We start from the raw sequence: 55,245 nt of genomic DNA on the forward strand, positions 1-55,245 counted from the left end.
CTCCACTTCACAACCGGAGGCCTTCGCCTGTCTGCACGACAGGCCGACCTCACCTCAACCGAGAACAACGTCCCCGGACATCACAGCTAGGCCAGTTGCGCGCGAGGGTCCGGACGTTCCGCCGCACGACGTCCTCGGCGTCGGTGCTGCCGGGCCGTCCGGTCTCCGTTCAGACACTCATGTAACGACAATCGCAAGCCTCGATGAGGGATCACGCCCAGGCCGCGGCCGGATGAACGTCACCACGATCGGCAGTCAACAGCGGAAAGGTGGACAGGTCCGTTTTCTCCGGAGTGCCACGCGGCCGTGCGCCTCGGCCCGCCGGGCACTGTGCCCACGGCAGTCACCGCCGATCCTCGGGGATGCCCGGCCAACGACGCACCATAGCCGAAACCGGAAATCACGCATCGAAGTGACCTCGCACCGCAGCTACTCCCGCGGACGCCGGTCAGGAAATCATCACAAATCGCAGGCAGAAGCGGTTCCGTCGCAGACACGGCGGGGAGCGCATCGAGCTTCGCGACGACGCCGCAGCCTCGGTTTCTGTGACCTTTGTCTGCGGTCAGATTCGGGCGGGGGTGATGCCGTCGATCGCGACCGGCAGGTGGCGGGGGCCGCGCAGGACCGGGTTGGTCCGGTACGGCGGTGGGTCGGCGAGCAGGCGGGGGTTGGCCAGCCGGTGGGCCAGTTCGGCGAGCGCGATCTGGGTTTCCAGCCGGGCGAGCGGTGCGCCGAAGCAGTAGTGGATGCCGCCGCCGAAGCCGAGGTGCTGGTTGGTGTCGCGGGCCAGGCCGAACCGGTCGGGGCTGAAGCGATCGGGATCGAATCGGTCGGGGTCGCGGACGTGCTCGGGGTCGCGGCTGCCCGAGGCGAGGACCAGCACGACCCGGGAGCCCTTCGGAATGGTGGTGCCGGCGATCTCGATGTCGTCGAGGGCCACCCGCCAGGGGATGAAGTGCACGGGCGGCTCGTAGCGCAGCAGTTCCTCGACCAGGTGGATGACCAGCTCGGGTTCGTGGCGCAGCCGTTCGAGCACGTCGGGGTGGCGCAGCAGGGTGAGGGTGCCGTTCGTGATCAGGTTGACGGTGGTCTCGTGCCCGGCGATCAGCAGCAGGAACGAGGTGGCGAGCAGCTGCCCGTCGGTCAGGCGCCCCTCGGGGCCGTCGTCGGTGGCCAGCGCGGAGAGCAGGTCGGCACCGGGAGATCGGCGGTGGCCGTCGACGAGCCCGGCGAAATACTGGACCATCTCCTGCGCGGCCGCCGCACGCTTGCGCTGCACCTCGGCGGGGTCGCCGACCCCCGGGTCGAGCGCCGCGACGATTGCCTCGACCCACGTGTGGAAGCGGGGTTCGTCCTCGCGCGGCACACCGAGCAGCTCACAGATCACCGTGACCGGGAAGGGGTAGGCGACTTGGTCGACGATGTCGACCTCGGTGGAGCCGGCGAGGCCGTCGATGAGCCCGGTGACGATCCGGCGCAGGTCGGGCACCATGCCGTCGACCCGGTCGGGGGTGTGGGGTGGGCCGAAGTGGCGGGTCACGATGCGCCGCAGCCGGTCGTGTTCGGGCGGGTCGAGGCGGATGAACGACGGAGGCAGGCCCGGGGGGTCCTCGGACGCGGCGGCCGCTTCGGGCAGGTTGTGCAGGTCGGAGCTGATCCGCGGATCGTGCAGCAGCGCCACGATCTCGGCGTAGGTGGAGACGATGTAGCTGCCGTCGTCCTGGCGGGCCACCGGGGTCTTGCGCAGTTCGGCGTACAGCGGATAGGGATCGGCTCGGTTCGCATAGTCGAGGACCTGCGAGAAGACGCTCGGCGGCGCGGTCGTGACCATGACGGCGGCCTCCTTCATGCGGTTCGTGGGGCTGATCGGGCAGTCGCGGTGACGGGTCAGGGCGACCGGAGAGTCGCGCGCCGCTCGGCCGGGTCGTGGCCCGTGAGTACGACGGTGGCGCTCTGGGTGGGGATCGGCTGGGTGGGGAATTCGGCGGGCACCACAGCCTGTTCGGCGGGCTGGTCGACGGTGTGCCAGGCGGGCGGGAAGGGCGCGGAGCGTTCGATCTGCCGTTGGTAGAACCCCAGCCACTTGCTCTGGTTGAAGGTGACCGCGGCAACCAGGCGGCCACGCAGGCCGTAGGCGGCGACGAACCGGCGGTCGGTCGCCGAGCCCTGCGTGATGACGACCTGGTCTGCGACGCTCGGCACGCCGACCGACTTGATCTCGGTGCCGAACTGGGTGGACCAGAAGATCGGCACGTCCAAGTGCGGCCAGCGGTGCGTCTCGTCGCTGAGCATGTTGTGGGCGGCGACCTCGGCCTGGGTGACCGCGTTGCCCCAGTGCTCGAGCGCCAGCAGCTGGTAGCCGAACAGTGGCTGCGGGGCACGCGCGATGTCGCCGGCGGCGAAGACGTCGTCGGTCACCAGGCCGTTCGCGTCGAACGCGCGGCAGCCGGCGTCGCAGGCCACGCCCCACCGGCCGGCCGCCAGCCCGGAGCCTTCCAGCCACTCGACGTTGCGGATCCCGCCGAGCGCGGCCACCGCCACCTCGACCTCGAGGGTGCTGCCGTCGGACAGCCGGGCTCGCCGCAGCCGCCCGTTCTCCCCTTCCAGCGCGGTGACCCTGACCGCGCACCGCAGATCGACACCGGCGTCGCGCTGCATGTCGGCCGCGATCGCGCCGATCGGTCCGCCCAGCGCGGCCACCAGGGGTGCCGGGCCGGCCTCGGCCACGGTGACCGGCAGGTCGAGCTCGCGGCACACCGAGGCGACCTCCGAGCCGGTGAACCCGGCGCCGATGACCAGCACTCGGCCCGGTCGCCCGGCCAACTGCCGCTGCAGCCGCTCGGCATCCTCGCGGGTGCGCAGCACGAACACCCCGTCCAGTGCAGCCTCGGCCGGGACCAGCCACGGCCGGGCCCGCACGCCGGTCGCGATCAGCAGCCGGTCGAAGCCGACGGATGTGCCGTCGGCCAGCCGCACCTGCTTGCCGGCCAGGTCCAGCCCGGTGGCCGCGACGCCCAGCCGCCAGTCGGCGTCGATGGCCCGGCGGCGCGGCAGCCCGGTGTGCCCTGCCGGCACCCCACCCTGCTGCACCTGCTTGCTCAGCGGGGGGCGGTCGTAGGGGTCGTGAGGTTCATCGCCGATCACGGTCAGCGACCCGGTGAACCCCTCGTAGCGCAGCGCACCGGCAGCCCGCGTCCCGGCCAGTGAGGCCCCGACGATCACGATCCGCCCGGTCCGCAGGAACTCCTCGTTCATGCCGTCGCGGCGCGCCGCAGCCGCGCGGCCGCCGTTCTCGGCCGGCCCCCGGTCGAGGACGATGGCCTGTACCGGACACGCGGCCGTCGCCCGCAGCACCCGCTCCCGTTGCTCGTCGCTGGGATCGGGGTCGTAGAGCAGTGCCTCTCCATCCCCGTACATGGTGAAGACGCTCGGGGCCAGGAACGCACATTGCGCGTACCCCTGGCATCGGGTCAGGTCCACTACGAGCCGCATCTCGACGTTCTCCCGTCAAGCGAGTGCATCGGGCGGTCAACGGCGGCACTTCCCGAAGCCGCCGCCGAGGACGGCTTTCCAGCCTCCGCACGCCACCCCGGCGCAGGCCATGGTGCAACATCCTCCGCACCACAACCATCACCCGCGAAAGATGAGCCCCGGCGCCAGGCCAAAAACGTCGGACCACCATTGAACGGCGATCCGCCGAGGACGGCACTGAAATCACAGTCTCTTTTGTATGAATAAAGGAAAATGGTGCGATTATTCAATTCACCGGCCCGAATATTCACCGCCGACCGCAACCGCTTTCAGTTTCCCGCGTCGACCGATACCAGCCCGACTTCGCCGGTTGTGTAAATCCGTTATGGCACTGCGCGTGTCGCGGCGACGGGTCGCGTGCGTGGACGGTTTCGGGAGGGCGCGCGGGGCCGACCGTAGATCTCGACGAGAAGAACGACGCCTTGTTCCAGAAGACGCTGGGCCTCAACGACTTATCCCTCGCCGACGCCGACTACCCGATAGCAATCTGCAGATGGTGGGCAAGTCTTCCGCACCGATGTACCGCGGCGAGAACCCATCGAGACGGCGCTGGCACCGAGCATCGGCGGGTCGACCCGGCACTGACGGCCATGGCCAACGCACTGCGGCCTCGGCTGACCCCGATCAGCGTGGCGTCCAGGGCGCCCGCCAGCCGCCGAAGCCGGCCGGGACCTCGTCGGCCGCGGCCGGGCCCCAGCTGCCGGGCCGGTAGGAATGCACCGGCGGCGGCGCGTCGAGTAGCGGCTGCATGACCCGCCAGGTCTCCTCGACACTGTCCTGCCGGGAAAACCGCGTGCTGTTCCCCATCATCGCCGCGTGCAGCAAGACCTCATACGGCGTCGGACCCTCGCCACCCTCCTCGGCGAACTCCATGTCGAGCTCGATCGGCGCGATCCGGGCCACGTCGGCACGACGCGCGTCGACCTGGATCCGGACGCCGGTCGACGGATCGAGCTTCAGCACAAGCTGATTCGGCTGCGCCGCATGGCCGGCCAGCCCGAAACCCAGCTTGGGCGGACGCTTGAACACCAGCCGCAGCTCGGTCTGCGTCACCGGAAGCCGCTTGCCCGTCCGGATGAAAAACGGCACACCGGCCCAACGCCAGTTCTCGATGTCGAGCCGCAGCGCCGCGTACGTCTCGGTGGTCGAATCGCGCGCAACGCCGTCGATATCGAGATAGCCGTCGTACTGGCCGCGCACGTAGTGAGCCGGATCGGCCTCTTCCACTGCCCGGAACAAGCCGACCTGCGACTCCTTGAGCGTCACGGGGTCTCCCCGTGACGGTGGCTCCATCGCGGCCGCTGCGACCACCTGCATCAGGTGGTTGACGACAACGTCGCGCAGCGCGCCGACCGGATCGTAGAAATGACCGCGGTCCTCGACGCCGAAGCTCTCCGCCATCGTGATCTGCACGCACTCGAGGTAATTGCGGCTCCACAACGGTTCGAGGATGGCATTCGCGAAGCGCAGGTGAAGAATTTCCTCCAGCCCCATCTTCCCCAGGTAGTGGTCGATCCGGAACAGCTGCGATTCGTCGATGTACTCGTGCAGCTCGTCGGCCAGGTCACGCGCGGACTGGCGGTCGTGCCCGAACGGCTTCTCGACGACGAACCGGGCGCCGGCGGCCAGGCCGGCCTCCGACAGGCCCTTGACCACCCGTCCGAACAGGAACGGCGGAATCTCCAGGTAGAACGCCGGAGTCCTCGCACCTTTCACCGCATCGCTCACCCGCTCGTAAATGGCGAGGTCGTTGAAATCCCCGCTGACGTAGGACAGCTTGGCTGCGAACCGGTCGAACACCGCCTTGTCGAGGTCGCCGGTCGCTTCGATCGACGACCGGGCCCGTTCGACGAGCCGATCGAGGGTCCAGTCGTCGGCCGCCACCCCGACGACGGGACACGTGAGCAGGCCGCGGGCCTCGAGCCGGTAAAGCGACCGGAAGGTCATCACCTTCGCCAGATCTCCGGTGATTCCGAAAACCACCAGTACATCCGCCGGCCTCGGCTGAGCTGTTGATGTCATCTCTGCCTCCACTTCGATCACGACCGCGCGGAACGCCCATTTCATGTCGTCCGCTCCGGATCTCCGGCCACAAGAGGCGGATCGTCCTCGAGCTGACTGAGCACGCGCTGCGCCGAAACTGGTTGCGCTGGGTCGCGACGCCAAGTCCCACGCCGGGTGTACAACAGCACATGAACCAGCGCCGCGAACAGCAAGCCAGAGCGCCGAGAGACAACCCATCGCGGCCTCCGGTCGTGTTCCGGATCATCGTCACCGTTTCCGCGAAGGTCGGGCATCATCCATGGAGGATGAGCCGCACTGGTAAGCCAGTTGCCGCTCGACGCCGCGTTCTTGATTTCGGGAAGCACATCCAGCGTGCCGACAGCCTCCACCTCGGCGCCCAATGTCCGGTGCCGCAACGGCTTTCGCGGGCCATGCACCGAATGTCAGCAGATCGCATGATGTGCGCGAGATTCTCGACACCCGCGCCTGGCCACCCGGCCGGTCCGCGCGGTGGGGCGCCCTCGGTCGTCACCAGGACGAAGTTCCGCGCCCACGCCCATCTTCATCCGGCTTGGGGTCCTGCCGATGAACCGGCGCGCCTTCCGTTCGGCCCGCTGGGCGCACATTCCGTCCACGTCTTTTCGGGGTCACCCGGGGCAGGCGATGGCACGGAAACCGACCGTGAGCACCGTGAGACAGGGGTGCTGTGCCCGCGTGGTGGTCCGGTCGCGGCATCGACCCGGCGAAGGCCAACGATGAGGGGCACAGCATGGCGGACACGGCAGCGCCACCGCCGGCCGGCGGCTCTGCGGCCGCACCGGCCCAAACCGGTGCCGCGGCGCAGCTGCGTTCGCGCGCGTACGTGCGCCTCCTCGTGCTCGCGGCACTGATCGGTGTCCCGATTTCGGCGGCGGCGTACTTCTTCCTGCAATTCGTCGGTGCCGTGCAAGAGTGGCTGTACGCGGACTTGCCGCGCGCGTGGGGATTCGCGGGGCCGCCGTTGTGGTGGCCGGTGCCGTGGCTCGCGCTCTGCGGGGTGCTCGTCGCGCTGGCCGTCCGCTACCTGCCGGGCGCGGGCGGGCACGCACCGATCGGGGGGATCGAATCGGGGCAGCAGCCCACGCCGGTGGATCTGCCCGGGGTGCTCCTCGCCGCGCTGGCCACACTGGGGCTGGGCGCCGTCCTCGGGCCGGAGGCGCCGCTGATCGCGCTGGGAGCCGGGCTCGGCGTGGGCGCGACCCGGTTGGTCCGGCCGCACGCGCCGCAGCAGGAGGTGGCCGTCGTGGCGGCGACGGGGAGTTTCGCGGCGATCAGCGCGTTGCTCGGGTCGCCGATCATCGGGGCATTCCTGCTGATGGAGGCCTCGGGGCTGGGTGGCGCGACGATGGGGCTGGTGCTGCTGCCGGGCTTGCTGGCCGCGGGCGTCGGGACATTGCTGTTCATCGGCCTGGACTCGCTGACCGGGCTGGGACCCGCGTCGCTCGCACTGCCGCAGCTGCCGCCGTTCGCGCACCCCGACGTCGCGCAATTCGGCTGGGCGCTCGTCATCGGCGTCGCCGCGGCGCTGCTGGGCACCGGCGTACGCCGGCTCGCACTGCTGCTGAAGCCGCACATCGACCGGAACATCATGCTCATGACACCGGTCGCAGGCCTGGCCGTCGCCGGACTCGCGATCGCGTACACCGCCACCGGCGGAACGCTGTCGGACGTGCTGTTCTCAGGTGAGTCCTCGCTGCCCGCCCTCCTGGAGAACAGCGCGGACTACACCGTGCCCGGACTGGTGCTGCTGCTCGCGTGCAAGTCACTCGCGTACGGCGTGTCGCTGTCCGCGTTCCGTGGTGGGCCGGTCTTCCCGTCGATGTTCCTCGGCGCGGCCGGCGGCATCGCACTGTCGCACCTGCCGGGGCTGCCGCTCGTCGCCGGGGTGGCGATGGGCATGGGCGCGATGTGCGTGGTGCTGCTGCGGCTGCCACTGACGTCCGTCCTGCTCGCCACCCTGCTGCTCTCCTCCGACGGCCTCGCCGTGATGCCACTGGTGATCGTCGCGGTCGTCGTGGCACACGTGCTGGCGGCGTGGCTCGCCCCACGACCGTCGCCTGAGCCGGAAGACCCGGCGGCCGAATAGCCCGGACTTTCGCTCACCTGCGAAACCAGCAGCCGACGGCGGCGGGCCGACGGACGCCTGCGACCGGGCGCACTCGTCAGGTCGAAGCGGCGAGTTCACCGATGGGCACGGCGATATCCGCGTCGAGCGGGCAGGTCCACAGTGGACGGCCGTCGGCGAGGGCGGCGACCATCGGGTGAGCGTGTGTCCGTTCGGGACAGCGCGGCCAGTCGACGCTGTGTCCGGCGGGCCTGAGGTTTTCGAGGATCAGGTCCTGTACGAAGTCGGCCAGGGCGCGCAGCCGCTCGGCCGGACGCGCGGCCTGGTCGAGGGCGAGGACACCGATCTCCTCGCCGTCGACGCGCAAAGTGGCGAGCAACCGCGGGTCCCCGGCCATACGGTGGGGATCCCCGGCTTCGCCCCGCAGACCGGCGGCGAGCAGGTCGTGCCGAACGGGCCGGAATTCCTCGACGACGTACTCGGTCTCGTCACCGGTCTGCATTTTCGGGTTACCTCAGATGCTGTACGTGCAGTTCAGGTAAGCGTAGCCACCTTCGGTGGGGTGCGCCGCGGAGTGCCAGGTGAACAGGAACGAGACGGTCGCGCCTTTCGGCATGGTGTAGGTGCCGCCGCCGACGACCTGGAACTTGCGTGGCAGCGGTCCGTGGAACTGGTAGTTCCACGGCTCGGTGTGCGGCGCGTATACGTTGGCCTGGTGGTTGTTCGCGTAGATCTGGGCCGACATCACCACCACGCCGAACCGGGAGTTCGGCGAGGTCAGCTTGACAACCCACGGAATTCCGGACGTCGCCGACGACTGCACGGTGATGTTCGCTGTGCCGTTGGACGGAAAAGTGCCGTGGCAGGCCGGGTATGCCGCAGCCGCGGACGGCCGGGCCGCGGGCTCCGGGCGAGCCCCAGTCGTGTCCTGCAGCGCCTGCACGAGCTGCCGGCCCTCCGGGCTGTCGAGGGCGCCGCCACCGGCGGGCGCGCCCGCGTCGGCCAGGCTGTGGAGCACGTCCACGACGTCGGTCCCAGCCGGCGCGGCCACGGCCGGAACAGTGGTCAGCACGAGACCGCAGGCCACGGCGACGCCCGTGGCCACGGCGCGAAAAGCACGCATGGATGATCCCCCTTTATTTGGTTGTTCCCCAGTGCCCAGGTAGTTGATCATAGCCGCGAAGACCATCGCGACAGCGTCAAGAAATCTTTACGCGCCTTCGATCCCCTGCCGAAAATGTGAATCCTGGTCGGAAATACGTCGGCTCGCGCCCGTAACCGGCTGGTGCGCGGAATAGTCGCTCACCCCCATCGATTCGGGCGCCGGGGCTCGTGGTCGCCATCCGCGGCGGCCAATTCCCCGGGGAGCACGATCGACTGCGCACCCGTTAGCGCCGTGCATCCGGTGGTGTGCCCGCGACCCCGGGCACACCACCGCAGTTCAGGCCTTGGTGGGCCGGCGCTGGTCGAGCAGGGTCAGGCGCTCGCTGACGCGCCAGAGCTTCCCGACCGCTTCGGGCTCGACCGCAGCCGACGCGGCCTTGGCGGGGAGGCGCCCGTCGTAGAAGCAGCCGTTGAGGACCTTGGCGTCGGGGTCGGCGAGGCGGGCGACGACCTCGGCACCGTCACTCACCGGGCGGCCGCGGTAGCTGTAGTGCCGGAGCATGCCGGTCGCGATGATGCCGGGGTGCACGCTCACGGCCTCCCCGATCCGGGGCGCCAGCTCGGTGAGCGCGGCGGTGAACATCGTGAGCGCGAGCTTCGACTGTGCGTAGGCGGCTCCGCGGTTGTAGCGCCGCTTCCAGCTCGGGTCGGTCCAGTTGATCCGGCCGCCGCGATGCAGCGACGAGCTCACATTGACCACGCGGCCGACGGGCGACCCGGCGAGCCGGTCTTCGAGCAGCCGGGTCAGCAGGTACGGCGCGAGGTAGTTGACTTGGAAGGTCTGCTCGTGGCCGTCCTTCGTGACGACTCGGTGATGGGCGCCGCCGATGCCGGCGTTGTTGACCAGAACGTCAAGGCGCGGGTAGGTGTCGGCGACCGCGGTGGCGAGGTTCGGCTACCTGGCGGAGGTCGGCGAAGTCGGCGACCGCGGGGTCAAGCCGACGCGGGTCGACGCCGGAGTTCACGAGCCGTTGGCAGGCCGTCGATCCCTCTTCTTCGTTGCGTGCGTGTACGACGACGGTGGCGTCCCCGGCGGCGAGCAGCCGCGCGGTTTCGTAGCCGATGCCGTCGGTGCTTCCGGTGACCAGGATGACGCGGTTTTCGGGCATGGTCCATCCACAATGGATTCGGGGTACGGGGCGCCGTTGGATGTGGTTCGTCAGCCGGCCATCACCTCGGGCACCGACGCCGAGCGTCAGGCCGGCGACGGATCAGGTGGCCGGTCGTCGTGGCGCACCTCAGCCGCGTGCGCGCGAACGCCATTTCTGCCCATGAAGTGGAGCGAATCCCACCGAACGGCCCCAGGCAAGAAAGAACCGGGCGAACTTACGGCTTTCCAGCAGCACCGGACGCCCGCGCGGCACGGATGTGCCGTCGCCGCGCCAGGCGTAAGAGGCACGCGAAGAACCACGGCGGAGCCGTCAACGAGCTGTGCCGGTCTCACTCCCGGACCGTCCACAAGGGTCATGGTCGCAGGATCGGATCACAGACGGGAGCGCCATGCCAGCAGACCCCGACCCCCGGATCACGAGCCGGATTCCCGGACAGCGCGCCGGAAGCGTCCTCATCAGTCACAACAGCCACGACGGCTCCATCTGCGTGCTGGTCGCGCCCGACGGCGCCGTCGTCGACCTGCGCATCACCGAGTCGGCTGCGCATCGCCCGCCCGGGCAGCTCGCCCTCGACATCCTCGGCTGCATCCACGCGGCCCAGGACGCGTTCCGCGGGATCGCGCCTTCCGACACCTGACCGCGCGCCTCGCCACCGGAGACACCCGCACCGTCCGGCCGGAAGTTCCGGTACCTCACTCACGGCGGCCCGGCTTGCGCCCGGCCCGGTTCCGCCGGCCTGTGTCCAGCCACCGCTGCGCACCGCGGAGAACAAGCGCGATCAGCAGAAAACCACCGATGAGCATCACCGAGTATTCAAGGCCGTTCACGGCTCACCCTCTCCCGTGCCGCCCGGGCAGCGCAGCCTGCAGTGTGTCGCGCGGTGCGCCGCCGGCAGCCGGCGACCACGCTTCCTTGACGCTGCGTGGCCCGAAGTTGACAGTCCGCTGAGCCCGGCGCGCCACGCGGGGTCCGCTCCGGCCCTCGGCCGCGGGTGTTCTGCCGTAAGGTTTCCCCCGGGCGCGCCGGGAAGTCTGGTCGGCAACGAACACGGACGAGAGGCCGATCATGCGCGGGGTCGAAACAGTGCTGTTCCTCGTCGTGATCGCGACGGTCGTGGCGACCTTCGCGGTCCGGCTCCGCGTGCCCGCGCCCTCGTTGCTCGTCGTCGCGGGCGTGGTGGTCGGCCTGCTGCCCGGAGTCCCTGCGATCACGGTGACTCCCGATGTGATCAGCCTGATCGTGCTCCCGCCCCTGCTCTTCGCCGCCGGGGAAGAGCTGCCCTGGCGCGATCTGCGCGCCGTGGGCCGCCCGGTCGCGACGCTCGCCGTCGGCTTGGTGCTGCTCTCGGCGGCGGCCGTGGTCGGCGTGGCGGTGGCGGTGACGCCGATGCCGGTCGGCATGGCGTTCGTGCTCGGCGCGATCCTTGCCAGCACCGACCCGGTCGCCGTCACCGCCCTGGCGCGGCGGCTCGCGCTGCCGCCGCGGGTGCAGGCGCTCATCCAGGCCGAGAGTCTCTTCAACGACGCGACCAGCCTGCTGCTGTTCCGCGTCGCGTTGTTCATGGTCGTCGCCGGGGGCTCCGTGTCCTGGGGCCGCACCGCGGGCGAGTTCGCCCTCCTCGCCGGGGGTGGCCTGATCGTCGGCGTGCTCATCGCGGCCGGCGCGTTCGTCATCCGGCGGCGCACCGAGGAACCGGTGCTCGAAGCCGTCGTCTCCCTCGTCACGCCGTATGCGGCGTACGTGCTCGCCGAGTCCGTCGGCGGGTCGGGGGTGACCGCGGTCGTCGTGGCGAGCGTGCTGCTCGGCACCCAAGCCGAACGCCTGACCACGGCGCGGATCCGGATTCAGGTCGGCGCCGTCTACGAGACCGTCGTGTTCCTGCTCGAAAGCGTGGTCTTCGCCCTGATCGGGCTGCAGCTGCCCGCTCTTGTTCGGCGCGTCGCCGGGAGCAGCCCGTGGTGGCTGCTGCAAGCGCTCGCGCTCGCCGTCACCCTCGTGCTCGTGCGCCTGGTCCTGGTGTTCGTGCTCTCGGCACTGCGCCAGCGCCGCAACGGACAGCCGGTTTCGTGGCAGGTGCCCGCGGTCGTGTCGTGGGCCGGCGCCCGGGGCGTGGTCCCGCTCGCCGCCGCTCTGTCACTCCCGGTCGTGGCACTCGACGGTTCCCTGCTGCCGGCCCGCGACCTGGTGCTCCTCCTGACCTCCGCGGTCATCGTGATCACCCTCGTCGTGCAGGGCTTCACCCTCGCCCCGCTCGTCCGCCGGTCCGGCATCGCCCTCGACCCGGCCGACATCCGGCAGGAACAGAACCGCGCGCGGCTCCGCCTGGCCGAAGCCGGGTTGAGCCACCTCGAGCACCTCGCCGAAACCGAGTCCGCGCCGGCCTTCGTGCTCGACCAGCTCCGCAGCAGCTGGCGAGCCCGCATCGACCGCATCCGCCTCGACGAGGACACCGAACCCACCGACACCACCCGCTACGACCTTTACCGCACGCTGCGACGGGAAACGCTCGACATCGAAGCGGCCGAACTCACGCGGCTGTTCGACCTCGGCACGATCACCGACACCACCCGCCGCCGCATCCAGCGCCTGCTCGACCTCGAACACGCCGGCCTGGGCGACGACGAACAGCCGTGACCCCCGGCGACGAGCCGACCCGCGTGCCGGGCGCGGGCTCAGCAGCAGTGTTCGCCGCGCCAGGCTTCGCGGCCCTCCTTGACCGCGACCGCGGCGATGATGAGGGCGACGACGGGGTCGGCCCAGGACCGGCCGAACAGCGAGTTGAGCAGCAGCCCGACCAGCAGGACGCCGGACAGGTAGGTGCACAGCAGGGTCTGCTCGGAGTCGGCGACGGCGCTGGCGGACCCGCGTTCGCGGCCAGCGCGGCGCCGGGCGTAGAACAGGAACGTCATCACCAGCAGCGACACCGCCGCCAGCACGATGCCCACCGTGGAGTGCTCCGCCGGCTCCGCACCGAACAGGCCACGGATCGACTCGACGCTCACGTAGGCGGCCAGCGCGAAGAACGACAGCGCGATCACCTTCAAGGCGGCGCGATCGCGGGCGTCCGGATCGCCTCCGGACATGTGACTCGCTTCAAGAGGACGGCGCCGGAACGCGTTGTGCGGTCCCGCCAACCTGCGCATCCGGCGATCATCTCGGTCGAGGACTTCACCGCGGTCCAGCTGTCCCGTCGCTCTCGGGCCGCCAACGGGCTCGAAACGCGGCGCAAGCCCGAATGCGGCCCGAAAACCACGAACTGGACGCACGCATTTCGCGGGCGAGTTCGGTGCGCGCACTGCCTGCGCAAGATGGAAGGAACACCGCGGAACAGTCGGGGACCAGCGCGACACCACCGTGGAAGCAATGCTGGAAGTGGCCGGCGACGTCAACATGAACCCAGAGCGCGCGACTGACCCCCAGCGCCGTCTCACCCAGGCCAAGACACGGCTGACGCAGGCCATCGAAGCGGGCACAGATCCGATGACGCCGATCGACCCGCTCAACCGAGCAAAAGAAGAACACGACGCCGCACAAGAGGAGCCGGCGCGGACTCCCACAGGCGCGTCACTGACACGCGGCGATGTCGAGCCGCTGGTCGACTCCCTCCGCGATGGCGGTCGGCAAGTACTCAACGCCAGCCCCGCTCGGCTGCAAGAGCTGTCCCGAGGAGATCGGCCTGGAACTGGCCTATAACGCAAAAGAGCGGATCGTCGATGTGACCATCCGCCCACCCCGTAGGGCTAAAGCGCATTCGAGGACCGAGTTGGCCCGTAACCCCACACTGAGTTTCGCCACTGACCTGAAGCTTTCGTGACACCGTCGGCCACCGAAGCGCTCCGATCTGCTGCTCGATCCGGCGACCGACGGATGGCGTGGGCGCCCGTCAGGGACACGATCATGTCCGTCGGGCACCATCTGCCGGCTAGGCAGGCCCGCACCTCCGCGGGCGTACGTCAGCGGAGTTCCGACGTCGTCAGCATTCGGATCTGTGCCACCGTCCAGGAATCCGCCGTCCACTCCGTGGCGAGGTTCGTCATCGCCGCTGCCATCGCGCGCAAGCCCACGCCGGCCAACGTCGCTGCGGTGTGCTCGGCTCGGGTGCGTAACGTCGGGGGCGCGTGCGAGAGGCCTCGGTGCGCTGCCTCCGCCAGCACCGACTCCGCCGCGGTCAGCGCCGTGCGCAGCGGGTCCCGATCCACTGTGGGCGGTGGCCCCAGCAGCTCGATGCGACCGTCGGCGGCCAGGTCCGGGACCAGCACTCCGGCCTCCGTGCGCACCGCCAGCGGTTCGATCAGAAGCTCGCGGCCGGCTCGACGCAGCGCACCGCTGAGTTGGGTCGGGCCCGAGGCCAAAGCTCGGTGCAACGCGTCCAGGCGGCCCGGGCAGATTCCGCTGTGGGTGGCGGTGATCCGGGCCCGCGCGCCCGCGGCGTCCGCGATCACCGCGTCCAGACGCTGAGCGCCCGGGTGGTAGCCCAGTTCGCACACCTCGGCGATCTCCACGACCGCGATGTCCTCGGCTTCGACCCGCGGGCGGACCAGCTTCGGGGGCAGGTCCGCCAGCTGCTCGGCTGCTGCCGCGAAGTCGCGGACCACCGCCGGCAGGTCGTCCCACGCCGCGCCGACCGGGGTCACCGACATCGCGCCGATCCGGGCCGTGCCCAGCCTCAATGCGCGGCTGGCGCTGCGCACCGCTGTTTCGGACACCACGTTCGACGTGGCCAGCGCCTCCAGCGTCGTGCCCGCGATCCGGCGGCGGGCCAGTTCGTGCCCGGTCACCGGTTCCTCACCGGTGTCCCATCGCGTTTTCAGCACCAGCACCGAGCTGTCGCCGGCAAAGTAGACCTCTGCCACTCGCTCTCCTGGCGCACCCCGCACCCGCGCCCCCAGCGCGATCAGCCGGATCCTTCGCAGCCTCGTCTCCGCCTGTTCGTCCGTGCCCAGGACCAAAGCCGGTGCGCCAGTCGCCCGGAACCGCGCCGGCAGTTCCGCCAGCAGCTCCGCGCACCGCTCCATCCGGTGCTTGGCGCTGCGGGCCGCGTAAGCGTCCAGCTGCTCACCGAGCTCCGCCATCGCCGCCGCGGGCCAGCGCAGACCGGACTCTCCCAGATCGTCGGCGATCCGGCCGATCGAGGCGCGCAGCACCGGGCTCGTGTTCGCGACCCCCTCGGACAGCACTCGCGTGACGACCTCGAGCGCCGGCCCGGACGCGACCCGTGCTGTGCTCGGGCCGCCGACCGCGAACCGGATGTCATCACCGGCCAGGCCGCGCGTGTCGGCCTCCCGGAACGCCCACACCGCGATCGCGACCTGCTGTGCCCGGTCCGTCGCGTCGGTATGCGCGTAGCCCAGCTCGCCCGGCACCAGGAACCGGACGGTCGCCGTGGGCAGTTCGGCCACTGCCACCGGATCCGTCGCGGTCGCCCGGCGCAGCCGCACGGCCAGCCCGGCTCGCCACCCGCGACGGGCCGCCGTCACTGCCCGCGCGCCGAATTCGGCGGTCAGGACGTCGTCGCCGACCTCACCCGGCGACCACGCCGTGAACTCGGGCGCCGCGGCGGGCAGGCGCTGGTAGCCGAGGACGACCGCGATCCGGTGCCGGCACACGCCGGGGGCGCCGCAGGTGCACGCCGCGCTGTCGAGTGCGCCTTCCGGCGGGAAGACGACCTCGATGCCGTCGGCGAACCGGCCGCGCACCTCACCGCTCTCCACGGCTTCGACGACCGGGCCGTGACCGGCGTCGAGGTCCTTCTGCGCGCGCTTGACCAGGCCGCGGTTGGCGAGTGCGGCCAGGGCGTCCGGGGTGAGCGCGAGGAGGTCGGCCCGCATCAACCGAGCCGTTCCGCGACGAACTCCGCCAGCATCCCGGGCGTCATCGCACCGACGTGCGCGCCGACGTCGGCCAGCCGTTGGGCCAGCGCGCGGTCGTACACCGGACTCGCTTCTTCGTCCAGCGCGGCGAGCGCCAGCACGTGCGTGCCCGCTTCGGCGAGCTTGCGCACGTCGTGCACCAGCCGGTACTCGTCGCCGCCTTCGAAGAAGTCGCTGACCACCACGACGATCGCGCGCCGCGGGTTCTCGATGAGCCCGGCGCCGTAGGCGACGGCCTTCGCGATGTCCGTACCGCCACCGAGCTGGACCTTCATCAGCAGCTCGACCGGGTCGGTGACGTCCTCGGTGAGGTCGACGACCGCGGTGTCGAACGTGACCAGGTGCGTCTTCAGCCCGGGCAGGCCCCAGAGGCACGCCGCGGTGACCGCCGAGTGGATCACCGAGCCGGCCATCGACCCGGACTGGTCGACGAGCAGGATCAGCTGCCACCGCTCGAGATGTTTGCGCGTGCGGGAGGCGAATTTCGGGCTGTCGATGAGCAGCCGCCGCTCGGCGGGCTGGTAGCGCCCGAGGTTCGCCCGGATCGTCCGGTGGAAATCGAAGTCGCGCGCCTGTTTGAGGCGGCTCGGGCGCCGCGACCGGGTGCCGGTGAACGACTGGCGGAGCTCCGGGGTCAGCCGTCGTAGCAGGTCTCGCACCACGGCTTCGACCAGCTTCCGCGCCATCGCCAGGAGATCCGGGTTCATCAGGTGCTTGGTGCGCAGCACCGCCCGCAGCAGCGCCGGGCTCGGTTCGATCCGGGCCAGCACGTCGGGGTCGGTGACGATCTCGGTGATGTCGTAGCGCTCCACCGCGTCGCGCTGCAGGCGCTCGATGGTCTCGCGCGGGAACAGCCGGTGCACGTCGTCGAGCCAGTCCACTGTGGACAAGACGGACGCACCTGAGCCGCCGCGCACGTCCCGCTCGGCCAGCTCTTCGTCGCGGTCGTAGAGCCACGACAGGGCCGCGTCCCGCCGCGCACCGGCAAGGTCGAGCCCGCCCGTCGCCGGCTCCGCCGGCTGCCCGAGGATCAGCCGCCAGCGTTCGAGATCGGTCATGCCAGCCCCTCCCGGGCCAAGCGGGCGTCCACCCGGGCCTCCAACGCCATCGCCTCGGCGACCACCAGCGGGTCGACCCGACCGGGTCGCACCAGGCCGCGCCCCGATCCGCGGAGACCGCGGCGGGCCAGTAGCCGCTCGGCGATCCGCTCCCGTTCGGCGGGCGGGAAGTAGCCGAAGGCCAGGCGCAACGCCGGCAAGGCGATCAGGAACTCGGCTTCCGTCAGCTCGCCCACGAGCTCGTCGAGCGTGCCCAGCACACCATCGGACTCCAGCACCTCCTCGCGAGCGAGGCAGAACAGCCCGGCGAGCCAGTCGCCGATGGTGTCGGGCGCGGCCATGTCCCGCACCGCGGCCCGGGTCCGTTCCGGGTCCGGGGCCGTGCCCAGCGACCAGGCCAGGCCGGTCGCGGCGCCACGCAGGTCGGGCGGCACGCCGGCGTCCGCGGCAACGCGGGTGGTGACCGCGGCGGCCGTCGCACGGTCCACTGTGAGGACGTGCTCGGCGTGACGGATCGTGTCGCGCACCGCCACGACCGCGGCGAGCCGACGCGGCTCCGCAGGGGCCGCGCCACCGCGCACGGCTTCGGCCAGCCACAGGGCCCGGTTGACGCCCACCCGCAGCACCGCGGCCGCCGCCGGGCTGCCCGCGAGACCGAACAGCTCGTCGTGGCGCCACAACGCGAGCACCGTGCCCAGCGCACCGCCGAGCGGCGCGAGGTCGTCCGCCCGGCCCACCTCCGCGACCAACGTGTCCACAACGGACTCGGGCAGGGCCGGAACCCCGGACAGCGCCGCGTCGAACAGGACGCCCGCCAACGTGGGCAAATCCGCGCCGGGCATGCGCTCGTGCAGCACCGCCAACGCCGCTTCGGGCAGCGTCGCGCCGTACGCGGCCGCCTCGATCAGGGCGGGCAGGCGGGCGCCACCGGGGGTCAGCCGCCAGGTCTCGACGACCACCGGATCCGCGCCGCCGGCCGGACCGGACTGCCGGTCGAAGCCGGGAATCCCCAGCAGCCGCAGGCAGTGCAACACCCGGCTGGCGCGTCGGCCCGGTGCGCCGGTCAGCTCCAGCCGGACCGGACCGGCGCCGTCCAGGCCCAGCTCCGCCAGTTCCGCCGCGACCCGGCCGGGCAGCGGCGGCGCCGGCGTGTCCGCGTGCAGCCGGCCCACGCGTTCCCCGCTGAGCGCGGCCACCATCTCGACCACGACCGGGTGGGCGCCCGGCTGCAGCGGTCCGCGGACAGTCCACGGCGGCGGCTGGGTCAGGTCGTCGGCGACCAGGGCTCCGAGCAGGCCGTCGAGAACGTCGACCCGGGCGGGGTGGTCGTGCCCGCGCAGCTTCGCCAAGCCGTCGGCGAGCGTGCGGGCCGCGATGAGGTCCGCTGTGGACACCGGCTGGCGCCGTTTGCGCAGCCGCTGGGCGACGGCTTCCAGCAGCCCCTGACCGGCGCCGGCCAGACCCCGCTCCCAGAGCAGCTGGTAGTAGCCGGGCGAAGGCATGCCTGACTGGTAGCCGGTGAACGCGTCGAGCCGCTTGTGCGAGTACGGCACGAGGTAGCTCGCCGCGTCGGGCCGCCGCGGCACCTCGGGCCAGGCGGTGCCGCCACTCGCGGCCAGCCGCCGCACCGCCGCGGTGTGGAACCCGCCCGTGACGACCAGCACCAGCCGCTCCCCCGCGTCGGCGACCGCAGCGCGAACCCACGAAGCCATGTAGTCCTCGCGCTCCTGGTCGCGCTCGCTCGCCTCGGCGTCCCCTCGCACGAGGTCGAAGTACGCGCTCAGCCGCTCGGCCAGGTCCTCGTCCGGAGCGGCTTCGAAGAGGTGGTCCCAGAGCGCGTCGGGGTTGTCCACCGCGAACTCCGAGCAAAGCCGGCGGGTCACGTCGGCATAGCGCAACTCCGCGTCGGCGTAGCGGTTGTCCCACCCGTCGAACGCCGGATGCCAGGCCGGCAGATCGATGAACCGCACCTCGGCCCCGGCCTCGGTGCCCGCCGTGAGGGCGATCCACTCGGGTGAGTGATCGCAGAACGGCGACCACGACGAACGGGTGCGTTGCTCGTCGCGGTAGCTCGTGTGGATCGCGATCGGCAGCTCGTGCCCGAGCAGCAGTTCACCGAGCCGGTCGTTGACGTCCGACGGCCCTTCCACCAGTACATACGCGGGCCGCAGTGCGGCGACGGCCGACGCCACCGTCCGGCTGCACGCCGGGCTGTGGTGCCGCACGCCGAGGAAGACCGCTCCCATACCCCGCTCTCCTTCAGCCCGGCAGCAGGTGCCGCGCGTGGTGCAGCTCCTGCCAGGTCTCGGCGCCGCGGCGGGCCGCGTGCTGTTCGAGGTAGCGGCGCAGCCGCGCCAGGTCGTCCGCGTTGTCCTTCGCGGCCGTGCCGGCCAGGCAGGCCACGACGTCGGCCGGAGTACCCGCTTCGCCGCGCAAGTACCAACCCCGCACACCGACCGCGTGCGCGACCGACACCGCTTCGGCCGTGCTCATCACCGCCGACACCCGGTCGCCGGCCGATCCGCCACGCAGCTCGCGGAAGGTGGTGACCAAGACCTCCAGCACATCCCGGCGTGGCGGGGCCTCGACCCCGGACCGGGCCAGCAGCGCGGTCGCCTCCTGCTCGACCAGATCCAGCTCGGTGCCGAAGTCCGCGATCGGGAAGACGGTCTCGAAGGTGAACCGGCGCTTGAGGGCCGCGCTCATCTCGTTGACGCCGCGGTCCTGGGTGTTGGCCGTGGCGATGACGTTGAATCCTTCGGCGGCGAACACCATGCCCGCTTCCCCGGGCAGCTCCGGGATCGCCAGCACCCGCTCGGACAGCAATGACAGCAGGCAGTCCTGCACCTCCAGCGGGCAGCGCGTGATCTCCTCGAACCGCACGAGGGCGCCCTCGCGCATCCCGCGCAGCATCGGCGCCGGCACCAGCGAACGCGTCGACGGCCCTTCGGCGACCAGGAGCGCGTAGTTCCACGAATACTTGATCTGGTCCTCGGTGGTGGCCGCGCCGCCTTGGATGGTCAGCGTCGAATCCCCGCTGACGGCCGCCGCGATCAGCTCCGACAGCAGGGACTTCGCGGTGCCCGGCTCACCGACGAGCATCAGCCCGCGGCTGGTGGCCAACGTGACCAGCGCACGGTCGATCAGCGACGGGTCGCCGACGAACTTGCGCCCGATGCCCTGGGCTTCGTCGCCGACGATGAACCGGCGCGCCGCCGCCAGGCTGAGCGCCCAGCCCGGAGGACGCGGCGCGGTGTCCTGCTCGCGCAGCCGAGCCAGCTCGTCGGCGTAGCGGGCTTCGGCCGGCGGCCGCTGCGGGTTCGCGGTCACCGGGTCAGCCCGTTCAGCTCGCCGAGGAGTTCGGAGGCCGTTACCGGGTCGAGCTCGCCGAACCGCCGGCCCTCACCGGACCGCCAATGACTGCCGCGTGCCTCGTCCAGCCAGATCTTGCCGAGCTCCTGCTCCGGCTCCCAGCTCACGTCACCGGCCGCGATGCCCGGGGAAAGGTCGACCACCACCGCGGCGCCGCCGGGGGTCGGACGCAGGATCCAGCACTCCACCCCGGCGTCCTGCGGCTCGCCGCGCACCCAGCCACGTTTCGTCAGGCCCAGGACTTTGCCGACCGGCACCTTCAAGCCCTCGAAGCGCTTGAGGGTGGTCGCGGCCCGCTCGGCGTCGTCCAGCTCGGCCACCGGGCGGCCGAGCTGCGCGAAGGGCTGCAGGATCTCGTAGTCGGCGAACACCTCCGACCACGCCGCCAGCTCCGCTCCCAGCTCCAACGGGTGCGCGATGCCCACCTCGGCATCCGGGGGCAGCACGTAGACGTCGTCCTCGGCGTTGGCGTACGTGCGGTCCTCCGCGCAACGGAACGTCTCGCCCGCCGTGGTGCGCCAGACCAGCCGCCGCACGATGTGCCAGAGCAGCGGGTGGCCGGCGAGCAGTTGCTCGAACTCGGCGACGGGCCAGCGCCGGCTCAGCACCATCGCCGCCTCCAGCCGCGCGATCTGGTCGGCGGCCACGGTGCGCACGTCCTTCTTCAAAGCGGCGAACCGCTTGTACTCGGCCTCGGCCAGCTCGGCGTCGTCCTTCGCGCCCGGCTTCGGCAACGCCTTGCGGGGCTTGCCGTCCTGGTCGGTGACATACGGTTTGAGCTGCTCGTCGAACCCGACGACGAACCGGCGCGGGCCGTAGTCGATCACCGCCGTGGCCGCTTCGTCGAGCCCCAGCGTGGGGACCAGGCGGTCGGCCAGCTGGCCGGCGGACAGGCCGAGCCCGTCAGCGACGGCAGTGATCTTCTCTTGCGCCTTCACCTTGAGCGCCTTGAACTTCACCTTCTGCGCGATGGAGTTCAAGTGCGTCAGCGCGAGGTCGGTGCCGATGCCGGCGAGCACGTCGAGCGCCGCGGTCGCCCGCGCGTGCCCGCCCTCGCCCGGCCACGCGCGGATCAGCGGGCTCAGCTCACGCACCACGGCGTCGTCGCCCAGCAGCGCCAGCGCGGTCAGCACCCAGCCGTCCTTGGCCGGGAACCCGGCGCCCTCCCACCCCCGGAACAACGCCCACGCGAACTCCGCGAGCGACCTCGGATCGCAGGTTTCCCGGACGTACGGCACTCCGGCGTAGGTCTCATCGGGCCGGCACAGCGCGAGCATCGTGATCACGTGCCCTGCCGCGGCGTCCGGCAGTGCGCGACCGTCCTCGCGCAGCCGGATCTGCGGCAGCGTGACGGGGTTCGCCCAGGCGCCGGGCACCGGGATCCGGGCGGGGAGAACCTCGAGCGGATCGGTGGCCAGCAACCGGCCGATCGCCTCGGCGGCCTCGGGGCCATGGCCCGCCGCAGCCTGCGCGACGACCTCGCCGTTTCCTTGCCGAGCCAGCTGGCGCAGCGCCGCCTCCGCAGCGCGCCGCCGTGCCCCGGCCGGCCCCAGCGCGGGCGGGACGAGGTACCTCGCTGCGTCGTCCGGGTGCCGCCCCAGCCAGGCCGAAGCGACCGAGCGGGCCGACTTCAGCCGGACGAACCAATCCGCCACCAGCTCGGCGATCTCCGGACTCGACAGAGGCAGGAGCAGTTCGCCGTGGCCGGGGTGGGCGGTCGCCGCCGCGACGATCGGCCGGTAGGCGAGCAGGCCGTGCCGGCCCAGCAGCAGCCGACCCCAGCTCTCGGCACCCCAGACGTCCGTGGGCCGCCAGTGGGGCAGGTTCTCGGCCACCCACGCCGTCGGGCCGTTGACGAACAGCCGCCACTCGGACCACATGTGGCGCCTTCCGGCCTCGTACGCGGCGATCTCCTTCGACCAGTCCGTTCTTCCGCCGGGCCGGAGGTCGCCCGCCCACCTGGCTTCTTCACCCGGCTCCCACAGGAGTTTCGGCTCGGCGTGCGCCTCGAGTCCGCTGAGGACAGTGGGTTTGCCGGCCGCGCGCTTCTTCGTCCACGGCGGAGTCGCCAAGACCCGCGGCAAAGCCGCGAGCGGAGCCTCCGGCAACCGGTCGGCGTCGGACATCGCCTTCTCCACCGCCGCGCGCTGCTCGTCCGGCAGCCGCGGAAGCGCTTCGGCGACGATGTCCGGGTGGGTGCGCACATGACCGCGCAGCAGGAACCCGGCGGCGTCGGCGGTTTTCGTCTGTCCGGTGGCGGCTTCGGCCAGCATCCGAACGGCTCGCGCCGGGAAGCGCGCCATCGCCTCGGCGACGACCGGCGCCACGTGCTTCTGGCCCAGCCGAGCCACGAGCAGCCCGAACGCCGGGTCGGTGGGCAGGCCGGCGAGGAAGCGCAGCATCTCCTTGCGCGAGTCGCCGCCGTTCGGATCGCCGTCGATCGCCCGGGCCAGCGACGGGGCGATGGCCGGCCCCAGCGCGTCGGTGACCGTGCAACGGACACTTTCGTCGGCGAACTTCCAGTTCACGGGATCGCCGTGTACAGCGGCGACCTGCTCCGGGGTGCTCAGGGACAGCAGAACCCCTTCCCAGTCGAACTGGTAGGGGTCGACACCCTCGATCTCGGCGATCAACTCGTCCGTCCAGTCGGTGCGCGTCGGGACCAGATAGGACGCGACGACCCGGGCCGCCAACTGCGTACGGTTCGCCGCGAGCGCGAGCGTCGCGGCCTCGTAGTCGGCCTCGGCCGCCGCGGCGAGGATCGATCGCAGCCGCCGGAACAGCGGGTGCATCGTCACGTGCAGGGACGTCCGGGAACCGGTGTGCAGCCGCACCGCCGCCGGCCCGTAGTGGCGGTGGTCGTCGATCCGGGCGGCCGCGGTTGCCGCCCGGACGGCGAAGGCAAGACCGTGGCGCAGAACCCAGGCGTCAGCCAAGCGCCAGGTCTCGTGCCGCTCGTCGCTGTTCCAGCTCAGGCCGTCCACGCGCAGGATCGCCAGCGCACCGGCACCCAGCTCGTCGGCCTCCCCCGCCCGCGCTCGACGGACACCCGCGACGACCGCCGCGTCGCTCTCTGGCATCCCGAGCGCCTCCTCGGCGCGCGGATCGAGCTGCTCGAGCACGGTCTGCCAGTAGCCGGCCGCACCCTGGTCGAGCTCGACCTCCTTGCAGAACCAGCCACCCCGCCGGACGTGCACGTACTGCTCCCAGGCCGGCTCCGGCCGGAAGCTCGTCTCGTCGGCGCCCGATCCGGTTTCGGGCTGCCTGCTGTCGCTCACCTGTGTGTCCCCCAGTCGTCCGAGTGATCGACCGCAGACTACGGGGAGGCCCCGACAGTTTCGGTCGTCTGCCGGTGACATCGCCGCAGAGCTCGCCCTGTCGGTGGGCAGCTCGTCCACGCGGGTTACCGAGCGGCTCGCCGGCGCGGTCTGGCCACGGTCTATACGTACGTGGACGCCGTGAACTGACCCATGATCGCGGCGCTCGAGCGCAGTGGCGCGAAAGCCGAGGAATGGCACAGGCGGTTGTTCGCGCGGACGATGACTCGTGGATCCGCGGTGTAGCGACATCGGAAGGGGCGATCAGCTCCTCGGGGTCGTCGCGCAGGTCGGCCACGGTCCGGCGAGCGCACCGTGGCTCGTCCGGGCGTACGGCGATCAGCTGCGTCCCGAAGGCGTGGGCGCGACGGCGAGTTGCCGGTAAGGTGGTGATGGTGCCGACGTGGCGATTGCGGGACTTCCACGACGACGATCTGGACCGCGTCATCCAGCTTTGGGATCAGGACCGGCAGACGGACGATTCGCCTCCGGTGTTTCCGATTTCGGAGGTCATCGACGCGACCCGGACCGGCGAGCTCGTCGTGGTCGCGGCAGTCGGCGATGACGTGGTGGGCATGGCAGTCGCGCAGGCCCGGGGAGAGCGGGCGTGGATCGTGGGGGTGGCGCTCGCCCGGTTGTGGCGCAACCGCGGGATCGGCAGCTCCCTGGTCGGCGAGCTCGAGCGGCGACTGCGGGCTCAGGGGATACGCCGGATCAGTGCGCTGCTGCCTCCCGGCGCGACGGGAGCCGCGGCCCTGGAAAACTCCGGCTATCTCGCTCGCACCGGGTTGGTGTTTCACGAGAAGGTCGAGCATCTCGGTGCCAGCGACGCCGGGCTGCTCGCAGAGCTCGGCGGGCGGGTTCTCCCGCGAGGCCTGTGGACCGATCTCGCCGGGATGGAGCAGGAGAAGGAAACCATCGAGCGGCGGATCGTGCTGCCGCTGGCCGAGCCCACCGTGGCAGACCGGCATGGGGTCACGCCACCGAAGGCAGTCATTCTCTTCGGCCCGCCGGGCACCGGCAAGACGAGTTTCGCCAAAGCTGTTGCCTCCCGGTTGGAGTGGCCGTTCGTGGAGCTGTTCCCTTCCAGGCTCGCGTCGGTGGGAGCAGGGGGTCTGGCCAATTCACTGCGGGACGTGTTCGCCGATCTGGCGGGGCTCGAGAGCGTTGTGCTGTTCATCGACGAAGTCGAGGAGATCGCCGGCGTCCGGTCCGGGCTGGCCGTTGATCCTGGCCACGGAGTCACCAATGAGCTGCTCAAACTGATCCCCGGCTTCCGCGACCACGACAACCGCTTGCTGATCTGCGCCACCAACTCCGTCCGCTCTCTCGATCCGGCGTTCTTGCGCCCGGGCCGGTTCGACTACGTCATTCCGGTCGGCCCCCCGGACCCGGCGGCGCGGGCGGCGATCTGGCGGCGCTACCTGGGTCCCACGGCCGAGAGCGTCGAGCTGCGCCGGCTGGTGGCGGCGAGCGAGATGTTCACGCCCGCCGACATCGAGTTCGCCGCCCGCAAGGGTGCTCAGGCCGCGTTCGAACGCGAAGTCGTCCACGGCCACGATGCCCCCGCCAACACCGAGGACTACCTCGCCGCCATCGCCGACACTCGACCCACACTCACCGACCCGGCCATCACCGAGTTCCGCGAAGACATCGAGCAGTACGTGCGTATGTGATCACCGCGATCCCCAGACAGTGCCCACACGCGGCCCGGTGCGTTCTCCGCGCACTTGATCGGACACAAGATCATCTGCAAGGACTCCATGAGCTTCGCGCTGCTGGTCTACGCCTCCACGTGGTTCAAGCGCTACTACCCCGCCGCGTTCTGCGCCGGCCTCCTGCGAGCCCACGGGCTTCTACTCACCCCAGTCCCTGGTAACCGACGCCCGCCGCCACGGCGTGCGCACCCACAACCCCGACCTCGACCTCTCGCTGCCGCGCGCCACCCTCGAACCCGACGAGGACTCCGGGGGCGGGGTGGCGATCCGACTCGGGCTCGCGGCGATCCGCCAGGTCGGGTAGGACGTTGCGGAACGGATCGCCGCCGAACGCGACGCCGGCGGCCAACAGGCACGCGGTCGGCTGGAGTGGTCGGCGAAGTCTTCGATCGCGTGGGCGGGGGCGGGGGCGGGGGCGGGGGCGGGGGCGGGGGCGGAGTTTCCCAGCCTCGTATGGACTGTTGCTGAGCAACATCGGGAGAGGTCAGCCTCGCGGTCGACGTCGGGGTCGGTGACCGAGCCGAGGCCGGCGACGCGGCGCAGCCGGCCGTCAGCAACAGTGCGGCCAGCATCGCGCCGCGCGACACCGTGAACGCCTTCATACCGGCCAGCGTGGTCTTCCGTGGCGGCGGCGAGCCGAACACGTTGCAGGTGGTCAAGGACGTCAGTTTCACGATCACTGTCCGGCGAGCCCGAAGCCCCCGGCGACCAATCGCCGAAAAAGCAAAGTGACGAATAAAACAGGTAATCTGGAAGTTAAACAGGTAAGCTATGGGCAAATTGGTAGCTGATCAAAAAAGACGCGGACGGGCACCGTGCTCGATCGGTGGTCGATTTCACACGGGCAGCGTCCACGACTAACGTACATCGTCGATTTGGCCGTATTGATTGATTTGCCGTCTTTGAACGTGACATGTGCCCGTCTGACCCTGTTCTGACGGCGTGCCGTAACCCGCTGGACATCCCTTTACTCCGCCAGAGCAATCATGCGTTCGGTGCCGCGCCGTCTTGGGGTTGTTTAGTTCCCGGAGTCCCCTCCGAACATTTGTTCTGTGAAAGGAACGATGGTGCAAGTTCAACGACGACGGTCTGCGGCGCGCAAGCGCTGGACGATCGCCGGCTCTGCCGTGGTCATGCTCACGGTCGGCGGCGTCGCGTCCGCCACGGTGGCTCACGTCCCGGACAACCCGTTCGGCACGAGCATGCTCGGCCGGCACGACGCGGCCGGGCGGATCCTGACGTCGGACAACCACTGGATCTCCCCGTTCGGGGCGCGTGCGGCCACGTTCTCCGCGCAATCGATCGGCAGCGCCATCAGCCCGGACGGTTCGAAGGTGGCGGTGCAGACAGGGGGCGACAACTCCGGTACGCCGTCGATCACCATTCTTGACGCCGCAAGCGGTTCGGTGCTGCAGACGTTCGGCGGTACCGGTGTCGCGGCGCCGGTGTACTCCCCCGACGGCTCCGCACTGTATGCCGCCACGACTGCCAGCGTCCTGAAGTACACGGTCGGCTCCAACGGCATGATCACCAACCCGACCGCGCCGGCGAAGCTCGCGCTGCCGGGCGGGTCGTTGCCGTACGGACTGACGCTGTCGGCCGACGGCGCGAAGCTGTACCTCGCGCTGAGCGGCAGCAACAAGCTCGGCGTGGTCGACACCGCCACGAACACGCTCACGGCCCAGGTGGCGGTGGGGAATGCGCCGCAGGCCGTCACGATCGTCGGGAACAAGGCGTTCGTGTCGAACCGGGGCGGCCGTACCGCCGTCGCCGGCGACACGACCAACAAGTCCGACGGCACGAACATCGTGTCCGACCCGGTGACCGGCGCTTCGACGACCGGCACCGTCTCGGTCGTGGACCTCGGGACCAACGCGGTCGTCGACACCGTCGACGTCGGTCTCCAGCCGACGTCGCTGACCCAGCACGACGGCGCCGTGTTCGTCACCAACACCAACAGCGACACCGTCTCGGTCATCGACGCGGCCACGCACAAGGTGACGCAGACCGTCAACGTCGAGCCGCTGCCCGGCATCCAGGTCGGCGCGTCGCCGAACTCGATCGCGTTCACCGACGCGAAGCACATGCTGGTGAGCGTCGGCCGCGACAACGCGATCGCGCAGTTCGAATACGACGGCCCCCGCAGACCGGCGAAGTACCAGGGCCTGATCCCGACCGACTGGTACCCCGACCAGGTTCAGTTCGACGCCAAGCTGGGCAAGGTCATCGTCAGCAACCAGCAGGGCATCGGCACCGATGGCGCTCCGCAGACCTACGCCTACAAGGGCACCCTGACCTCCTTCGCCATGCCGGATGGCCGTCAGCTCGCCGACACGACCCGGCAGGTGTTCAGCAACAACGCCTGGGACCACCCGGGGCAGGCGGGGAACGAGCAGTCGGACGCCAACGGCCACGGCCGGCTGACCGCGATCCCGCGGCAGCACGGTGAGACGTCGCCGATCAAGCACGTGTTCATGATCATCAAGGAGAACCGGACCTACGACCAGATCCTCGGCGACCTGGGCAAGGGCAACGGCGACCCGTCGCGGACCAGCTTCGGTGCCGCTGTCACGCCGAACGAGCACAGCCTGGCGAACACCTTCACGACGTTCGACAACTTCTACGACAACGGCATGCTGTCGGCGGACGGCCACAACTGGCTGACGCAGGCCGAGCCCAACGACTACCTGGCACAGGACGCGGCCAGCGCCTGGGCCCGCAGCTACCCCTACAACGCCCGGGACGCGCTGGCCTACCAGCGCGACGGATTCATCTGGGACGCCGCCGCACGCGCCGGCAAGTCGGCGCGCAACTACGGCGAATACGAAGCCATCGCCAGCGGCAAGGCCGGCTCGTGGCAGCAGTACTACGCGGACTCGCAGATCCTCGAGGGCAAAGCCACCGGCGACCTCCCGGTGGCGATGGACGCGTACAAGTCCTACTCCGACGTGCCGTCGAACAACGCCATCAGCAACCCGAACTTCCCGCAGTTCAACCTGGCCATCCCCGACCAGTACAAGGTGGACGTCTGGGAGCAGGACTTCAAGAAGGCCGAGCAGACCGGTGATCTGCCGGCTCTGACGACCATGTCGCTGCCCAACGACCACACCGGCGGACCCGCGACCCCGCGGGCCCAGGTCGCCGACAACGACCTGGCCGTCGGCCGGATGATCTCCGACATCTCGCACAGCCGGTTCTGGAAGGATTCGGCCGTGTTCGTGTTCGAGGACGACACCCAGGCCGGCACCGACCACGTCGACGGGCACCGCGCGCCGTTCTTCATCGCCAGCCCCTACGCCGAGCGCGGTGTCGTCAACAGCGAGTACTTCACGCAGGTCAACGCGGTGAAGACGATCGAGCAGATCCTCGGGATGCAGCCGATGAACCAGGAGGACCGCGCTGCGACGCCGATGTTCAGCGCGTTCACCGACAAGCCGGACTTCACCCCCTACGCCACGGTGGCCAACCAGATCCCGCTCACCGAAGGCGTGAGCAACCTGATCCCCGTGACTCCGGCGTCGGGTTCCCTGGCGGCTCAGGCGAGCGCGGTCCCGGCCGTTCCCGCCGGCCGGCAGCAGACGGCCGATGCCTGGGCCAAGTGGCACCAGGACGAGGCGATGCCGAAGCTCACCGGAGAGCACGCTCAGGTCGACGGAGTGAACCAGCCGCAGCTGGGCCGGTACGACTGGTACACCTCGACCGGGTGGACCAAGCCGTTCCCCGGCGATGACAAGATCCTGCGGCCTGACGAGGTTCCCGGCCGCTACCTGTTCAACGGAGACAACGAGTAAACAGTCTGCCGTATCTGGGTGTCGGCCGGGGCCCGCAGGTGGGCCTCGGCCGACACCTCTGCGCACAACGAGCAGGGTGCCTGACGTCGCATCTCGCGAGGCGGACGAGCCGGTTTCCGCATCGCGGTCCCATCAGGGCCGTCCGGCACCTCCCGAGCTGGTGAAACCGCCCGACCGGACTGATTATGATCACCTGATCAGGACTTTACAAAGTATTTGGCAATTTCAATCGCTTTTCTTACCATTCGAGCCACGCGAGCAGCAGCGTGATCCATTTCCGCCGGAAATCCGATGAACACGCGAAATTGGTTCATTCGATGTCATTCGCACGTTACCCAAGGTTCACCTGGTACGCCCTGCCTATTGCATGGAGTGTAGTTAGGTTTCTTCAAGCCGCTGATCACATTTAGAGGGTCCGAATGCATAAATCCGCTCGTAATGCGCGGAGAGCAACAATCGTTTCGACGAGGTCGTCGCCGGTGCCAGGCTGAACCTCGATGTCGAGGAATGCCACGTACCTGATCTGGTCCCGCCGGACGAGACCGGTCAGACGACGCCGCGACGGGTGCTGTTCGCACTGCGAAGCCGATCGCGACGACCGCGAGATCCCGGTCGCGAAGGTGGTGCGCCCGACCCTCTGAGGGAGTTCGGAATGTGCCGTTTCGGCGCTCCGGACGATCTGCCGGCCCCGGTAGAAAGGGATAGGTATGCAAGTTACGAGACAACGCAGGCAAGGCTCGGGAGTCCGGTTGGGGCTCTCGCGCCGGAACGGCCACCGGTTCCGCATCGTGGTGGCCGGTCTGGCCGGTGTTCTCACGATCGGCACGGGAGTGGCCGCCGCCACCACAGTGCCACTGGGCGACAACCAGGTCGGTACGCAGTACCGCAACGGGCTGCAGGTCGCCGACGACCAGCTCATCAACCCGATCGGCGCCCGGTTGATGACCCAGTTCGGCAAGTTCATGGGCTCGACGGTCAGCCCCGACGGGCGGTTCCTCGCGGCGACCAGCACCGACAAGTCGGTGGCTCTGCAGGTCTTCGACCTGAAGAGCTACAAGCTGATCTGGACGGTGGGCACCGCGGCCGGGGTCAACCAGAAGCTCGCCGACGGCACCGTCGGGCAAGAGGGGCCGACCTACTCGCCGGATGGCAAGTTCCTCTGGCTGCCCGAGCAGGACGCCATCACCCGGTTCCCGGTGAACGCCGACGGCACCTTCGGCACGCCGACCCGTTTCCCGATCCCGACGTCGGGAACCCACCTTTCGGGTAACGACCGCAGCACGGTGGCCAACTCCGCACTGGTCGGCCAGCTCAAGTACTCGCCTGACGGCTCGACCCTGTACGCCGCGTTCAACGGGCAGAACACGGTCGCGGCGCTCAACCCCGCCACCGGCGCGGTCGAGCGGACCTGGAACGTCGGCATCGCGCCCCGCGAGCTCGCCTTCGTCGGCCACACGCTCTACGTGAGCAACGAGGGTGGCCGCCAGGCCCGGGCCGGCGACACGACGATGGACTCGTACGGCACCCAGGTGCCCGCCAACGGATCCACCGGCGCCTCGACGACCGGCACCGTCAGCGTCATCAACACCGCGAACCCGGGAGCGGCGGTCGGGTCGATCACGGTCGGGCTGCACCCCACCGCGATGTACGTCAAGAACAACGCGCTGTTCGTCGCCAACACCAGCAGCGACACCCTCTCGGTCGTCGACGCCACCAAGAACCAGGTCGTGCAGACGATTGACACCAAGCCGTGGCCGTCGTCCGATGTCGGCTACGAGCCCACCGGCATGGCGCTGACCGCCGACGGGCACCTGCTGGTGACCCTCGGCCGGGCGAACGCCGTCGCGGTCTACCGCTATGACGGCGCACCGAAGCAGCCGGTGAGCTACATCGGCCTGCTGCCGACGGACTACTACCCGTCGGACGTGGCGACGGTCGGCGGCCAGGTCGTGGTCACCAACACTCGCGGTATCGACGCGCGAGGCCCGGGCATCACGACGTCCAAGGGACAGGGCACCGTCCCGGTGACCGGCCACGACACGCACAGCACCACCGCGTCGCTGACCCGTTTCACCATGCCGAGCGACAAGGACATCGCCGGCAAGTACACCGACACGGTGTTCACCCAGAACGGCTGGGGCAAGAACGACGTCCAGCAGTCCCGCGGCGGCAGGACGGCGGCCGTGCCGGTGCCGGCCCGGATCGGCGATCCGTCGACGATCAAGCACGTCTTCCTGATCATCAACGAGAACCGCACCTACGACCAGATCCTCGGCGACATGAAACAGGGCAACGGTGATCCGACCCTGACGCAATTCGGCGCGAAGACCACGCCGAACCAGCACGCGCTGGCCACGCAGTTCGGCCTCTACGACAACACCTACGACCCCGCGACGAACTCCGCCGAGGGCCACAACTGGCTCATGGAGGGCGACAACCCCGAGTACACCGAATCCTCGGCCGGTGAATACCAGCGCAGCTACGACACCGAAGAGGACGTCCTCGGTCACCAGCGTGCCGGTTTCCTGTGGACCGGGGTCGAGGCCGCCGGCAAGACGGCCAGGAACTACGGCGAGTTCGAGTACATGGAGGGCAGGCCCTCCGGCAGCTGGCAGCAGTACTATTGCGCGGCCACGAGCGTCCAGAACGGCGGCGATGCCGGCCAGCTGACCGCGCCCGCGCTGAAGGGTACCTACGGCTCGGCGATCCCGTCGTTGAACGCGATCGCCGACCCGCAGTCCCCGCCGTTCGACCTGTCGATCCCGGACGTCTACCGCGCCCAGCTGTGGAAGCAGGACTTCGAGAAGAACGGTCCGGCCAACTTGAACATGGTGTGGCTGTCCAGCGACCACACCGGCGGGCCGACCACTTCGGAATCGGGCGTGGCCGACGGCGACCTTGCCATCGGCCAGATCGTCGACACGATCTCGCACAGCCAGTACTGGAAGGACTCGGCCATCTTCGTCGTCGACGACGACAGCCAGGACGGTGCCGACCACGTCGACGGACACCGCGCCCCGGTCCAGGTCATCAGCCCGTACGCGGTGCACGGCAAGACTGTGAGTACTTACTACTCGCAGATCAGCATGGTCCGCACCATCGAGCAGATGCTCGGAGCGCAGCCGCTCAACGAGAAGCTCGCGGCGGCCACACCGATGGTCGACGCGTTCACCAACAAGCCCGACTACACGCCGTTCACCACGGTGCGGAACCAGGTTCCCCTCACCGAGGGCATCGCCACCGCCCCGTCCTGCGGTCTCGACACCTTGGGCCAGACGGGCGCTGCAGCGGCCGCGCTGAACAAGGCCGAGGCGCAGAAAGTCGCGGTACCGGCGGACATGCAGGCCACCGCCGCCGCGTGGCAGACCTGGCTCGCCGGCCAGCACACCACCGGCAACGGCGCGATCCCGGACTACTCGAACCCCGAGCAGATGAACCGCTACACCTGGTACCAGGCCCACCAATGGAAGACGCCCTACCCGGGCGACACGAAGATCTACCCACCCAACCAGGTGCCCGGCGCCTACCTCCCCGGCCCCGACACCGACTGACGAATCAGCACCAACACCTCGACAGCAGCACGACGCGACGGCCCGCCGGACATCCGGCGGGCCGTCCGCGTTCCGCCTGGATCAAGGCGCGCGTCCAGATCGGCAGGGCCGGATACCGCCAGGAGTTCCTCTGCCCCGATGTGCCCTTCGAGCCGGCTCTGATCACTTCTTCGTCCTCCGATGTAGGTCTTGACGGTGTGTCTCTCGTCCGTCGTCGTGGCGTATAGCGTCGATCTGGCGCCCCTCACCATCCGCGGCGGCCACTCCCCCAGCATCGTCCTGCACCAACGCGACGGCGGCCGCGTCGCCGGCGGAGGCGGCATGACCCACCGCCCGACCGCCGGGATCTTCCAGCCCTCCAGTGTCCTGCCCACCGCTATCGCCGCCGGCTTCTCCCTCTGACGCAACATCCAGCGCGAATACGCCGAAGAACTCCTCGGCCACGACGAACACGACGGCAGCGGTCACCCCATCGCCTACGACCAGCTCGAGCCGTTCGTCACGCTTGACCGCGCCCTCGCCGACGGCTCGATCCGCGTGTGGTGCCTCGGCGTCACCCTCGACGCCCTCACCCTCACCGGCAACATCCCCACCGTCGCCGTCATCGAACCCGGTACCTACGACGCCCTCTTCGCGGACGCGGTCGACACCAACACCGAAGGCTCAGTACCGCACGACAAATGGCCCGCAGCCTTGACTGGAGCCGCTGTTGCCGAGGGACGTCAAGCTTCCTCCGGTCCGACTGGCCTTCGACGACCCAGTGGACACCGTCCTGGCCAAGGACGATGAAGTCTGACTAGTCCTTCTTGCCGCTGTTGCGTTCGATCCACACACTGCTGGGGTTTCGCGTTGGTGACCCTTCACCAACGGTGGTCGGACAGACCCCCTGCTCTTCCGTCGGATGCTGCGCGCAACCTCCGTCGGAAGGTCCTCAAGCGATTGCCCCGGGAACCTCAGCAGCACGACCGACCCGGGAACCGCCCGAACCGAACCTTCGAAGCCGCCGCAACAGACTTGATCCGCGTGTCGGATCGGTCCTACTCTTCAGCGTCGACCACTGCCGAGGAGGACCAAACCAATGCGAGGCGCCAACCGTAGCCGTGGCCACTTGTTGATCATCTCCGGCGCGCTGGCCGCCGGTCTGCTGGCCGCGACGAGCCCGGCAGCGGATGCGGCGCCGGCACGAGAACCGCTGTACTCCCCTGGTGCTCCAGGCGCCGGCGATCCGTATTTCCCCGACATGGGCAACGGCGGCTACGACGTCAGCCACTACGACATCCGGCTGGCGTTCAACCCCGAAACCAAAGCAATCAACGCGACCACGACGATCCTCGCCACGGCCACACAGGATCTCTCCCGCTTCGACCTGGACTTCCAGGGACCGCTGAAGATCAGCAGACTCTCGGTGGACGGCCGAAACACCACCTACAGCAGAAGCGGTGCCCAGGAGTTGGTGATCACCCCGCCGCACGGTCTACGGAAGGGTAGCTCGTTCGTCGTCTCGGTGAGCTACGCCGGCGTCCCGCAGAAGATCGACGACTCCGCGCTGGGTGTCTCCGGCTGGGTCGCCACCAAGGACGGCGCGGTCGCGCTCAACCAGCCGATCGGTGCGGCGACCTACTACCCGGTGAACGACACCACCGACGACAAGGCGACCTACACCCAGACCATCACCGTCCCCACCGGACTCACGGTGCTGGCCAACGGCGAACCCGGCCCCACCACCACGCACGATCACCAGACCACCTTCCGCTGGACCATGAACCGGCCGATGGCCAGCGAGCTGAGCATGCTCGCGATCGGCAACTACGACGTCACCCGCGGAGTGGCGGCCGGCGGCCTGCCGAACATCACCGCGATCGGCAAGTCGATCGACACCAAGCCCGGTCAGGGCAAGGTGTTCAACCAGACCACGGCGCAGGTCATCCAATGGGAATCCTCGATGTACGGGCGGTACCCGTTCGACTCGACCGGCGGCATCCTCGCCGACGTCGGCGTCGACTACGCCCTCGAGACGCAGAGCCGGCCGGTCTACGACCAGAGCACCAGCGATGTCGACGGCGACCTGCTCGCCCACGAACTCGGCCACCAGTGGTTCGGCGACAGCCTCACTCCCGTGCGCTGGTCGGACATTTGGCTCAACGAGGGCTTCGCGACCTACTCCGAGTGGCTCTACCAGGAGAAATTCAACAACGTCCCCGTGCAACAGACCTTCGCGAAGGCCTACGCCGCCGAGAAGGACTGGAGCGGCGAAGTCGCCGACCCCGGACGTGATCACATCTTCGACGACCTGGTCTACAACCGCGGCGCGATGACACTGCAGGCGCTGCGCATGAAGATCGGCGACCGCGCCTTCTTCGAAGTGCTGACCCAGTGGCCGACCGCTCACCGATACGGCAACGTCTCGACGCGGCAATTCACCCAGTTCGTCGAGCGACTGACCCACCGCAACCTCGACTCGTTCTTCCACGCCTGGCTCTACCAAGCGGGCAAGCCGGCACTCTGACCACGTCATGGACTGCACCGACCGCGCCACGCTCTCCTAAGGGACGTCTCGTAACCCGGTGTCGGGCTGGCTGGGTCGGTAGTTGATCCTGTCGGTGTGGTGCAGGTGATCACCGCGTCGCGGCCGGAGTGGATTGCCCGGTTCACCGGCCTGGAATCGGGTCAGTTCCGCAAGCCGATACGGCTGGTCGCCAAGCGGGGCGGAAACGAGATCGCCCACGGTCGGCCGGGCCGGCCGTGGGCATTGCCCCTGGCGATCGTTGACGGAGCCTGCGTGCGGGCGAAAAAAAGAGATCCATGACCGGCCCCAGTCCCGTGGATCGCGGTAAGTTCGGTCGAAGATCCACGTGCTGTCCGACCGCGGCGGCGTGCCGCTGACGGTCGCGGTTTCGTCGGCGAACACCAACGACTCCCTCCGACGATGGGTCCGCGACAGAGGCATCAAGGTCCGCATCGCCCGCAAAGGCATCGAATCCCACGACAAGCTCGGCAAGCACCACTGGGTCATCGAACGAACCATGGCTTGGCTGACCGGCTACCGACGTCTCACCCTGCGCTACGAACGCAAAGCCACCACTTCCGCGCCTTCCTCATCCTCGGAGCCGCCATCACCTGCCACAAGAAACTCCGGAAAAACGACATGAGACAAGCTCTAAGTCTTTACTCGCCAGGCCTCCGATCGAAAACCCTCGTCATTCTGAGCCCAAAAACTACGAGAAAATTCAATTATCGACGCAAAGTCGGCAAATTCCAGAATAGAGAACAGTGCAGATCCACTCAAGGAAGAACCATTATATGCTCGAGCGATCACAACGACATCGCCCCGGTAAACATAGCGCTGAACTAACCATGAATCCTGCGCCTCAGTGAGCGACACCGTCGCGGGATCATGAAATTCCTCCTCGATACGCAGGACTTCCAAGACGGCAGCAGTGTCCTCGCGAAGTCGACCTAGCCTCTCGTCCGAGAACTGCGGAAGATGCCCCAACTCCTCAAAGGCACCGTAGGCGAAGTTCGGATCAGCGCCGCCGATCAACTGGCCTTCGACAACCAGCTGAAAGCGCGACATTCCCGAACTTTCCACTGGTTCGACAACGAGGCCGAACTCGCCATCATCGGTCGAAAACCTCAACCTCTAGCCTCTCTTGATCGTAGCCGGAATATCGTCAAGCGGAATCCTCACTGGCACTCCAGATTTCGTCGCTTCGTTGCTACTGCCACTGAAGTGCCACACATCATCACCGTGCTGGGAGTACCGGTAGTATACAGCCTTTCTTCCTGAGCCAATTTTAGTCCAGCGAACCTTACCCACCTGGACACTGTTGGCAAATTGCTCCTCCGCGTCACCCGGCAGTACGCCCTTCGCACGGTTGTAAGGATTAGGGCGACCGCCCGCCGGGTCGTGATGCCCTGGGTTTTCGCATACAGGACACGACGAATTGTGGACCAACACCGGCGTGGTGCCCGCGAGTACATGGTACGTGTGGGTGGTGTCGATGGTGAGGTTGTAGGTGCGGAAGCTGCTGCTGTAGCGGTGCAGGGTTTGGATGGTGGCGTGGCCGTTGCCGGGTGTGTCGAGCAGGTCGCGGGGCTTCAGGTTGGTGGCGTCGGTCCAGTTGTGTGGCGACGTCGCACCACAGGTGGTGTGCGGTGGAGGTGATCTTCTTCGGGCCGGCGGGGGTGTCTCCGGCGAAGCTGTTACGACAAGCGGTCGCAACCTCGTCGGCGCCTTCGGCGATGAGGCTTCTGAATTCCGCTTCAACCCCGTCGGCAGCCAGGTGAGATGGACGCCGGCGTCGACGGCGAGTTCGGCCCCGTGGGCGGCGGCGGCGACGGGCACGAACCACGAGCCGACTTCGACAACGCCCTTGGCGCACCCGAGGAGCGCGAACTCGCTGAAGCAGTCGTCTACGACGTCCTTGACGCCGGAGTATTCGTAGATGTCCTCCCCGACATCCTTGACTACGCCCCAGACCTTCCCCCAGAAGCGTCCGTCGTCGTCGCCATCGTCGGATCCGCCGCGTGCTGCACCGCCCGATGAGCCGCGAGCCTTCTGCCCTGGCTGCTGGTGCCCGCCGGAGGGCGGAGTTCCATTGTTCGCGGGATGCTGTTGGCTCGCCCTGCAGCCGCAGATGTTCGAGTTTTTCGTCGGACAGCTCCAGCCACCGTTGCGGCAGGCGTCGCCGCCGACGGCGCTTGCCGCCGGGCAGGTGGCAGGCGCCGTCGGGGCCCGAGCACAAGCCGGTCGCGTCGGACTCTCACACGGGGTTGTCGCTGGCGTAGGAGTAGCCGTTCATCTGCTGCGGGTCATCGGTGTTGAGCACCGGGTCGGCGATGGTGAAGCGTCCGGTCAAGGGGTCGTATTCACGCGCCCCGAGGTGCGTCAGCCCGCTGGCGTTCTGATAGCCGCCCAGGTAGCCGTGCTTGTCCGGCCAGGCGGACGGGGCCGGGCCGCGGGAGACGCCGTAGGGGTACTGGCGGCGTTGGGTGACGGCGAGGGTGTCGGCGTTGACGGTGGCGTAGGTAGTGCTCTGGGTCATCGACCACGACAGGCCGGTCTTGAAATTGCGCTCGGCGACGGGTGCGCCGTTGGACGTGTAGAACCGGGTCCCGACCGTGCTGGAGGTGCCGGTCGCGCGGAACAACTCCAGGTCATTGAGCGGCCGTCAGATAGGCGCCGAGCCCCGCCGGACACAATGCCGGCGGGGCCCAGTGGTACAGAGAACCAATCCGCTGCGGTACTCAGTCATGCTTCGCCTGGGCATCCTTTCACCTTTGTCTTCGCGATGTCGATATCCGACTCGCGAGCACTCAGACGAAGTTGCCCACCGCTCGTATATCCGCCACATACCACCAGGATCTCAGCACCCACACTGGGCCACTCGGCTTCCCTCAAGGGGAGGTCATGAATCAACACGCGATCCACAACACCAATCTCTCCTGATGACACCCTTACCCTGAGCCCGTACGGCATCTTGGCTACGACAGTGGCGAGAACGCGCAGGGTCGGGCGATCCACTGCGGGGACCAACTCGGCGTGGAGCCCGAGCGCACAGCGGTCGTCGTGGTCGGCCTTGGGGACGGCGACGATCCACGGCTCCGCGGCGCGCGGGGTTGCGCAGTGCACGAGAGGTACCTATCAGCTCTTACCGAGCTGCGAGGCGGGCGGCTCGGAGGGCGATGCGCCGGGTCCAGCCTGCTGGTGACCGAGGTCAACGCGGTGGGATTTCGTGCTGAGCTGGAGCGTGACGATGATCGCGGCGACGACTGCGAGGCCGGTCGCGATGACGAACGACAGGCGGTAGCCGTCCACCAGGGAGCCGTTGTGGCCGTCGGTGGCCGCCGCGGCCGCGGTGGCGAGGATCGCGAGGCCGACCGCGGCGCCGGTCTGCTGGCTGGTGGTGAACAGCGCCCCGGCCAGTCCCTGGTCGCTGGCCCGGACCCCGCTGGTGATCGCGATCGACGCGGTCGGCAGCGCCAGCCCGACCCCAGCCGCGGTCAGAACCAGCCCCGGCAGCACCGCTGCCGGGTAGCTGGCGGCGGGGGTGATCTGCGCGAGCCACAGCTGCCCGGCGCCGATGCAGGCCAGTCCGGCGAGCAGAACGCCCTTGATTCTGAACCGGGCCAGCAGCCGGCGGGTACCGAGCGTGGAGACAAGCACCACCGTCGCGGTCGACGGGCCCAGCGCCAGGCCGGTCGCCACCGGGCTGAACCCCAGCACCTTCTGCATATACAGCGACGCGAAGTACACGTAGCCGGCCAGGATGGCACCGATCAGCAGCATCGCCGCGATCGCGGCCCGCCGGGCCGGCTCCGCCAGGATCGACAAGGGCAGCATCGGGGCCGCCGCCCGCTTTTCGGCGAACACGAAGCCCGTGCTCAGCAGCACAGCCAGGACGAGAGCCGTGATGGTGACGGGCGCAGTGAAGCGGTGCTGTTGCCCACTGCTGAGTCCGAAGATCAGCGCCGCGATGCCGGTGGTCACCAGCAGCGCCCCGCGCACATCGACGCTGCCGCCGCCGGACCGTTTCCCGGCCGGCAGTCGCGGGACCAGCGCGAGCATGATGGCGATGATCGGCGGGTTGATCAGGAACACCGCCCGCCAGCCGAAGTACTGGGTGAGCAGCCCGCCGACCACTACCGCGGCGGTCGCGCCCGCGGCGGTGGTGGCCTGCCAGATCGCCAACGCCCGGTTGCGCGCAGCCCCTTCTGCGTTGGTCGTCGTCAGCAGCGACAGCGCAGCCGGGGAGACCATCGCCCCGGCCGCGCCCTGCACGATCCTGGCGATGATCAGCATGATCGGCCACTGTGCGAGCCCGCAGGCCAGCGACGCGATCCCGAACAGCGCCAGGCCGAGGGTCAGCACCTGTCGCCGGCCGAGCAGGTCCGCCAGGCGACCGCCTGCCAGCAGCAGCGACCCGAACGCCAACGCGTACCCGGTGACGATCCATTGCAACTCCGCCGCGGGCATGCCCAGCTCCCGCTGGATCGAGGGCAACGCCACGTTCACAATGCTGAAGTCCAGCTGCAGCACGAACTGGGCGGCGCAGATCAGCCAGATGACAAGCATGGCCCGCCGCGATTCGCGCGCAGCGGGTAGCGGCGCGGCGCCATTCATCGAGTGGTCTGCCATTGGCGAATCTCCTGTCGTGGCTGTGTCCCTTAGGGGTTCGTCGGCGTCAACCGCGCCCGTCGTAACTTCGATGCCGGTCCGGCGGCAGTGCGCACAGATACACTGCATCTGCCTGAGAGATGACACTGTCCAGATATGCTGCAATTCAGGCCTGGAGGCGGTGTCCGATGGAACTCAGACAGCTACGTCATTTCCTGGCGTTGGTCGAGGAACGCAGCATCACTCGCGCCGCCAAGCGCGAGCTCATCGTGCAATCGGGCCTGTCGAATTCCCTCCAGGCTCTCGAACGCGAACTCGGTACGCCCCTCTACGTCCGCGGAACCAGGCCCGTCCGACTCACTGCGGCCGGCGAGGCTTTGGTGGGCCCGGCGCGCCGGACCCTGACCAGCGCTGCGCAGGCGGAACAGGCCGTACACCACACCCGTGACGTGCTCATCGGCACACTGCGCCTCGGCATCTCGCACTCCGCTCAGCATCTGGTGCCGTTCATTTCCTATCTCGGCGAGTTCACCCGCGAACATCCCGGCATCGACCTGCGCCTGCAGTACGCGCCCGCGTTGACGATGATCTCGATGGTCGAGGCGGGAGAACTGGATTGCGTGATCGGACCCGCGGTCAACCAGGTCCCGGGCCTCCGCATGACTCGCCTGGCGCGCGAGCCGCTGCACCTCGTCTGCCGTGCTGATCACCGCCTGGCAGAGCAGGCCGAGGTCACCATCAGACAACTCGCCAACGAACGGTTCGTCGAAGTACCCGCAGGGTGGACAGGTCGCCTGTTGAGTGACGCCGCGTTCGCCGGTGAAGGAATACCGCGCCGGATCGTCTGTGAGGTCGGCGACTGGGAACTGTTCCTCGAGCTGGTCAGCGCAGGCGTGGGTATCGGCTTCGCTCCAGCCGCCCTGCAGTACCCCGTGCTGACCGCGCCAGACAGCGTTCTGCGGCTCCTTGCGGTCGAGGACATGCACCCGGAAAGGCACATCTACCTGATTCTGCCCTCGGTGGGCGAGACCAGTCCGGCAGCACAGCGGTTCGCCGATCAGCTGCTGCGCATCCACACCGCGGGCAGCTAACCGGCACCGGTAGTCCAACTCAGCCCTGCCACCTCGGAAGGGCGGTTGCCGGTGCGCTCATGGCGCGACCATCTGATCGTCAGATGCAGTCCATCTGTGACAGGTGCGCCGCAGGCGACATCGGCGGCCACGGAGACGCGGTTATATGAAGCGAAACTTCCATGCCGACCGTGAACGCCGACCCAACGGCCGCCGCAGCCGCTCTGGAAGATCCACCACCCAGTCGGCGCCTACACGGCCGAAGAGAAAAGGAATTCGCCGAGATGAACCTCACCGACCACGCCGGAGTCCGGCTCACACACGGCAAGCCCAAGGTCAACGGCGTGGAGATCCACTACGCCATCGGTGGCGCCGGCGAGCCGGTGTTCTTGGTACACGGCGTGCCGAAGACCATGTCGTACTGGCGCCACCTCGTGCCGCTGCTGACCCCGCACTACACCGTCATCGCGGTCGACAACCGAGGCGCCGGCGGCTCCCAGCGTCCCCAGACCGGCTACGACACCGCCACGATGGCCGCCGACATCACCGAACTGGCCACCCACTTGGGCTTCGACCAGTTCCGCATCGCGGGAGAGGACTGGGGCGCGGCCATCGCCTACGCCGTCGCGGCCTTCCACCGGCCGCGGGTGCGGCAGCTGGTGTTCCAGGAAACGCTCCTGCCGGGATTGCCGGTCGGCCCGGGAATGCCGGGTGGCGGACCCGACCCCTCGCTCGCCGCCGACGACGTCCGCACCGGCTGGCACTTCAGCTTCTTCAGCCTGCCGCACGTGCCCGAGCTACTGCTGGCCGGGCGGGAACGCCCGTTCTGGACCTGGTACGCCCGACGCCACATGTGGGACCCCAGCGCGCTGGCCGAGGAGGACATCGACGAAATAGTGCACTCGGCCGAACAGCCAGGGGGCACCAGCGCCATCTTGGAGATGTACCGCGCCCGCCAGGCCGACGCCGAACAGAACCGCCCGCACTACACCGACCCACTCAGCTGCCCGGTCCTGGCCGTCGGCGCCGAGGCCTATCTCGGAGACGCAGTAGCCAAACAGCTCACGCAAGTGGCCCGCGACGTCCGCGGCGTCGTCATCCCCGCGTCCGGTCACAACATCGCGTGGGAGAACCCCGCCGCCCTGGCCCAGGCGTACCTTGACTTCTTCGCCGCCGGCTGAGCCGCGGGTTCAGCCATGCCCCCTCGAACTCCGCACCGGCCGCCGACAGCACCCGAAACCCGCGCTCGTGCGCGTCCGCCACTGCCGTACGAAGCAGCGCTGTCTTGTCCACGCCGGCGTCTCCGGACAACACCAGCGCCGCCGTGCCGGCTCCGGCGCGGTCAAGGAAGGCGTCGGGCAGGGCCAGGTCGGCTTCGCGGCCGACGTTCCCCGTATCACCCGCGGCCGCCGTCCCTCCCCGGCCCACCTCGGCGCGCCCCACGCCGGGAAGCGGTGCTTCGCCAGTATGCGCCGGGCCGCCGGCGAAGACGCCCAACGATTTTTCTCGTGGGGCATCGGTCCTCCCTCGTCCTCACCGACCCGCCCAGCCATAAGCGGAACTGCTATTCCGAGCCACCCTGGTGGCGCCGTCCGGGCCCGCAAGCACCGAACGGCCCCTGCCGGCGGCCGCCGAACGGACGGCGCGCCGACGCTAGCGGCCCCCATGCCGGGCCGATTCCGTCAAACGACCTAGTGGCAGGGCCTGTGCCGATCCGACAGCCCTTCGCCGGCAGGAGATCCGGTGTTCGGCATACCCGCTCATCTCCCCCGTGGCGCTGCTCGTGCCACCGCAGGGAGCCGGAACCCAGTCCACCTACCCGAGGAGGTCCCGTGATTCTCGAGACCCTCACCGTCCACTAGGAAAACGCGGTTCTGTTCGCGGAGATCGCGGCCCCGCCCATGAACCTCCTCGGACCCGAACTGGTTCGCGACCTGGTCTCCCTCATCCGGGAAACCGAGGCCGACGACACCGTCCAGGTACTCGTGTTCACCAGCGCCGACCCCGACTGCTTCATTTCCCACGTTCATTTCCCACGTCGACGTGACCCGGATAGCCCCTGTGTCCGGAGTCAGCTGACGAGGCACCGGCGCGCCGCCCCGTAGTCCGGTCAACGGTGTGGCGCCGGCAGCTGTGGCTGAACAGCCCGGCCCTGCTCGTGCACGGCATCGCCCAAGTCGGGCAAGCCACCGTGTCCCTCGTCGGCGCCCAAGTCACCCCGCTCGACAAAAGCCTCGCCACGTCGTCGCGGGACTTCCGCTGACTGTAGGGTCTCGCGGCTGATGACGTAGCCGCAGGAGCTATGTCGCACGGATGTCGTATGCGAATCCGGATGAGGCCTCGGCCCTCCACCCGAGCGATGGCCGCCAGAAAGTCGACCTCGGAGATGCCGCGCAGCCCGAGTCACCAAAGGTGCAGGAAGTCCCGGACGTCATCAAAGCCGTCGATTGCCCGCGCGTCCACATCTGTCGGGTCCGCCTCAGCACGCGCCGCCAACGACGCTGCCAGCGCCAAGGCCTCATCGCTGAGACGACCGAACCGCCGAACGGTATGTCCCAAGCACAGGCCGGCCAGCCCGAGTAAAGGGCTGCCCGACACGGCCCGCGTCCCGACCTCAACGCACCAGCGCTCGACGAACGTCTGCTCGTCGTCGTTCAACGCAGTTCCGACCAACACACTCGCCGCCTCGGGCTCAAACACCGGGTTCCCGAGCGCTCGCTCCAACGTTTCGACGACCACATCGTGCGCCGGCGCGGGAGGGTTCTCGAAACGTCGATGAGATCGCACGCCACGACCTTATGTACTCCGCCGACCGACAAGGTCGCGCCCCGCGAGTTCTGGGACGTTGCTCGCACGACGGCAGCGTGCCCGGTCTGATCGACAGCCAACTGCACCAGTTCAACGCTGCGTTCGACCGGCCCACCGTGTCGTTGCTCGAAGCAGCGCGATCACCGCGCGCGAGGCCCTGCACCTCTACACGCCCGGCAGTGCCACCACGCAGTTCGCCGAGCACACCCTCGGCACGATCGACCGTGGCAAGCTGGCCGACGTCGTCGCGCTCGGCGCCGACCCGCCGTCGGTGGATCCAGGTGCCATCAAGGACATCGGCGTCGACCTGACCGTTGTGGACGGTCGGGTGGTGTACGAGAAGGCCTGATCAAGCGGTCTTCTCGGCCGCCCAGTTGCGCACGGCGGGCGCGTAACCGGCCGGCTTGTCGCCGACGTCGGGCCGGTGCTGACCAGCCACGACTGGTACTCCGGCGTGAACATGCGGTAGACGCCGGCCGGGTGTGCCGCACTGACGCGGTCGAGATCGGCGCGGATCTCCGCCCGGGGTCGAGGAAGTTGCCGCGGGCCTCGACGTAACGCCGGAAGATCGGCCGGGCTTCGTCCGCGGTCCTGCCCGTTGGGGCGTGGAACCCCGCCGTGTCGAAGTTCATGGTCCCGAGCGCGAACCGGCTGACGCGGCATGACCCCACCGTGCTCGGCCAAAAAATGGACCCGCGAGTCCAGAGCTGGTCACCCCGGAAGAACCGGGCCGGGAGGGCTGCGCCGCCCTCCCGGCCCGGGACTAGCGGCCCGCGGTGAACGACACCGTGAGACCGCCGAGACGGGCGATGTGCGGTCCGCTCGCCAGGTTCCGCAGGTCGAACGACAGCCGCGCCGTCCGGTCGGTGCCGAGGGACACCGTCTGCTCGCCGGCGACCGTGCCGTCGAGCCAGAGCACGCCCGTATACGAGCCGGAGCGCTCGCCGACGTTCTTCACCGCCGCCGTGATCCGCGGGTGGCCGTGGGAATCGGCCGCGAGGTCCGAGACGGCGAAGCGCGGTTCGGGGCCCGGGGTGCGGTCGTGGACGAACACGTCGGAGTAGCCGTTCGTGTCCCCGGCGACGAGGTTCGTCGCCGCGCTTTCGAAGGCGACGTACTTGCCGTCGGTGCTGATCGACGGGAAGTCGCTGTATGCGTCACCCAATTCGCCGTGCGGGCCGCCGGAGATCTTCTCGGTCGTCCCGGCGTGCAGATCGCGCACGTAGACGTCGGAGAAGGCGTCGTCGCCGGCGACGAGGTTGGTGGCGAAGCTGAAGAACGCCACGAACGCGCCGTTCGCGCTGATCCGCGGGGTGGCGGTGTAAGCGTTCGCGCCGCCTGCTGCGCCCAGCGCCTGCGTCACGAGAGTGTTGGTGTGCGTCTGCCGGTCGTAGACGTACACCTGGAAACCCTCTTCGGTGCCGCTGATCGCATACGCGACCTTGCGGCCGTCGGCACTGATCGACGGCTGCGTGGCCTCGGCTCCGCCGGGCGCCGGGATCATCTCCGTGGTCCCGGTGCGCCGGTCGCGCACGAACACGTCGCGGTGGGTGTTCGCGGTGCCGGGCACGAGGTTCTCCGCGCCGCTTTCGAACGCCACGAACCGGCCGTCGGCGCTGACACTCGGCTCGAGCGAATCACCGTCCGCCGACACGCCACCCGCGCCGGCCGACACCAGCTCGGTACGGCCGCTGACGCGGTCGCGCAGGAACACGTCCTGGCGGCCGTTGGTGTCCCCGGGCACCAGGTTGGTGGCGGTGCTGAGGAACACGGCGTAGCGGTCGTCCGAGGTCATGGCCGGCTGGCTCGACGACTGGTTCGCCTGCTCCCCGCCGGTGCCGACGGAGACCCGCTCGGTCTTGCCCGTCTTGCGGTCGTGCACGAACGCGTCGGGCACACCGTTGGTGTCACCCGGCACGAGGTTCGTGGCGCCGCTGAGGAAACCGACGTACCGGCCATCGGGGCTGACGGTGGGGCTGATGGCCCACGCGTTCGCGCCCGTGCCGTCGGAGGCGACCGACATCCGCTCGACGATCCCGGTGCGGGCGTCCCGCGCGAAGACGTCGACGTCCTCGTTGGTGTCGCCCGGCACGAGGTCAGGCGCCAGGTCGCCGAAGGCGATCACGCCGCCGTCGCCGCTGAGCGCGGGCCAGAACGCGTCCGCGTGGACCTCCTGTCCGGTCCCGGTCAACGAGACCCGCTGGGTCGCGGCCGGGCGAGGCAACGCGAAGTCCGTGCCGGCGTGGGACTTCTTGCCCGTGACACCGACTTGCCGAGGCTCGGTGGCCGAGATGCCGGGCGCGGACGCGGACACCTGGTAGGTGCCCTCGGGGACGTTCGGCACGGTGTAGCGGCCGTCGCGGTCGGACACCGCGGTGAGCTCGTCCGGGACACCGAGCACGCGGACGGTGGCGCCTGGCACGGCCGAACGCGTCGGGCCGAAGGTCACGCGGCCGGAGATCGTGCCGCGCGGGGTCGGCTGGAGCGTGATCTTCAGGTCGGCGATCGCGTCGTCCACGACGGTGGCGCTCACGTGCTGGTCGCGGTAACCGAAGCGGGAGAGCGCGAGGTCGTAGCGGCCGGCCGGCAGGCGGAGCGTGAAGTGCCCCGCTGCGTCGGTCGTGGCCTTGCGGCCGGTCGAGGTGACCATGATCGTGGTGCCGGACAGGGGCGCCCGCGTCCCGTCGGCCGTCACCGTGCCGCTGACGCCGCTGGTGAGCGATGCTTCGGCGACGGCCGCGTACGCGTCGATCCGGCCCGCACCGTAGCGGGTGTTGGGAAGTGCGCCGTAGCGGTCGTCGGAGAATGCCGTGCCGTCGAGGATGTCGAGGGTTTCGTCCACGCTGAGGCCGGGGTTCGCCTGCCGCATCAGCGCGACTGTGCCCGAGACGTGCGGCGTGGCCATCGACGTGCCGCTCAGGCTGCCGTACTCGCCGCCGGGCAGGCTCGACGTCACGTCGAGACCGGGCGCGGACAGGTCGGGCACGATGTAGCTGGCGGGCCAGGACTCCGGCGCGTTCTGCCAGTCCGTCTTGTGGACGACACCGCCGCAGGAGAAATCGGGCACATTGTCGTCGGCGTCGGTCGCGCCGACACCCACCGACTCGTAGATGTTGCCCGGACTGGCCGAGCCGCCGGGCACGCAGTCGTTGCCGATGGCGAAGGCCGGGAACGCTCCGGCGAGGTAGATGTTGCGCGCGGGCTCCACCATCTCCTCGGCGTAGCCCTCTTCGCCGAGGGACATGCTGACGACGTCGGCCGGCTTACCGGCGGGCCTGCCGTCGGCGTCGTACGGCGCGATCGCCCACTGCATGCCGGCGACGACCTGCGCGAGCGTGCCGGACCCGCCGGGGATCACGAGGCCTGCCATCAGATCCGCGCCGGGCGCGACACCGATCTGCTCGCCGGACGCGGCGCCGCCGGCGATGGTGCCGGCGACGTGGGTGCCGTGGTAGGCGCTGTCGTGCGGCGTGGAGTGCACGGGCGTGCCGTCCTCACCGAACTCCAGCCAGCCACCGGGGTGCTCCGGATCGGCAGGGTCGTCGGTCACGAGCTTGCCCGCGAGGTCGGGGTGCTCGGCGTCGATGCCGGTGTCGAGGATCGCCACGCGCACACCCTTGCCGGTGAGCCCGCGTTCCTGTTGCACGCGGTCGGCGCCGATCTTCTGCACGCCCCACGTCGCCGTTTCGCCCGCCTGGCGAGCGGAGACCTTCTTGACCGGCGGCTCGGTCGGCGTGGTGAGGGTGAAGTTCGGGATCACGTGGTCGACCAGTGGCAGCGCGGCGACGGCGTCGAGGGTGGCCGGCGTGGCGCGCACGAGGACCATGTTCTTGAGCCAGAAGGTGTTCACGACCTGATCGCCGCGCGCGTCGACGAGGTTCACCACCGGCGCCTGCATGGCGGCGGCCGAATCGGCGAGCTGTCGGCGTGCGTCGGCGCGCGTGAGCCCGGTGCGGTCCTTGAGGACCACGGCGGCTTCGAACCGGGTGCCCGGGCCCGTCCGGGCCGCGGCCATCCGGGTTCTCAGTTCCTGGGCGATCTTCGGCGAGTGGGCCGGTCCGGTGGGGGCGGCCGACGCCGGTACCGCGGGCAGTGCGCCCAGCGTCCCGGCGGTGACCAGCACCGCGAGGACCAGGCGTTGCCCGCGCGTCCGCAAGGCGGACAGGGACATGGGGAGACTCCTTCGCTCCGTCATCTCTGGCAGGGGAGATGTGGTGGGCGCGTCGGGGTGGGCGCCCGCCACCGGAAAACGGTGCAGGAGTGATCAGGGGCGTGACAAGCTCGCAGGGTGGCCAGTTCCGGTCAGCTGTCGGGTTTCCGACATCCTTCGTGGTCCGGACCAGTGGGAGGAACGACGTGCTCGAGGCGATCGGGCTCAGCGGTGACGACGAGGCGGTCTACGACGCGCTCGTCCACCGGACGCAGGCGACGGCCGCCGAACTGGCGGAAGACTGCCGCCGCCCGCCGGCGAGCGTGCGCCGGGCGGTGCAGCGGCTCGTGGACCTCGGGTTGGCGACGCGCTCGGCGGGGCGCCCGGCGCGGTTCGTCGTGGTGCCACCGGACAGCGCGATCGAGGCCGTGCTGCAGGAACGCGAAGCCGCGCTGCGCGACACGCGCCGTCACATCGCGACGTTGACCGCCGCCTACCGTGCGAGCACCCGCTTCGCGCAACCGGGCGAGCTGGTGGAGGTGATCTCCGGGCGCGACGAGGTCAATGAGCGATGGGCGTGCGTGCAGCAGGAGGTCCTTGTGCAGATGCGCGGGTTCGACCGCCCGCCGTACGCCGCGCCGAACGGGCACCAGGAGCCGAACCACATCGAGCTCGCGCTACTGGAGCGGGGCGTGCGCTACCGCGTCGTATACGACAAGAGCGCGCTCGAACTCAGCGGCGTCCTCGACGACATCGCGGTCGGTGTGCGCCACGGTGAGGAGGCCCGGATCGCCGGCGAGGTGCCGATGAAGCTCGCGATCGCGGACGACCGGTACGCGATGATTCCCTTGCTGCGCCCCGGGGACGTGGCGTTGACAGCTTCGTACGTGATCCACCCGTCGCCGCTGCTGGACGCGCTGATTGCGTTGTTCGAGGCGGTGTGGGCGCGGAGCGTGCCGTTCCAGTCGGGCGCTTCGGACGCGTTGCCGCCCGGCGAGGCGCAGCTGCTGATGCTGCTGGCGTCCGGGCTGACGGACAAGGCGGTCGGGCGCGCGCTGGGCTGGAGCGAGCGCACGGTGCAGCGGCACGTCACGAAGCTGATGCACCGCGTCGGCGCGCGCACCCGGTTCCAGATCGCGATGGAAGCCACGCGGCGAGGCTGGCTGTGATCATCGGCTCGAAGCCGTAGCGAGCGGCGAGGCACGCTGGACGGTTTGGCGCGCGCGTGCCGCCTACGTACCGGGCGGCCGAGGAGATGGCTGACGTCATCGCCGATGGCGGGCGCGGGCAGGCTACGACGTCGACTTCCCCGAATGCGGGACCTCGCTTCGCCGTGCCTTCGGCGAGCGCGTCGCCCCTGACGTCGTTTCTTGGCCCGAGGTTCACTCGCTGGTTGGGTGGCAGCGGGATCGCGTTGTGCTCACCCGGCTCCCGGGTGCCATCCTGCCAGGATGCCGGCGCCGCGCACTTCCCGAAGCCGGTGCGCGGTGCGGCGAAGGATGCGCCGCTACGACGGCTACTTGCGGCCGTCGGGCTCGGCGTTGTGCCAGGCTCCGGTTCCGGCGCCCGCCGGAGCGCACTACACCCAGCGCGAAACCCTTCACCACCAGGCCCTGAGCCCCAGGTCAGGGGTTCGTCGGTGCCTCGCCGCGTTTCAGGGCGGCGATGGTGGCCCGGATTCTCTCTTCTTCCTCGTCAGCGGCTGAGCCCATGCCGGTGACCCGTTCCATGTGGACGACCAGGAGGGCTTCAAGCCGATTCAGCCATTGGGCGTTCGATTCGCCGGGTCTCTGCTGTACCTGGTCAGCCATGCCCTCAGAGTACGGCTTCGCCCTGACCCGCGAAGCCGCTTGGAAGCCGATCTTGGCTAAAAAATCAGTCTCCGCACACAAGCGCGGCGTTACGGACTGTGGCAGCAGTGTCGCGCCATGACGACTGTACGTAGTGATGTCCCGGCGGGCCGGCCGTGCTGATCCCCGGCACGGTGCCCGGAGGCCCGGGCCGCCCCGAGCTGATGGCCGTGCGCTCCAGCGGCGGCCTGAATCGCCACTCCTCGACAAAGCAGGCCGGCGAGGCGCTGTGCCGAGGACTGCGCAGCGGGACCGTCCTCCTCGACCTCGGCCCGCGCTGTACCCGGAGTTGTCCCCGACCGGGCCTGCCGGCGCTGTCTGCCGGCCGCGAGACCCACCCCGCGGTCTCGCCGGCCCGGTGCGCAAACTGGCTTACCGCAGGTACAGCGAGGCCCGCGCGGCGCGGTGGCTGCTCCTGCCGGCCGCCGACCGGATCGACGCGTGGGAACACCAACCTCCGCTCGTTCGCCACGGTCCGCCCGGACCAACCCCGTCACCGAAACCGGTTTCCCCAGCGAGTTCCGCCACGGCTTTTCATCGCGGGTCGGTAAGAAACGCGCGGACGTCAGGCACCACCTGCTGGACCCGGTCATCGTGGCAGGAGCTTGGGCGCTGGCCGGCGGCCTCGTCGTCGCGGCGGTCAGGAAACTTCTCCGCAGCCGATGACAGAACCAGGTCAGACCCGTCCGCCCGGGCTAACCGGACTCGTCGCGGTCGCGCATCGCCGCGTAAGCCGCCGTCATGACCCAGCCGTACGCGATGCGTGGCACCACGTCGGACACCCAGTCCGACAGCGACCAGTTGCGCGGGTTCGACACCCCGATCGCCGCCATCGGCGCGGCCGACACGGCGATGGCGCGGTGGTGGCCGCTCCGGGCCCGTCGGCGGGGATCGTGATACCGGCCAAGTCGGCCAACCGCGTCACACTCTGCTCCGGGGTCCGGCTGGCCGGCCTGCCGCGCAGCGCCATGTCCAGGTAGGTGACGGCGTGCAACGCCGTCGTACCCGCCGCCTCCGCGGCGAGGCCACGGAGAATCGATCTCATCATGCCGACGGGTGCCCGCACTCACACCGGCGAAACCCGAACGCCCGGCGCGGCGATGGCACGGGGGTCGTTGTCGACAGGAACGAGGAGCGGCCGAGCAGGTCCACCCGGGTGCCCACGAACGGCGGCAGATGTGTGGCCTCGAGCACGGGTAGCGGTCGATCAGCCGGTATGGAACAGGGTGGCGCTTCTGCTTCACCACCTCACCGGTAACCACGATCGACGCGTTACGCCGGGTGAACCAAGTCAGTCGCGCGCCGGCGCCAGCCGTCCCCGCGAGGGCGAGCATGACCGTGCCGGACCCCGCGCCGACGGCCCGGCGAGCACGAGGTCGCCGGGCCAGCACGCCGCCGTTACGCCCGGCGAAGAGGCCGAAGGGTGGAGCACCGAATTTGCGGCGCCCCACCCTGGCCGGCGATCAGAGACCGGCGAGCACCGCGAACGGATCGGCCGCGCCACCGTTGTCGAGGGCGGCGATGCGGCGGCCCAGGGTGAAGGCGGCGCCCGGGGCGAGCGTGATCTTCCGCTGCGTCATGGCCCAGATGCCGCACGCGTACAGCGTGAAGCCCGGTTCGTCGTAGAGCAAGCCGTAGGTCTGGCGGTCGGAGCCGGTCATGCCCAGCCACGGGGCGGTGGGGGTGAAGTCGGCGGGCGCGGAGGCGGTGATGGCGCCGTGGCCGGCGATGCCGCTGCGCTGGCCGGTGCCGTCGTGGTCGAGGACGTCGCCGATCCAGAACGTGCGGGCAGCGTCGGCGGTGTTGGTGAACACGGTCTCCGCGCGCACCCACGGCTCGCCCGTGCGCACGCCGAACGTGGTCACCACGCCGATGCCCGCCACCGCGGTACTCGCGCCGGTCACCCGGACCTCGGTCGGCGAGATGAGATCGACGGCGGTGGCCCGCACGGTCAGCTGCTGCCACGCGTTGCCGCCGCGCGGCTGCGCCGCCGAGGCGTAGGGCAGGTTCATCCAGTCGAGCTGGTCGAGGTGCCCGAGCGCGGCGAGGTCGAGCGGCTTGCCCAGCGTGACACCGGGCAGCTGCGGGTCGGTGGTGCCGGCCGAAATCGCCAGCGCCAGCAGGTCGTTGGCCAGCACGAAATCCGACGCGGTGGCCTGCGACTGCGGGCCGGGCACCGTGCGACCCTTCGCCGCGCCGGCCACCGACCGCGCCAGCCGGAAGTCCACTGTGGACCCGCCGGTCGCGCCGATCCGCGCCGGCATGGACGCCAGGTCGTAGCCGACCCCGTTGACGCGCAACGTGTAGGCGCCGGCAGGGGCGAAGGCGACGTACTCGCCGGCCGGGTCGGTCGTGACGGCGACGAGGCGCGACCCGTCCTCCCGGTGCACGGCGACCTCGACATTGCCCAGCGGCTTGCCGTTCGCGCGGTCGGTGACCACCCCGACCAGGCCGTCGCCGTCGTCGACGCGGTACGCGCCCGGCACGCCGTCGCGCACCTCGTAGGCCGCGATCGTGTAGGCGGGCGACGCCGCGTCGCTCGCATTGAGCACGATCCGCAGGTCGCTGCGCCACTTCTCGCGGGTGACCACGCACTTCACGTAGCCGCGGTAGGTGCCGTTGTAGAACTTGACGTGCGGGTTCGCCGGCAGGCCCAGTCGGACGTCGGCGTCCCAGCCGGCACCCGACGAGATCGATGTGCCCACGAATTCGGTGGCGATCGTGCGTGAGTGCGGGTCGTCGAAGTCGGTCTTGAGATCGTTGACCCAGTGCGTATGCCAGTCGCCGCTCAGCACCACCGGGTTGGCGGGCCGCTCGCGGGCGATGAAGTCGAGGATGCGCGCGCGGGCCGGCGGGTAGCCGTCCCACTGGTCCAGGTTGACGATCTTGCCCGGCCCGAGGTCGTAGTCGAACTGCGCCATGATGGTCTGCTGCGCGATCACGTTCCAGATGGCCTTCGACGCGGCGAGACCGTCGAGCAGCCAGCGCTCCTGCTCGGGTCCCGTGAGCGTGCGCGCCGGGTCGAACACCTCGCCGGTCGGTTCCTTGCGGCCGTCGCCCAGCGCCTGGTCGGAGCGATACTGGCGCGTGTCGAGGATGCTGAACTCCGCGAGCCGGCCGAAGCTCATCCGCCGGTACATCAGCGCGTCCGGACCGTGTGCCTGCTGCTCGGGGCGCATCGGCAGGTGCTCGTAGTACGCCTGGTAACCGTTGGCGCGCCGCTCCAGGAACGGCCGGCCGTCCCCGGCGCCGCCCGCGACGTCGCCGGCGTAGTTGTTCTGCACCTCATGGTCGTCCCAGGTGAGGAAGAACGGGAACCTCGCGTGTGCCGCGCGCAGGTCCGGGGAGGTCTTGTACAGCGCGTGCAGCCGACGGAACTCGTCGAGGCCGCCCTTGGTGGTCTCGTAGATGTAGTCGCCGAGGTGCACGACGAAGTCGAGGTCCTGCCCGGCCAGGTCGCGGTAGGCCGGGTACGGCCCGCCAGCCCACGACTGGCACGACACGAACGCGAACCGCATCACGTCCGGCTTCGCCCCGGGCGCTGGCAGCGTGCGCGTGCGGCCGGTACGGCTGCGGACGCCGTCAGCCGTGAAGCGGTACCAGTACCACCGATCCGGCGCCAGGTCTGTCGCCAGCACGTGCACGGTGTGCGCCGACTCGGGCACCGCGGTGACCGCCCCGCGCGCGATCACGTGGCGGAACCCTTCGTCGCGCGCCAGCTCCCACGTCACCTGCACCGGCTCGGCCGGCATCCCGCCGGTCGCCGCGTCCAGGGGGTCCGGCGCGAGCCGCGTCCACAGCACCACGCTCGTGTGGTCGGGCTCGCCGGAAGCCACCCCCAGGGTGAACGGCGCGGGGTCCAGCTCCGCCGCTTCCGCGAGCTGCCCCGCCCCCAGCGCCACCGCACCGACCGTGCCACCGGCCAGCGTCAGGAACCGCCGCCGATCCAGAGAAAACGTCGCCATCTGTCCGTCTCGTCCGTTCTGTCGCCCAAACCTCGGCGAGCGTGCCGGACCCAGGTGCCGACCTCGTGGCGGCGAGTTGAACGGCTCCGGTACACCGGACGTCCGGTGTTGGTGGTCGGCAGAAGACTTCCCAGGCCGCCCCCAGCGATCGCCCGGAAAAGCTTGAGTACTGCGGATTCATCAGAATTCGAAGGCAGCGGCGCGGAGTTCTTTTTGACCTCCTTCGAAGTGCGCAGCCTGCAGGAACTGATGGCCGCCGGAGCGCTCGCGTGCCGACAGGGCACGTTGATGCCCGGGGCTGGTCACGATTTCGAGGGTGATGTCGACGATCGGCCGGCCGTTCGACCACCCAGGCGTCCGACCGGCGAACCGCCGGGCGAGGTGGTGGTTCAACGCGAAGGAACGTGTCTTGAAGCGTTGCGTTGCCGTGGAGTGGTTGCGTCACATTCGGTTCGCGCAGGCGATGCAGGTCCGCGTCGCCGGCAGGTCGGCGAGCCGGCCTTCGGAGATCGGGCCCGCCCTACTTATCGCGAACCGATCCGGTCACGAACTGTAGCGCTGGACTATTGCGCTCTGGTCCACGAGCGATTATTCGTGCTCGCCGACGAGCACGCCCTCGACACCGTGATCGCGGTCTGGCAGGTGCCTCAGGCCAGGACAGCCGGCCGAGCAGCCTTTAGGCACTGACGGTGACCGGCGTCTGAACGGCGCCGTGAGCGTTCGGTGATGTCCCGCACTACACCGGGGAACTTGGGGAATCCGCTACCGCCTGGCGCTGGCGGCGCTCGACCCAGCCGCGGCCGCGACCGAGCTGGACGACTGGGTCCGCCGCCGCACAGAGCGAGATGCCCGAGCCAACACCGGTGTCGGGCGGCCCGGCCCTGATGAACTCGCAGACCGAGCTGCGTTGGATCAGCGTCCGCTCCCACCACCTGTAGGTCGCGGCAGAGGCCTCCGGCACCGCGTGCTCGGCTCGCTCTCCGAGCGCACCCTGGCCTGTCGCCGAGCTCCAGGACCAAGCCTCCGAAGCAAAGCCCGACGCCGATGGCGGCAACTCGAAACGCGAACAGCCACCCACCGCCGGCGCCTTCCGGTAGGAATAGACGATGCCCTCGATCACAACCGAAAGCCGTCGTCGGGATCCAGCGGCGATCTTGTTGCTTCGGCGCGCTGGCGCTCGCCGTGATCCTCGTGGTCCGGCGCCGGCCACTCCCCCGCGATCCCGCGCTGGGGGCCACCTCGCAGTGGTGTCAGTGCTGTTGTGCGCGACGCCGTACCTGCTGTTCTCGTGGGCGGAGCAGTACATCCCCTCCGGGCTGGCCAGCATCTTCAACGCGACCACCCCTTGCTGAGCTCGGGTTGGTTGAATATCTCCCTGTTCAGGTAGCCGGCACCACGTTGTGGTTGATCCGGAACATGTTGGCCGGGTCGTACTTCGACTTCACGGCCGCGAGGCGTCGGTAGCGCTCCGGTCCGTAGATCACGGCGGCGTCGGGCGCTTCCTCGGGGGCGAGGTTGTTGACCAACCGCCGGTCGCTTTGCCAAGGGGCCATGCCGTCGAGGAGTGAGGCGACTGACTCCTTGAGCCGCTTTTCCTCCGACAGCGGACCGACCTCGACGCCCAGCAGGCTGTAGGGCAGGCCCCTGGTCGCCACGGCGTTGGGCACGGCCGGCTCGCGGTCCCACGCCCCGC

The 55,245-nt window shown here is 69.6% G+C and carries 40 protein-coding genes and 3 pseudogenes; 19 read left to right on the plus strand and 24 right to left on the minus strand.

Going from position 1 to position 55,245, the window contains the following annotated elements:
• Positions 1 to 562: 562 nt before the first annotated feature.
• The 3 genes from AB0878_RS46455 to zwf form a co-directional block, all read right to left on the minus strand.
• Positions 563 to 1,831, minus strand: coding sequence for a cytochrome P450 (locus AB0878_RS46455; protein WP_366589334.1), 1,269 nt, complete (start codon positions 1,829 to 1,831; stop codon positions 563 to 565).
• A 56-nt stretch (positions 1,832 to 1,887) separates the two neighbouring features.
• A complete protein-coding gene (locus AB0878_RS46460) occupies positions 1,888 to 3,492 on the minus strand; it encodes an FAD-dependent oxidoreductase (RefSeq protein WP_366589336.1) in 1,605 nt (534 codons plus the stop codon).
• Between the two features lie 663 nt (positions 3,493 to 4,155).
• Positions 4,156 to 5,598 carry a glucose-6-phosphate dehydrogenase gene (zwf, locus tag AB0878_RS46465; protein ID WP_366589339.1) on the minus strand — a complete coding sequence of 481 codons (1,443 nt, stop codon included), beginning with the start codon at positions 5,596 to 5,598 and terminating at the stop codon, positions 4,156 to 4,158.
• A 706-nt stretch (positions 5,599 to 6,304) separates the two neighbouring features.
• Between zwf and AB0878_RS46470 the strand changes: the two genes are divergently transcribed.
• The gene (locus AB0878_RS46470) at positions 6,305 to 7,660 is read left to right on the plus strand and encodes a chloride channel protein (RefSeq protein ID WP_366589342.1); all 1,356 of its coding nucleotides are present in this window, start codon (positions 6,305 to 6,307) and stop codon (positions 7,658 to 7,660) included.
• 76 nt (positions 7,661 to 7,736) lie between these two features.
• On the opposite strand, the gene AB0878_RS46475 is transcribed toward AB0878_RS46470, so the two are convergent.
• From AB0878_RS46475 to AB0878_RS46490, 4 genes are all read right to left on the minus strand, one after another.
• Positions 7,737 to 8,141, minus strand: a complete 405-nt coding sequence (locus AB0878_RS46475) for a hypothetical protein (protein ID WP_366589344.1) — start codon at positions 8,139 to 8,141, stop codon at positions 7,737 to 7,739.
• Between the two features lie 12 nt (positions 8,142 to 8,153).
• Complete coding sequence (locus AB0878_RS46480; protein ID WP_366589346.1) at positions 8,154 to 8,762, minus strand: hypothetical protein; 609 nt, start codon at positions 8,760 to 8,762, stop codon at positions 8,154 to 8,156.
• Positions 8,763 to 9,080: 318 nt separating this feature from the next.
• A complete protein-coding gene (locus AB0878_RS46485; protein WP_366589428.1) occupies positions 9,081 to 9,650 on the minus strand; it encodes an SDR family NAD(P)-dependent oxidoreductase in 570 nt (189 codons plus the stop codon).
• A 4-nt stretch (positions 9,651 to 9,654) separates the two neighbouring features.
• Positions 9,655 to 9,912, minus strand: coding sequence for an SDR family NAD(P)-dependent oxidoreductase (locus tag AB0878_RS46490; RefSeq protein WP_366589349.1), 258 nt, complete (start codon positions 9,910 to 9,912; stop codon positions 9,655 to 9,657).
• 391 nt (positions 9,913 to 10,303) lie between these two features.
• Between AB0878_RS46490 and AB0878_RS46495 the strand changes: the two genes are divergently transcribed.
• Together AB0878_RS46495 and AB0878_RS46500 are read left to right on the plus strand one after the other, a co-directional pair.
• Complete coding sequence (locus AB0878_RS46495; RefSeq protein ID WP_366589352.1) at positions 10,304 to 10,552, plus strand: hypothetical protein; 249 nt, start codon at positions 10,304 to 10,306, stop codon at positions 10,550 to 10,552.
• Between the two features lie 428 nt (positions 10,553 to 10,980).
• Positions 10,981 to 12,549 (plus strand): Na+/H+ antiporter, encoded by a 1,569-nt coding sequence (locus AB0878_RS46500; protein ID WP_366589355.1) that lies wholly within the window; start codon positions 10,981 to 10,983, stop codon positions 12,547 to 12,549.
• A gap of 38 nt (positions 12,550 to 12,587) precedes the next feature.
• Here AB0878_RS46500 and AB0878_RS46505 read toward each other — a convergent pair.
• Positions 12,588 to 12,995, minus strand: a pseudogene (locus tag AB0878_RS46505) (cation transporter); the annotation flags it as partial.
• A gap of 283 nt (positions 12,996 to 13,278) precedes the next feature.
• Between AB0878_RS46505 and AB0878_RS46510 the strand changes: the two are divergent.
• Positions 13,279 to 13,608 carry a hypothetical protein gene (locus tag AB0878_RS46510; protein WP_366589357.1) on the plus strand — a complete coding sequence of 110 codons (330 nt, stop codon included), beginning with the start codon at positions 13,279 to 13,281 and terminating at the stop codon, positions 13,606 to 13,608.
• Between the two features lie 260 nt (positions 13,609 to 13,868).
• Here the strand turns inward: AB0878_RS46510 and AB0878_RS46515 are convergent, their stop codons facing one another.
• From AB0878_RS46515 to AB0878_RS46535, 5 genes are read right to left on the minus strand one after another with little or no spacing between them, the layout of a single operon-like run.
• Complete coding sequence (locus AB0878_RS46515; protein ID WP_366589360.1) at positions 13,869 to 15,743, minus strand: hypothetical protein; 1,875 nt, start codon at positions 15,741 to 15,743, stop codon at positions 13,869 to 13,871.
• Positions 15,743 to 16,843, minus strand: coding sequence for a VWA domain-containing protein (locus tag AB0878_RS46520; protein WP_366589363.1), 1,101 nt, complete (start codon positions 16,841 to 16,843; stop codon positions 15,743 to 15,745). The genes AB0878_RS46515 and AB0878_RS46520 overlap by 1 nt, the downstream gene beginning before the upstream one ends.
• Positions 16,840 to 19,089 (minus strand): DUF5682 family protein, encoded by a 2,250-nt coding sequence (locus tag AB0878_RS46525; RefSeq protein WP_366589365.1) that lies wholly within the window; start codon positions 19,087 to 19,089, stop codon positions 16,840 to 16,842. The genes AB0878_RS46520 and AB0878_RS46525 overlap by 4 nt, the downstream gene beginning before the upstream one ends.
• 13 nt (positions 19,090 to 19,102) lie before the next feature.
• A complete protein-coding gene (locus AB0878_RS46530; protein ID WP_366589367.1) occupies positions 19,103 to 20,173 on the minus strand; it encodes an AAA family ATPase in 1,071 nt (356 codons plus the stop codon).
• A complete protein-coding gene (locus AB0878_RS46535) occupies positions 20,170 to 23,493 on the minus strand; it encodes a DUF4132 domain-containing protein (protein ID WP_366589369.1) in 3,324 nt (1,107 codons plus the stop codon). Before AB0878_RS46535 ends, AB0878_RS46530 begins: the two co-directional genes overlap by 4 nt.
• Before the next feature lie 431 nt (positions 23,494 to 23,924).
• Between AB0878_RS46535 and AB0878_RS46540 the strand changes: the two genes are divergently transcribed.
• The 8 genes and pseudogenes from AB0878_RS46540 (at position 23,925) to AB0878_RS46575 (ending at position 35,741) form a co-directional block, all read left to right on the plus strand.
• Positions 23,925 to 25,208, plus strand: coding sequence for a bifunctional GNAT family N-acetyltransferase/ATP-binding protein (locus AB0878_RS46540; RefSeq protein WP_366589372.1), 1,284 nt, complete (start codon positions 23,925 to 23,927; stop codon positions 25,206 to 25,208).
• 223 nt (positions 25,209 to 25,431) lie between these two features.
• Positions 25,432 to 25,554 (plus strand): hypothetical protein, encoded by a 123-nt coding sequence (locus AB0878_RS46545; RefSeq protein ID WP_366589375.1) that lies wholly within the window; start codon positions 25,432 to 25,434, stop codon positions 25,552 to 25,554.
• Between the two features lie 760 nt (positions 25,555 to 26,314).
• Positions 26,315 to 29,041: a bifunctional YncE family protein/alkaline phosphatase family protein gene (locus AB0878_RS46550; RefSeq protein ID WP_366589378.1), complete on the plus strand. Its 2,727-nt coding sequence runs from the start codon at positions 26,315 to 26,317 to the stop codon at positions 29,039 to 29,041.
• A 749-nt stretch (positions 29,042 to 29,790) separates the two neighbouring features.
• Positions 29,791 to 32,592: an alkaline phosphatase family protein gene (locus tag AB0878_RS46555; protein ID WP_366589381.1), complete on the plus strand. Its 2,802-nt coding sequence runs from the start codon at positions 29,791 to 29,793 to the stop codon at positions 32,590 to 32,592.
• A 216-nt stretch (positions 32,593 to 32,808) separates the two neighbouring features.
• Positions 32,809 to 32,994 (plus strand): hypothetical protein, encoded by a 186-nt coding sequence (locus tag AB0878_RS46560; protein WP_366589383.1) that lies wholly within the window; start codon positions 32,809 to 32,811, stop codon positions 32,992 to 32,994.
• Between the two features lie 706 nt (positions 32,995 to 33,700).
• Positions 33,701 to 35,098 (plus strand): M1 family metallopeptidase, encoded by a 1,398-nt coding sequence (locus AB0878_RS46565; RefSeq protein ID WP_366589386.1) that lies wholly within the window; start codon positions 33,701 to 33,703, stop codon positions 35,096 to 35,098.
• Between the two features lie 99 nt (positions 35,099 to 35,197).
• A pseudogene (locus AB0878_RS46570) lies at positions 35,198 to 35,353 on the plus strand (IS5/IS1182 family transposase); the annotation flags it as partial.
• Between the two features lie 91 nt (positions 35,354 to 35,444).
• On the plus strand, positions 35,445 to 35,741 hold the full coding sequence (locus tag AB0878_RS46575) for a hypothetical protein (RefSeq protein ID WP_366589388.1): 297 nt from the start codon (positions 35,445 to 35,447) through the stop codon (positions 35,739 to 35,741).
• A gap of 8 nt (positions 35,742 to 35,749) precedes the next feature.
• Here the strand turns inward: AB0878_RS46575 and AB0878_RS46580 are convergent, their stop codons facing one another.
• Both AB0878_RS46580 and AB0878_RS46585 read right to left on the minus strand, forming a co-directional pair.
• On the minus strand, positions 35,750 to 36,229 hold the full coding sequence (locus AB0878_RS46580) for a hypothetical protein (protein ID WP_366589391.1): 480 nt from the start codon (positions 36,227 to 36,229) through the stop codon (positions 35,750 to 35,752).
• A gap of 3 nt (positions 36,230 to 36,232) precedes the next feature.
• Complete coding sequence (locus AB0878_RS46585; protein WP_366589393.1) at positions 36,233 to 36,937, minus strand: hypothetical protein; 705 nt, start codon at positions 36,935 to 36,937, stop codon at positions 36,233 to 36,235.
• Here AB0878_RS46585 and AB0878_RS46590 point away from each other — a divergent pair.
• Positions 36,881 to 37,138 carry a hypothetical protein gene (locus AB0878_RS46590; protein ID WP_366589431.1) on the plus strand — a complete coding sequence of 86 codons (258 nt, stop codon included), beginning with the start codon at positions 36,881 to 36,883 and terminating at the stop codon, positions 37,136 to 37,138. The genes AB0878_RS46585 and AB0878_RS46590 overlap by 57 nt on opposite strands.
• A 217-nt stretch (positions 37,139 to 37,355) precedes the next feature.
• Here AB0878_RS46590 and AB0878_RS46595 read toward each other — a convergent pair whose 3' ends face one another.
• Both AB0878_RS46595 and AB0878_RS46600 read right to left on the minus strand, forming a co-directional pair.
• Positions 37,356 to 37,742 (minus strand): RHS repeat-associated core domain-containing protein, encoded by a 387-nt coding sequence (locus AB0878_RS46595; RefSeq protein WP_366589395.1) that lies wholly within the window; start codon positions 37,740 to 37,742, stop codon positions 37,356 to 37,358.
• 494 nt (positions 37,743 to 38,236) lie between these two features.
• A complete protein-coding gene (locus AB0878_RS46600) occupies positions 38,237 to 39,730 on the minus strand; it encodes an MFS transporter (RefSeq protein ID WP_366589398.1) in 1,494 nt (497 codons plus the stop codon).
• A gap of 167 nt (positions 39,731 to 39,897) precedes the next feature.
• Here AB0878_RS46600 and AB0878_RS46605 point away from each other — a divergent pair, with 167 nt between their 5' ends.
• The 3 genes from AB0878_RS46605 (at position 39,898) to AB0878_RS46615 (ending at position 43,042) form a co-directional block, all read left to right on the plus strand.
• Positions 39,898 to 40,800, plus strand: coding sequence for a LysR family transcriptional regulator (locus AB0878_RS46605; RefSeq protein WP_366589401.1), 903 nt, complete (start codon positions 39,898 to 39,900; stop codon positions 40,798 to 40,800).
• A 263-nt stretch (positions 40,801 to 41,063) separates the two neighbouring features.
• Positions 41,064 to 41,960: an alpha/beta hydrolase gene (locus tag AB0878_RS46610; RefSeq protein ID WP_366589403.1), complete on the plus strand. Its 897-nt coding sequence runs from the start codon at positions 41,064 to 41,066 to the stop codon at positions 41,958 to 41,960.
• Between the two features lie 935 nt (positions 41,961 to 42,895).
• Entirely contained in the window at positions 42,896 to 43,042 is a 147-nt protein-coding gene (locus AB0878_RS46615) for a hypothetical protein (protein ID WP_366589405.1), read from the plus strand.
• A 140-nt stretch (positions 43,043 to 43,182) separates the two neighbouring features.
• Here AB0878_RS46615 and AB0878_RS46620 read toward each other — a convergent pair whose 3' ends face one another.
• Complete coding sequence (locus AB0878_RS46620) at positions 43,183 to 43,566, minus strand: hypothetical protein (RefSeq protein ID WP_366589408.1); 384 nt, start codon at positions 43,564 to 43,566, stop codon at positions 43,183 to 43,185.
• Positions 43,567 to 43,624: 58 nt separating this feature from the next.
• Here AB0878_RS46620 and AB0878_RS46625 point away from each other — a divergent pair, with 58 nt between their 5' ends.
• Entirely contained in the window at positions 43,625 to 43,936 is a 312-nt protein-coding gene (locus AB0878_RS46625) for an amidohydrolase family protein (RefSeq protein ID WP_366589410.1), read from the plus strand.
• Between the two features lie 414 nt (positions 43,937 to 44,350).
• Here AB0878_RS46625 and AB0878_RS46630 read toward each other — a convergent pair whose 3' ends face one another.
• Positions 44,351 to 47,758: a S8 family serine peptidase gene (locus AB0878_RS46630; RefSeq protein WP_366589412.1), complete on the minus strand. Its 3,408-nt coding sequence runs from the start codon at positions 47,756 to 47,758 to the stop codon at positions 44,351 to 44,353.
• A gap of 185 nt (positions 47,759 to 47,943) precedes the next feature.
• Between AB0878_RS46630 and AB0878_RS46635 the strand changes: the two genes are divergently transcribed.
• The gene (locus AB0878_RS46635) at positions 47,944 to 48,906 is read left to right on the plus strand and encodes a helix-turn-helix domain-containing protein (protein ID WP_366589415.1); all 963 of its coding nucleotides are present in this window, start codon (positions 47,944 to 47,946) and stop codon (positions 48,904 to 48,906) included.
• Positions 48,907 to 49,362: 456 nt separating this feature from the next.
• Here the strand turns inward: AB0878_RS46635 and AB0878_RS46640 are convergent, their stop codons facing one another.
• The 4 genes from AB0878_RS46640 to AB0878_RS46655 form a co-directional block, all read right to left on the minus strand.
• On the minus strand, positions 49,363 to 49,548 hold the full coding sequence (locus AB0878_RS46640; protein ID WP_366589417.1) for a hypothetical protein: 186 nt from the start codon (positions 49,546 to 49,548) through the stop codon (positions 49,363 to 49,365).
• Between the two features lie 734 nt (positions 49,549 to 50,282).
• On the minus strand, positions 50,283 to 50,420 hold the full coding sequence (locus tag AB0878_RS46645; RefSeq protein WP_366589419.1) for a hypothetical protein: 138 nt from the start codon (positions 50,418 to 50,420) through the stop codon (positions 50,283 to 50,285).
• Positions 50,421 to 51,050: 630 nt separating this feature from the next.
• Positions 51,051 to 53,552 carry an alkaline phosphatase D family protein gene (locus AB0878_RS46650; protein ID WP_366589421.1) on the minus strand — a complete coding sequence of 834 codons (2,502 nt, stop codon included), beginning with the start codon at positions 53,550 to 53,552 and terminating at the stop codon, positions 51,051 to 51,053.
• A 180-nt stretch (positions 53,553 to 53,732) separates the two neighbouring features.
• The gene (locus AB0878_RS46655) at positions 53,733 to 53,945 is read right to left on the minus strand and encodes a hypothetical protein (protein WP_366589423.1); all 213 of its coding nucleotides are present in this window, start codon (positions 53,943 to 53,945) and stop codon (positions 53,733 to 53,735) included.
• A gap of 771 nt (positions 53,946 to 54,716) precedes the next feature.
• Here AB0878_RS46655 and AB0878_RS46660 point away from each other — a divergent pair.
• A pseudogene (locus AB0878_RS46660) lies at positions 54,717 to 54,898 on the plus strand (EamA family transporter); the annotation flags it as partial.
• A 33-nt stretch (positions 54,899 to 54,931) separates the two neighbouring features.
• On the opposite strand, the gene AB0878_RS46665 reads toward AB0878_RS46660, so the two are convergent.
• Positions 54,932 to 55,245: BBE domain-containing protein (locus AB0878_RS46665; RefSeq protein ID WP_366589425.1), on the minus strand; the 314-nt coding region annotated here is incomplete at its 5' end.

Origin of the sequence: Amycolatopsis sp. NPDC047767 (assembly GCF_040704195.1) — a bacterium.
In the GTDB taxonomy this organism is placed as follows: Bacteria; Actinomycetota; Actinomycetes; order Mycobacteriales; family Pseudonocardiaceae; genus Amycolatopsis.

What these genes read in the sequence shown, in the direction of transcription:
- AB0878_RS46455 (WP_366589334.1), bottom strand. Translation starts at nt 1,831, where the DNA reads ATGGTCACGACCGCGCCGCCGAGCGTCTTCTCGCAGGTCCTCGACTAT.
- AB0878_RS46460 (WP_366589336.1), bottom strand. Translation starts at nt 3,492, where the DNA reads ATGCGGCTCGTAGTGGACCTGACCCGATGCCAGGGGTACGCGCAATGT.
- zwf (WP_366589339.1), bottom strand. Translation starts at nt 5,598, where the DNA reads ATGAAATGGGCGTTCCGCGCGGTCGTGATCGAAGTGGAGGCAGAGATG.
- AB0878_RS46470 (WP_366589342.1), top strand. Translation starts at nt 6,305, where the DNA reads ATGGCGGACACGGCAGCGCCACCGCCGGCCGGCGGCTCTGCGGCCGCA.
- AB0878_RS46475 (WP_366589344.1), bottom strand. Translation starts at nt 8,141, where the DNA reads ATGCAGACCGGTGACGAGACCGAGTACGTCGTCGAGGAATTCCGGCCC.
- AB0878_RS46480 (WP_366589346.1), bottom strand. Translation starts at nt 8,762, where the DNA reads ATGCGTGCTTTTCGCGCCGTGGCCACGGGCGTCGCCGTGGCCTGCGGT.
- AB0878_RS46490 (WP_366589349.1), bottom strand. Translation starts at nt 9,912, where the DNA reads ATGCCCGAAAACCGCGTCATCCTGGTCACCGGAAGCACCGACGGCATC.
- AB0878_RS46495 (WP_366589352.1), top strand. Translation starts at nt 10,304, where the DNA reads ATGCCAGCAGACCCCGACCCCCGGATCACGAGCCGGATTCCCGGACAG.
- AB0878_RS46500 (WP_366589355.1), top strand. Translation starts at nt 10,981, where the DNA reads ATGCGCGGGGTCGAAACAGTGCTGTTCCTCGTCGTGATCGCGACGGTC.
- AB0878_RS46510 (WP_366589357.1), top strand. Translation starts at nt 13,279, where the DNA reads ATGCTGGAAGTGGCCGGCGACGTCAACATGAACCCAGAGCGCGCGACT.
- AB0878_RS46515 (WP_366589360.1), bottom strand. Translation starts at nt 15,743, where the DNA reads ATGCGGGCCGACCTCCTCGCGCTCACCCCGGACGCCCTGGCCGCACTC.
- AB0878_RS46520 (WP_366589363.1), bottom strand. Translation starts at nt 16,843, where the DNA reads ATGACCGATCTCGAACGCTGGCGGCTGATCCTCGGGCAGCCGGCGGAG.
- AB0878_RS46525 (WP_366589365.1), bottom strand. Translation starts at nt 19,089, where the DNA reads ATGGGAGCGGTCTTCCTCGGCGTGCGGCACCACAGCCCGGCGTGCAGC.
- AB0878_RS46540 (WP_366589372.1), top strand. Translation starts at nt 23,925, where the DNA reads ATGGTGCCGACGTGGCGATTGCGGGACTTCCACGACGACGATCTGGAC.
- AB0878_RS46550 (WP_366589378.1), top strand. Translation starts at nt 26,315, where the DNA reads ATGGTGCAAGTTCAACGACGACGGTCTGCGGCGCGCAAGCGCTGGACG.
- AB0878_RS46590 (WP_366589431.1), top strand. Translation starts at nt 36,881, where the DNA reads ATGGACGCCGGCGTCGACGGCGAGTTCGGCCCCGTGGGCGGCGGCGGC.
- AB0878_RS46600 (WP_366589398.1), bottom strand. Translation starts at nt 39,730, where the DNA reads ATGGCAGACCACTCGATGAATGGCGCCGCGCCGCTACCCGCTGCGCGC.
- AB0878_RS46605 (WP_366589401.1), top strand. Translation starts at nt 39,898, where the DNA reads ATGGAACTCAGACAGCTACGTCATTTCCTGGCGTTGGTCGAGGAACGC.
- AB0878_RS46610 (WP_366589403.1), top strand. Translation starts at nt 41,064, where the DNA reads ATGAACCTCACCGACCACGCCGGAGTCCGGCTCACACACGGCAAGCCC.
- AB0878_RS46630 (WP_366589412.1), bottom strand. Translation starts at nt 47,758, where the DNA reads ATGTCCCTGTCCGCCTTGCGGACGCGCGGGCAACGCCTGGTCCTCGCG.
- AB0878_RS46640 (WP_366589417.1), bottom strand. Translation starts at nt 49,548, where the DNA reads ATGGCTGACCAGGTACAGCAGAGACCCGGCGAATCGAACGCCCAATGG.
- AB0878_RS46645 (WP_366589419.1), bottom strand. Translation starts at nt 50,420, where the DNA reads ATGGCGGCGATCGGGGTGTCGAACCCGCGCAACTGGTCGCTGTCGGAC.
- AB0878_RS46650 (WP_366589421.1), bottom strand. Translation starts at nt 53,552, where the DNA reads ATGGCGACGTTTTCTCTGGATCGGCGGCGGTTCCTGACGCTGGCCGGT.